The organism is Corynebacterium gallinarum (assembly GCF_014837045.1).
Taxonomy (GTDB): domain Bacteria; phylum Actinomycetota; class Actinomycetes; order Mycobacteriales; family Mycobacteriaceae; genus Corynebacterium; species Corynebacterium gallinarum.
This window is the reverse complement of the sequence record NZ_JACSPR010000010.1, coordinates 1-57,671: the sequence shown is the minus strand read 5'-3', so window position 1 is coordinate 57,671 and position 57,671 is coordinate 1. Positions and strand designations below refer to the sequence as shown.

Sequence of the window (57,671 nt, the reverse complement as noted above, 5' to 3'; positions counted from 1 at the left end):
TGAGCCTGGAAGCGACGCTCGGACTCGGCGTAACGAGCCTCCCAAGCCTGACGCTGCTCGTCGAACTCGGGCAGCCACTCGTTGGTCTCGGCGTCGAAGCCCTCAGGGAAGATGTAGTTACCCTGCTCGTCGTAGGAATCGGCCATACCGTACTTGGATGGGTCGAACTCCTCGGTGTAGTCCTCGTCAGCCTGCTTGAGGGACAGGGAGATACGACGACGCTCGAGATCGATGTCGATGACCTTGACCATGACCTCTTCGCCAACGGTGACAACCTGGTCCGGAACCTCGACGTGGCGCTGAGCCAGCTCGGAGATGTGGACGAGGCCCTCGATGCCCTCTTCGACGCGAACGAACGCACCGAATGGGACCAGCTTGGTGACCTTGCCCGGAACGATCTGGCCCACAGCGTGGGTGCGGGCGAAGACGCGCCATGGGTCTTCCTGGGTTGCCTTCAGGGACAGGGAGACGCGCTCGCGATCGAGATCGACGTCGAGAACCTCAACGGTGACCTCGTCGCCAACGGTGACAACCTCAGATGGGTGGTCGATGTGCTTCCAGGACAGCTCGGAAACGTGAACCAGTCCGTCGACACCGCCGAGATCGACGAATGCGCCGAAGTTGACGATGGAGGAGACAACGCCCTTGCGGACCTGGCCCTTCTGGAGCTGGTGCAGGAACTCGGAGCGGACCTCGGACTGGGTCTGCTCGAGGAATGCACGGCGGGACAGAACGACATTGTTGCGGTTCTTGTCCAGCTCGATGATCTTGGCTTCGAGCTCCTGGCCGATGTACGGATCCAGGTCGCGGACGCGACGCATCTCAACGAGGGATGCAGGCAGGAAGCCACGCAGGCCGATGTCCAGGATGAGGCCGCCCTTGACGACCTCGATGACGGTACCGGTGACCGGCTCGTCCTTCTCCTTGAGCTCCTCGATGGCGCCCCATGCACGCTCGTACTGAGCACGCTTCTTGGAGAGGATCAGACGACCTTCCTTGTCCTCCTTGGTGAGGACAAGCGCGTCGATCTGGTCGCCGACCTGGACAACCTCGTCAGGATCGACATCGTGCTTGATGGAAAGTTCGCGGGAAGGAATGACACCTTCGGTCTTGTAGCCGATGTCGAGAAGAACCTCGTCGTGATCGACCTTGACCACAGTACCTTCGACAATGTCGCCGTCATTGAAGTACTTGATCGTGGCGTCGATTGCTGCGAGGAAGTCCTCAGCGGAGCCAATGTCGTTGATGGCAACCTGAGGTGCGTTGTTGGTGGGCATATGTAAATTGCTCCGAAATGGATAGGAAATTGAGATTGGACAGGAAGCGATATCTCTCAACGAACACCCATCAGCTGGGGTTTTGATTTCACGAAACAGCTCGGAGTGTTTTCCTATAAGAACACTCCGTCACCGAACGCAGCGATACGCCCTAATAACCTTACTGCGTTCGCGCAGCTGGGGCAAATAGAATTCACGCAAACACACCATCTTAGGCACAAAAGTAAACAATGTGATGGATGGTGTCTCCGGTGGCCACTGAATACCGGTGGAAATGACCCCGGGACTGCTTAGATGTTTAGGAAGGGTTGGAGAAACCGCACCCCGGTGTCCCAGACTCCACCCATCGCCGTGGCGATGGCTAGGATGGCGGCCAGCCAGGTGGTGATCTGGGTGGGGGTGATCTCCGAGGACCCGGAACTGGAATCGGATGAGATCCCGGGGGCGGAAAGGACATCGACATTGATGTCGGAGACCACCTCATCAAGCCCGGCTGTCAGATCATCGCCATATCCGTAGTTCTTTCCTCCGGTGGATCGGACGATGGCGTTGAGTCCGTCGCCTAGGTCTCCCTCCGGCGAGAGGACATCAACCCGGGGTCGTGAGAATTCCTCCCTGCCCTGGTTCAGTGGCACCGCCGGGCCAGCGGGAACGGACCGCGTGCAACTGGCGACATTGCGGTGTGGATTGTACCCGAAACCATGGTCCCGAACGATCCTCACATCAAGGTCCCCGGGATCGAGAGCTGCCGCAATATCGTCTTTTGTCAGGCAGGTCCTGTATTCGGGATCATCAGCAGGAGCATCTCCGATGATGATGAGCTGCCTTTTGGCACCCACACGCCAGGGCTGGTCATGGAGTGCCACCATGATTCCGGTATAGACCGATTCAGGGATGGTGGTGTTTCCGGGATCGTGGATGCTCAGAGAATTGAGCGCGGCACTCAGGGCATCCATGTCCCGACCAAGCGGCACCTCAGACACGGCAGCAGACAACTGTCCCGATCGATTTCTCATGGGACTTTGCCAATCCTTGTACTGGACGAATCCCACGCGGGCATCGGGATTCCTCGAGATGATCTGTTGCGCCGTGGCGCGCGCATCTGTCTTCGCCTGGTTGATTTCATTGGCCATGGATGATGTTGTATCCATGATGATGACCACATCGTGTGCTGAACCGGCGGCCTGGGCGTGGGGTGACACCCCCAGGGACAGGGCGGTGAGCAGGAGAACAGTTATGGTGGAATGGACTAATCGGAGCATATTTTTCCTCATGTCAGATGGCAATTACCCCAGCTGACAGTAGATCTGCGGACATTTCACCGACAGACCCCAAAAACCGGGGCATCTTTTCCCGCCCCGAACATCATTCCAGTTTCAGGACCTCAGCCCATGAACCATATTTCCCCGGATTCCATCTCAATTTTCTCCGCCGCCAACCGACACTGGTGGGATCTGGACGCCGATGACTACCACTCCCGTCATCCCGACTATCTGGGTGCCCACTCCCCCTTCGGCGAGTTCTACTGGTGTCCAGAGATGCTGCACGAGAACAATGAGCGCCTACTCGGCAGGCCAGCTGAGCTCGAGGGGAAGTACATTCTGGAGATCGGCTGCGGTTCTGCCCCGTGCGCCCGGTGGCTCGCCCACGAAGTCCCAGGGGCCTTTGTCACCGGTTTCGATATCTCCATGGGCATGCTCCGCCACGCTGGTACCGACCACGATGCCCACCTGGTCCAGGCCGATGCCACCGCACTGCCCTATGCCGATGACTCCTTCGACGTGGTCTTCTCTGTTTTCGGTGCCATCCCGTTCGTGGAGGATTCCGCGCACCTGATGCGGGAGATCGCCCGCGTGACCCGCCCCGGCGGCCGGTTCGTCTTCTCCATCACGCACCCCATGCGGTGGATCTTCCTCGACGATCCCGGCCCCGCCGGACTGACCGCGATCACCAGTTACTTCGACCGGGACGGCTACGTCGAAGAAGACGAGGAGACCGGGCAGGTCACCTACGCCGAGCAGCACCGCACGATGGGCGCGCGTATCGGTGAGCTTGTCGACGCCGGATTCACCTTCACCCGACTCATCGAACCGGAGTGGCCGGAGGACCTGACCCAGACCTGGGGTCAGTGGTCCCCCCTGCGGGGCAGATTGTTCCCGGGCACTGCTCTTTTCGTCGCAACGCGCTAGTGCGCGGCGGTGTCCCAGTCACGCCCACTGCCGGCTGAGACCTCGAGCGGCACGCGCAGTGTGATCGCGTTGTCCATCTCGCGTTCCAGGATCTCCTGGACCTGCTCGAGTTCACCGGGGGCGATCTCGACGACGAGTTCGTCATGGACCTGCAACAGGACGCGGGATTTAACCCCGGCGGTGCGCAGTTCGCGGTCAACCCGGATCATCGCCACCTTGATGATGTCGGCGGCCGTGCCCTGGATCGGGGCGTTGAGCGCGGCGCGTTCGGCGTTTTCACGGGCCACCCGGTTGTCAGAGTTGAGTTCCGGCAGGTAGCGGCGACGTCCGAACAGGGTCTCGGTGTACCCGGATTTGCGCGCCTGGTCCACCACCTCCGCAAGATAGCGCTGCACCCCGCCGAAGCGCTCGAAGTAGCTTTCCATGATGGTTTTCGCCTCACCGGCCGGGATACCCAGCTGCTGGGACAGGCCGAACGCGGAGAGCCCGTAAACCAGGCCGTAGGACATGGCCTTGACCCGGCGGCGCAGCTCAGGGGTGACACCGTCGATCGGCACGTCGAACACCTTCGAACCCACGTAGTTGTGGAGGTCCTCACCCGCCTGGTACGCCTCGATCAGGCCCGGATCCTGGGAGAGGTGGGCCATAACGCGCATCTCGATCTGGGAATAGTCGGCTGTGAGCAGGGTGTCATAGCCCTCACCCACCACGAAGCCCGAACGGATCTTGCGTCCCGCCTCGGTGCGCACCGGGATGTTCTGCAGGTTCGGATCGGTAGAAGACAAACGCCCCGTGGAGGCCACGGTCTGGTTGAAGGTGGTGTGGATACGACCATCCGAGCCCACCGAGCGGATGAGTCCCTCCAGGGTGGTCTTCATCTTCTGGTATTGGCGGTGGGCCAGCAGGTGGTCCAGGAATGGGTGTGGATTCTTCACTGCCAGCGCCTCGATCTCGGCGGCGGCGGTGGAGTAACCGGTCTTGGTCTTCTTGGTCTTGGGCATACCGAAGGTCTCAAACAGCACGGTCTGCAGCTGCTTGGGGCTGGACAGGTTGAGGGTGGGATCGTCGGCAAGCTCACGGGCGGCCTCCTCCTCGCGGGTGACCTGGTCGATGAAGGTCTCCAGCTGCTCCTCGAGGGTGGCCACGTCCACGGCGATGCCGGTGGCCTCCATGCGGGCGAGAATGCTGAGCAGCGGGATCTCCAGGTCACGGTACAGCTCGAAACCGTTGATCTCCTGGAGCTGGGTGGTCAGTTCCTCCGCCAACTCGAGGATGGCGACGGCCTCATCCACCAGCGCCTGGGAATCACCGGCGTCAAGGAGGGTGAGTTGATTACTGCCGTTGTTGCTGGGGTTGAGCTGACGCTGCAGGTGGCGCTGGTAGACGTCGGCAAGCTCATAGGTGCGCTGGCCTGGGCGCAGCAGGTAGGCCGCGATCGCGGTGTCGTGCTCGATGCCGCGCAGCTCGAAACCACGACCGGCGAGCATGTGGAAGACCGCCTTCGCACCGTGGAGCAGCTTCGGGGAAGCCTCATCGGAGAGCCAGTCGGCCAGGGCATTCTCAGCCTCCGGGGTGACATCCGCCAGGTCAGCGACCACGGCGCGACGGTCGGTGTCCACGATCGCGATGGAGTGCGCGTCCCCGGTCGCCGGGGTGCCCACGCCGGTCACGGCCACCGCCAGGGGACGTCCCCCGCGGGTGCTCAGCCACTCGTCCAGCGGGAGCGTATCGACGCCCACCTCATCCCGATCCTGTACCTCCCCGACCGGGATCTCACCGTCGGTCTTCACCGCAGCCAGGACCCGCTCACGCAGGTTGGTCCCGAACTCCAGCGCATCGAATTCAGTGGCCACCTCGGCGACATCCGCGGTGCGCATCTCCAGATCATCCGGACTGACGGGCAGTTCCATGTCCTTGATCATCTCGGTGAGCTGGCGGTTCATACGGACCTGATCCAGGCGCTCGCGGAAGCTGTTGCCGACCTTGCCCTTGATCTCATCGGCGTGCTCCAGCAGATTGTCCAGGGAGCCGTATTCCACGATCCACCTGGTGGCGGTCTTCTCCCCCACGCCCGGGATGTTGGGCAGGTTGTCCGAGGGGTCACCACGCAGCGCCGCGAAATCCGGGTACTGCTGTGGCGTGAGCCCGTATTTCTCCTCCACGGCTTCCGGGGTGAAACGGTGCAGGACGGAGACACCGCGCATCGGATAGAGCACCGTGGTGGTGTCATTGACCAGCTGGAAGGAGTCACGGTCGCCGGTGACGATCAGGGTGTCATAGCCCAGGGGCTTCGCCGCCACCGCCAGCGTGGCGATGACATCATCAGCCTCGTAGTCCTCCTTCTCGATGGTGGTGATCCCCAGCGTCTTGAGCACGTCCTTGAGAATCTCCACCTGCCCCTTGAACTCCGGCGGGGTGGCCTCACGCTGGGCCTTGTAGGCCGGGAAGAGGTCGGTGCGGAAGGTCTTGCGCCCCACATCGAACGCCACCGCAATATGTGAGGGCTGTTCCTCCTTGAGCAGGGTGGCCAGCATGGAGAGAAAGCCGTATACCGCGTTGGTGTTCTGGCCCCCTGTGGTGGAGAAATTCTCCGCAGGCAGGGCGAAGAACGCACGGAAGGCCATGGAGTGGCCGTCGATGAGCATCAGGGTCTGGTCAGTCTTCTCAGTCACCTCCCCGAGTCTAGGCCAGAGCAAAACCAGGTGTCCCAAGGGGGCATGCCCGGTTAACCGGGGGGCGGTTTTCCATGTTTTTCCACGGTGGTCTAATATTGCTTTAGCACTGCACGCCATATGCATCAGCCCTAGTAGCCCAATTGGCAGAGGCAACGGATTCAAAACCCGTCCAGTGTGGGTTCGAGTCCCACCTGGGGCACCATATCCGCAAGATAATCTGCCGCCCTTCATCCCTATCCGGATGGAGGGCGGCGGATTTTTCATACCCTCACCCCATTGCGATACTTCTAGAATTCTGGAACTATAGAATTATGGAATCACAGACTGGCAGGATGACTGAGCTCCTCGATCGCGTGCGGGCGCTGGAGGAACGTGTCGATGCCCTGGAGGGCGCCACCTCCTCCCCTGACGGCTCAGAAGCCGCGGGCTCCGTGTGCTACCGAGGTGAGATCAACATCGGGGATGCCACCTACGCCTATGAATGGGAGCGACCCACCGCGCATCTCACCGAGGCGTCCTGGGATGAGACGATGACCAACCTGGCTGCCACCGCCCATCCGGTGCGGGGCCGGATCCTGCAGCATCTGCTCCATCACCCCGCCTCCGTGGCTGAGCTCGTGGAGGCAGGCATCGTCACCTCCACCGGAACCGGATACCACCATCTGTCCGCACTCCAGTCTGCAGGCTGGATTCAGAAGGATTCGCGCGGACATCATTCAATCAGGCCGAAGCGGGTGGTGGCCCTGCTGGCGATCATCCTGGCCATGGAGGAGGCATAACCCACCATGCGCAGAACCACCACCATTCTCACCATCGTCGCAGCCCTGACAGCCACCATCGCCACCGCAGCGCTCGCCCTGGCCATCGGCCCCAGGCCCATCACCACCGCCACCCGGCACACCGGTGATCCCACCCTGGCGGCCATCCTCGCGGAGCACGCACCACCGGGCAGCCGGAACATCTCGGCATTCATCCTCCGGGACGGACAGGCCACGTTTGCCGGCCTGGGATCAGATGAACACACCGAGTTCGAGATCGGGTCCATCACCAAGACCTTCACCGCGGACCTGCTCGCCCAAGCCATCGACCTCGGGGAACTGACTCTGGACACCACGGTCGGCGAGATCATCGAGGCCACCGGTTCAGAGATCAATGATGCCACCCTGAAGGAGCTGGCCACGCACACCTCCGGTCTGCCACGTCTGGCGAAGATGGGACTGCCGCAGTTCATCGCCTCGGTCACCGGCGGCAATCCCTATGCCGACCACACGCGAGAGGAACTCTTCGACACCGCCCGGGCCACCTCCCTGACTGACCGCGGACAGGTCGCCTACTCCAACTTCGGGTTCGCCCTGCTGGGGCAACTGCTGGCCGAAGCCGCCGGCACTTCCTACCCCACCCTGATCCAGGATGAGATCCTGACCCCACTGGGAATGGAGGACACCTACCTCATGACCCCCGGATCTGTACCCGGGGACGCCCCACGGGGCCTGACCACCCGCGGGCGGGAATCCATCCCGTGGGAGATGGAAGCCGACGCACCGGCCGGTGCCCTGCGATCCTCCGCCCGGGACATGGCGATCTGGGCTGATCATGTGCTGAGCACACCCCTGCCGGATTACACCTGGGCCCACGACACCGGTGACACCGTCTTCCACAACGGTGGGACCGGGGGTTTCATGTCCATGCTGCTGATTGATCCCTCCACCAACACAGCGGCGTTTGCCATCACCGACACCAACGCTGGCATGGAGGATCTGGGGCGGGTCCTGTTGAACCACGCCCGGACAAAGGAGTGATCTGATGTGGGATTTCAACCTCATCATCGGCTGGGTGCTGATCCTCGCCGCAGCCCTCTCCCTCCTCCTGGCTTTCCGACGCCTGCACCGACGCTCCCACCCACCGGTGCGCACGGGCGTGGAGGCGATCCTCACCACTATGTTCTTCGGAGTTGTCATCACCATCTGGAACACGGTGATCCCGGTGTGGGTGTGGTGGATCCTGGTGGCAGCGACCAGCCTGCTGGCCGGCATGACTGTACTCACAGTGGCCCGTCGATAAGCATTTACCGCCCCGATCCCCGTATAGTTCTAATCGTTTAACCCCCGTTAGCGACGAAAGACCGTATAATCCTATGAGCGCCACCAACCCCGACGCCACGCAGACAGAGCTCCGGGACTCCCCGGGCACCACAACCCCCCACCACGTCTACCCCGCCAAGACGAAGAAGACGCCACTGGCGGTGCTGTGGAACATCATCCGCGGCGGACTGATCGGCATGGCTGAGCTGGTGCCGGGCATCTCCGGTGGCACAGTCGCCCTGGTCATCGGCATGTATGAGCGTGCCCTGCACAATGGCGAGAAGCTCATCGACCTGATCAAGGTGGCCATCAAGGACCGCTCCCGGTTGAAGTCGGCTGTGGCCGGTATCGACTGGTGGTTCCTCGGTGCCGTGGGCGTCGGCATGGTTACCGCGGTGTTCACCCTGTCCACGGTGCTCTCCAACTTCGTGGAGAACCACCCCGAGATCTCCCGCGGACTGTTCCTCGGCATGGTGGCGGTGTCCATCCTCGTGCCGATCGGCATGATGGACGGCCGTGATACCAAGAAGCGTCTACCGCTGCTCATCCCACTGTTCCTGGTATGCGCGGTGATCTCCTTCTTCGGCACAAGTGTCACCTCCGCGCCGCAGGAGAACCCGTCGCTGATCATCATCTTCATCGCCGCGGCCATCGCGGTGTGCGCCCTGGTCCTCCCGGGTGTTTCCGGTTCCTTCCTCCTGCTGGCCGTGGGCCTCTACGCCCCGATCATGTCGTCGCTGTCCAACCGCGAATGGGACGTCATCGGTGTGTTCATCCTCGGTGCGATCACCGGTATCGCGCTGTTCATCAAGATCCTCTCCTACATTCTGGAGCACCACCGCACCATCACCCTCGCTGTGATGGCCGGCCTCATGCTCGGTTCCCTGCGTGCCCTGTGGCCGTGGCAGGACTCCGATGCCAACCTGCTCAGCCCCTCCGGTGAGACCTGGCCCGTGATCACCGCGATCATCATCGGTGCGGTCGTGGTGGCCCTGGTGATGTTCATCGAGCGGGTCACCTCCACCCGCACGCTCGACTCCGCGGTCATGGTCGAGACCAAACCGGTCTAGCCCCGCACACAACGAAAGCGCCTCCCCCGGGAGGCGCTTTATGCTTGTCGACGTCCAACCCCCGCCCCCCATTCGCCCTACCGGGGTGTTTTCACCGCCGTGATCCACGGCTGGCGGAACCAGGGGCTGTCCGTATCGGTGCGCAGCCACTCCACGGCCTGGGTGTAGTGCTTGGCCCCGCCCTTGAACCGGGTGGCCTGTCCTGCCAGGAAGGCGTCGGCGAAATCGTCCCAGCTGCGGAACACCGCCACCGCAGCGATCCCCAGGGCGTCCAGATGCTCCGTGCACTGATCGGGCTCAACATAGCGGACATACCCCGACCAGCGGGCGAGGTTGGCCACCCGGGCGATGTCGAAGGCAAGACCGTCGGTGTCGATGATGACCTGTGTATCGGGGGCAACATCGGTGCGGGTGAGGAAGTCGTCGACAAGCTCCCCGGGCGCCCCGGCGCGCACCAGCTTCGCGCGGAGCTCCCCCGTCCCCTCCGGCAGGCCCCGCTGCGCGAGCACCGCAGCGGCATGCTCGGTGATGACCTGCTGCGCCTGGCTGAGGCGTTTGCGGGCCTGATCGGCGTTCCGGACACCCCAGTCCGCGCGCAGGGCATTGATCACGGTGAAGGGTGACAGCACCGAGGCGAACCCGAAATACACCTGATCAGCGGAATGCAGACGTCTGTTCTCACGCACCCGCACCCACTCCGGGCGGGCATGGGGAGCCGCCAGCGCACCGGTGAACCTGCGCCACGGCTGGGTGGGTGCCGGCTCCTCCGGGTTGCCCGGTCCCCTGTTGATCTCCTCCATGCGGCGTCGGCGCAGCACGGTGGAAATCGCCCAGATCACCAGTCCGAACAGCAGCACCAGGCCGAGCAGAATGAGGACGACTCTGATTTCCACACTGGTCATAGCTCCACGCTACCTGTGCCATAGGTACCCGGCTATCCATCCCAAGGTGGGGGTTCCCCCACCATAAAGGCGGATCGCCCCGCGCAGAGCCGCTCCTCCCACCGGCGCTTCGGGCAATGGGCACACCTACCTGTAATATCTGCCCTTATGATTGAGAGTTTGACCCGATTGCGCGGCAGCCACCGTATGCTGCGTGGCGTCACGGCCGTGGTCGGTGCCGTGGCAGCCTCACTGGCCCTGACATCCTGTGTGACCAACGAGGAACAGGGCACCCCGGAGGGCTGGGAGCAGATCGTCCCCGAACCTGTCCCGGAGCTCGAGGCGATGGTGCCTGCAGCCCTGGCCGAGCGTGGTGTGCTCACCGCGGGTGCCAATCCCCCGTTCCCACCGTTTGAGTTCAAGGACTCCGACGGTGAGATCATCGGCGTGGAGATGGATCTGGCGCGCGCCATGGCCGGTGTGATGGGCCTGGACTACCAGCCCCAGGAACAGGATTTCTCCCTGATCCTGCCGTCGGTCCAGGCGGGCACCGTGGACCTGGGGGCCTCCGGGTTCACCGACAATGAGGAACGCCGGGAGAACTTCGACTTCATCGACTTCCTCTACGCCGGTGTCCAGTGGGCCCAGAGCAGTGACCGCGCGGAGGACATCGACCCGGACAATGCCTGCGGCTTGACTATCGCGGTGCAGCGCACCACGGTCGCGGAAACCGATGATGTGCGCCCCAAGTCCGAGCAGTGCGTGGCGGAAGGCAAGGAACCCATCACGGTGCTGGCCTATGACACCGCCGACACCGCCGCCACCGCCCTGATCCTGGGCCGCGCGGACGCCCTGGCTGCGGACTCCCCCATCACTGCCTGGGCTGTGGCCCGCTCCGATGACCACATCGAACTGGTCGGTGATATCTTCATGGCCGCACCCTTTGGTTTCGCCCTGCCCAAGGAGTCCGAACTGACCCCCGTGGCGACACGCGCCTTCCAGCACCTCATCGACTCCGGCGACTACGAACGCATCCTCGCCCAGTGGGGCATCGAGGAGGGCCTGCTGGAGGAGGCACTGATCAATGAGGTGCCCCTCGACGAGCTCGCCGGTTAACACCGTCTATCCCTGATTTTCTTCTTCACAACACTTTCATCAAAAGGACACGTGACATGTCACAACCTGTTTCCCCCGGTGGGTCCACCACCCGGGCCACACCGAAGCCCATCGAGGCCAGACCACTGCGCCACCCCGGCAGGTGGGTCGCCGCCGCGATCATCCTGGCCCTGCTGGCCTGGTTCATCATCGGCGCGCTCAACAATGAGGCCTACGGCTGGGACACCTACCTGACCTACCTCTTTGACACCCGCATCGCCACCGCCGCGCTGCACACCATCGCCCTGACGGTGTTGTCCATGATCATCGGTGTGGTGCTCGGCGCCACCCTCGCGGTGATGCGCATGTCCGGCAACCCGGTGCTGCAGGGTGTGGCCTGGCTGTACCTGTGGATCTTCCGTGGCACCCCGATCTACGTCCAGCTGGTGTTCTGGGGTCTGCTGGGTTCGCTCTACCAGACCGTCAACCTCGGTTTCGCGGAGCTTGATCTGCAGAACTTCCTGTCCAACATGTTCATCCTCGCGGTGCTGGGTCTGGGCCTGAACGAGGCCGCCTACATGGCGGAGATCGTCCGTTCCGGCATCCAGGCCGTACCGGAGGGCCAGATGGAGGCCTCCAAGGCACTGGGCATGGGCTGGTCGCTGACCATGCGCCGCACGGTGCTGCCCCAGGCGATGCGCATCATCATCCCCCCGACCGGCAATGAGCTGATCTCCATGCTGAAGACCACCTCGCTGGTGGTGGCGGTGCCGTATTCCCTGGAGCTCTACGGCCGCAGCATGGACATCGCTTACTCCCTGTTCGAGCCGGTCCCGATGCTGCTGGTGGCCGCCACGTGGTACCTGGTGATCACCTCGGTGCTCATGGTGGGTCAGTACTACCTGGAGAAGCACTTTGAAAAGGGCAGCACCCGCAACCTCACCGCCCGCCAGCTCGCCGCGCTGGCCGATGCCGAAGGTGCAATCCCCGGCAACGTCAATGTCGTGCCTGATACTCCGAAGGAGAACAGATAGATGACCACCCTCATGATCGATGCCCAGCAGGTGTGCAAGAACTTCGGCCGCCTCGAGGTGCTCAAGGGCATTGACCTGCAGGTGCCCAAGGGATCCGTCACCTGCCTGATCGGCCCCTCCGGTTCCGGTAAATCCACCATGCTGCGCTGCGTGAACCACCTGGAGAAGGTCAACGCCGGTCGCCTCTATGTCGATGGGGATCTCATCGGTTACCGTGAGCGCGACGGGGTGCTCTACGAGATCTCCGAGAAGGACGCCTCCCGCCAGCGTGCCGATATCGGCATGGTGTTCCAGCAGTTCAACCTGTTCCCCCACCGCACCGTCATCGACAACATCATCGAGGCCCCCATCCACGTCAAGCGCCAGCCGGAGAAGGCCGCCCGCGCACGCGCGATGGAACTCCTCGAGCAGGTCGGGCTCGCCCACAAGGCCGACGCCTACCCCGTGCAGCTCTCCGGTGGGCAGCAGCAGCGCGTGGCCATCGCGCGTGCCGTCGCGATGGACCCCAAGCTGATGCTTTTCGACGAACCGACCTCTGCCCTCGATCCCGAACTCGTCGGCGAGGTGCTGCGCGTGATGCGTCAGCTTGCCGACGACGGCATGACCATGCTGGTGGTCACCCACGAGATGGGTTTTGCCCGTGAGGTCGCCGACCAGGTCGTGTTCATGGCCGACGGTGTCGTCGTGGAGGCCGGCACCGCGGCGCAGGTCCTGGACAACCCCCAGCAGACACGCACGCAGGAATTCCTGTCCTCACTGTTATAAGAGGTGAGTCGGGAAAGCGGGAGGGCCCGCCGGGAGAAATCCCGGCAGGCCCTTTTATTGTCTTGTTTCTTCTTATCCGTGAACTGTCGTGCACGGTTTTTCAATATCAGATGTTCCTGGAGTTGTTCCGGGGTCATCTTCCACATCCGTCTGTCTCTGGCCACGCCCTCACCTCCTTCGCTCAAGATCACCCCACAACCTACCCGATCAATCCGCTGATTCCGCGAACGAGCACCACCACCGCACCCGCGGTGGCAATCGTCAGGGCGACTCTGCGCGCGGTGCTGGTCGGGATCCGGGTGCTCAGCAGGGAGCCGAGGATGATGCCGCAGATCATCCCGCCGATACCGGCGGGCCACACCCAGACATCCGTGTTGTTCAGATCCGCCGCCCCACCGAGGACCTTCACCGCCACGGAAACGATCCCCGCCACGAGGAAGATCGGCTGCAGGGTGGCGGAGAAACTGCGCTGTTCCCAGCGGGTGGCCTGCGCGTAGACGGTCAGGGCGGGGGCGGCGATGGCGGCCAGGGTGTTCATGAAACCGGCGGCCACACCGGCAATCAGTGGCGCTGCCTTGGTTCTCACGGGTGGGATGTGGGACTGTCCGAACGTCGATAAGCCCAGGGCGCACAGCATGAGGACGCCGACGCTGGCGAGCAGCACCGGGGTGTCGGCGACGGTGAGCAGCCAGGCGGCCGGCACGGCGCCGACCACCAGGACCGGGGAGATCAGGGCGAACTGGCGCCAGTCCACATCGCGGCGGCGCACCACCGTGGTCATGGAGGCGTTGATCACGGCCAGGACATTGCTGACCAGGATGCCCTCCACCGGGCCGAGGAGCACCGCGAGGATCGGGGCTGCGACCAGGCCGAGGCCCATGCCGGAGACACGCTGGATGCAGGCACCGAGCAGGACGATGCCGAAGATCGCCGCCGCGCCCACCGCTACTGCTGGGCGTACTTCTGGGTCACGGCGTCGACGACCACCTCGGGCAGCAGACCGGAGACATCCCCGCCGTAGCGGGCGACCTCCTTGCACAGGGTGGAGGAGACATACCCGTACTTCTCGTTGGTGAGCAGGAAGAAGGTGTCCACGCCCGACAGGCGCCTGTTCATCTGCGCCATGGGCAGCTCATACTCATAGTCCAGGGAGCTGCGCAGGCCCTTGACCAGCGCACCGATGCCGTGGGCGGTGGTGTAGTCCACCAGCAGGGTCGCCCAGGTGTCCACCTTGACGTTGCTCAGGTGCGCGGTGGACTGACGGATGAGCTCCATGCGCTCGTCCACGGTGAACAGGCCGGTGTTCTTGTTCGGGTTGGCGGTGACCAGGACGGTGACCTCCTCGAACTGGGCGGCGGCCCGGGTGATGATATCCAGGTGGCCGAGCGTGATGGGGTCGAAGGATCCGGGGCAGACGGCTTTCATCAGTTCTCCTGTTCGGTGTTGTCGCTGTTGAGCAGCTCCGCGTCGAACACAGCCATGTCCATCCGGGCGGTGCCGTAGGTACGCTTCTTGAGTTTCTGGGTGGTGGGCACAAGCCACGCCGGCCAGGCGGTCTCCGGGGAACCGACGTGGCGCTCGACGACGACGACCGCGCCGTCGAGAAGCTTCGGGGTCAGCGCATGGAGCATCTCGACGACCGATTCATCGGCCAGCTCATACGGCGGATCGGCCAACACCATGGTGAAGTGCGCATCCGGTGCGGTGGCGAGATAGGTTGAGGCCTTCATCTCCACGACGTGGACGTTGGGGTGTTTGACCACGCCGGCATTGGCGCGGATGATCTGCGCGGCCTTGGAGTGGCTTTCCACCAGCACGACCTCATCGGCGCCACGGGAGGCGGCCTCCAGGCCGAGCGCGCCGGAACCGGCGAAGAGATCGAGGACCACCTGGCCCTCGAAACCGAAACGGACCTGCAGGGAGGAGAACAGGCCCTCGCGTGCACGGTCGGAGGTGGGGCGGGTGCCGGACGGTGGGATCTGGATCTTGCGGCCCCGGGCCTCACCGGAGATGATGCGGGTCTGTCCCATGATTATTTGGCCTCCAGGGTGAGTAGTTCATCGCCACCGGTGACATCGGAGAAGTCATCGAATGCCACGGAGGCGACCACGCCGGGGCCGGGTGCCAGGATGGGTGCCTCGAGTTTGACCGCCTCCACCGTGCCGAGTTGTTCACCGGTGGTGACGGCATCGCCTTCAGCGACGAAATAGTGGACGATTCCGGCAAAGGGTGCGCAGATCTTCATGTGTTACAGACTAACGCAGAGTGACCTGGACCCGGTGCAGGGGTGAATAGTTTAGGTCTTCTCCAGATAATCCTGGTTGTCGCGGGCGATGTCACTGACCAGCGCCATGGCCATCTCCGGGTCGCGGGCGACCAGCTCGGCGGCGTCCGCGATGGCGCGTTCGATGATCTGCTGGTCGGTGAGCAGGGACAGGTACTGCAGTTTGGTGTCACTGCCGGACTGCGAGGTGCCCAGGATGTCGCCCTCCTGCCGGACCTTCAGGTCCAGTTCAGACAGGGCGAACCCATCGGAGGTGGCGGCGATAGCCTGCAGGCGCCCCATCTGCGGGGAGTCGAGGGCGAAACTGGTGTGAAGCAGACACAGGGAGGCGAACCCACCTCGGCCGACGCGACCGCGCAGCTGGTGGATCTGGGAGACACCGAAACGGTCGGCCTCCAGGATGAGCATGACGGTGGCGTTGGCGACGTCGATGCCGACCTCGATGACCGTGGTGGACACCAACACATCGATGCCCCCGGCAGCGAAGTCCCGCATGACCTGGTCCTTGGTCTCCGGGTCCATGCGTCCGTGCAGCATGCCGACGGTGAGATCACGGAAGGTCCGGTGCTGCAGGGTGTCGTGGATCTTGACCACACCGCCGTCACCCTCGATGCGGGGGCAGACCACATAGGCCTGGTGGCCCGCGCTGACCTCCTCCCCGATGCGTTCCCACGCCCGTGTCATCCACGCCGGTTTCTCCGCCGGGACCACCGACGTCTGGATTGGTCGCCTACCGCCGGGCAGCTCCCGCAGGGTGGACACCGCCAGATCACCGAAGACGGTCATGGCGATGGTGCGCGGGATCGGGGTGGCGGTCATGACCAGCAGATGCGGGGTGAGACCCTCCCGGCCCTTGGTGCGCAGGCGGTCACGCTGTTCCACACCGAAGCGGTGCTGCTCATCGACCACCACCAGGCCGAGATCGAAGAACTCGACGGTGTCCTGGATGATGGCGTGGGTGCCCACCACGATGTCCGCCTGCCCGGAGATCACATTGAGCAGCGCCTCCCGGCGCACCTTGGTGCTCATCGACCCGGTGAGCAGGACGACGCTTGCCTGGATGCCCGCTGCGCCCAGGATGGTGGTGAGGCTGCGGGCATGCTGGGTGGCCAGCACCTCGGTCGGGGCGAGCATCGCGCACTGGCGACCCGAATCAATGGCCTGGAGCATGGCCAGCAGGGACACAATGGTCTTGCCCGAACCGACCTCACCCTGGAGTAGACGCGACATGGGTGCGCGTTGTTCCATGTCGGCGCTGATCTCACGGGTGACGGTCTTCTGCCCCTCGGTCAGGGGGAACGGCAGCGACTCGATGAGGGAACGCTGCTGCCCGCCGAGTGCCCGGGGGCACGGTGGGGCCTTGCGGGAGGCGGTGTCGGCGCGTCGCAACGCCATCACGGTGGCCAGGGAGAGGGCCTCGTTGTACTTGAGCCGGTCCACATACGCACCGGGCCCCTCCGCCCCGGGATCATGGATGCCGCGCAGGGCCTGCTCGAAGCTCGGCATGCCGGGCGGGGTGTCACCCAGTGGTTCCGGCACGGGTGGCATGGTCTCCAGGACACGCTGGATGGCGGCCATGATCCGCCAGGTGGTCATCGACGCGGTGCCGGAGTAGATGGGCAGGTACTCGCGCTCGACCAGGCTGCGGGCGACCTGTTCCACATCACCGTAGGCGGCCAGCGCCTTCATGCCGCCGGTGCCGGTCACCTTGCCACCGGAACCGGCCTCCGGGATGACGATGAACTCCGGGTGGGTCAGCTGCGGCTGTCGACGGAAGAACTTCACCTTGCCCGTGAACATCGCCCGCACACCCTGGGGCAGCAGCTTCGGGACATAGGGCGCACCGAAGAACGAGATGGTCACCTGCTCCGATTCACCGGCGACGATGATCTTGTAGAGCATCTTGCCCGTGCGGGTATAGGACTTGGTGGCCTGGACCACCTCACCGACGACGGTGACCAGGTCCCCCTCCTCCGCCGCACCCAGATCAACGCCGGAACCGTGATGGGAGTATTTGCGCACATTGTGGCGCAGCAGTTCCCCGGCGGTGGTGTAACCGAGTGCCTTCTCAATGGCGCGGGCCTCCTTAGCGGGGAGGACGTCCTTGAGCAGGCGGGTGTCATGCCAGCCGAGCATCTGCCTATTCCACCCCGATCTCCACGAGATTCTTCATTCCGGATGCCGGGTAGACGGTCAGATCCACGCGAGAATGGGTGCCCAGGCCACGGCGGAAGGTGTCCTCGTCGAAGTCCTTCTCGCGGTCGCGGGCGATGAGCAGGGTCACCTGTTCCCCACCGCCGTCCAGCAGCCGCAGGCAGGTGCGGGACAGCGCGTCATTGAGGTCCTCCGCGATGAGCAGGATCTCCTGGCCGGAGAACGCCAATAGGTCCCCCTTGGAGCAGGCACCCGCCTGGGTGAGGGCGGCGCTGCCGGCGACACGCAGCTCGGCGGTGCGCATGGCACTGGCCGCCTCCGCCATGGCGTAGGAATCAACGCCCAAGGGTTGACTGGGGTCGTGGAGGGACAGCGCGGCAATGCCGGCGACCAGGGTGGAGGTGGGCAGGATGATCACGGCCTGTTCGAAGGCGTGGCTGGAGCGCTCAATGGAGACCAGCTCCCGTTTGGTCAGCAGACCGTTGGGCAGCAGGATCACCTCATCGGCCCGGGTGGCCCGGGCCGCGGCGACGATCTCCGAGACGATCTCATTGGATGGTTCCGCCTCTGCCAGTTCTGCCGTATCGCGGGCGACCACGGTGGCCCCGGCGCTCTGGTAGAGATCCGCGAGCGAACCGTGCGGGGTGACCGCGATGAGCACACGGCGCGGTACCTCGGTGGAACGTGCCTCCGGGAGGATCTCCAGGCGCAGGTGGGTGACCTCCCCGGCCCGGAAGGCGGCCTCGATGACCTCCCCGGCCCGGCGCGAATGGATGTGCACGGTGCCGCGGGTGTCGGATTCGCGGGCGATGAGCAGGCTGTCGCCGAGCCCGGCGATCTCCTGCTGGAGGGCATCGAAGTCCTCGGCCTGCGCGCAGGTGAGGTAGAACATGACCTCGAGGTCGCCGACCCTGCCATGGGAATCATGGTCGATGGTAATGGGCCTGGATTCACCCTCCGGTGCGCGGGTGCCGGTCTGGGTGCCGGCGTCCAGGCCACCGGCGGGACCGGGGGCGCCGGTGATCTGCTGCTGGAGGCTCTCCAGGAGGATGACCAGTCCCTGTCCCCCGGCATCGACCACCCCGGCCTCGCGCAGGACCTCGAGTTGGGAGGGGGTGCGTGCCAGGGCGGTGCGGGCGGCCCAAACGGCGTGGTTGACCACATCGGTCAGCGATGCGTATCCCTCCTCCACGGCCTGTTCCGCGGCGATGGCGGAGGCCCGCAGGACGGTGACCACGGTGCCCTCGACGGGATCGGTGATGGCGCGGTCCACCAGGGACCGGGCGATGGACAGGGATTTCTGGATGGTGTGGCCGTCGATCACCCCGTCGGCGGCGGCCTGGGCGATGGCGCGCAGCACCTGGCTGAGCACCACCCCGGAGTTGCCGCGGGCGCCGCGGACCGAACCGACGGCCAGGGCCTCGGTAATGCGGGCGACGGTGGCATCGGAGTCGAGTTTGCGGGCCTCGTTGAGGGCGGCTTCCATGGTGTGGGTCATGTTGGAGCCGGTGTCGGCGTCCGGGACCGGGAAGACGTTGAGGGCGTTGATCTCCGCGCGACGGGCGGAGAGTTCCGCCACGGCCCTGCTCGCCCACCCGAGCACGCCGGCGGCGGAGAGGGTTTCAGCGGGCACCTGTACCGGTGCGGGGGTGTTCGCCGGTACCGGGGTTGTGCTGCTGAGGTCTGACATAGTGACTTACTTTACAGTCGCCAGTCGACGGGGGTGGCACCCAGGTCATCCAACATCCGGTTGGTGGTGCTGAAGGGGCGGGAACCGAAGAAACCCCGCGATGCCGATAATGGTGAGGGATGCGCCGAGGTGATGCACGGGGTGTCACCGAGGAATTTCTGCACCGCCTGAGCCTGCCTTCCCCAAAGGATGGCCACCAGGGGCTGGTTACGCTGCCCCAGGGCCGTGATGGCCGTCTCGGTCACCGCCTCCCAACCCCGGCCCTTGTGGCTGTTGGAGTTACCGGGTTGCACGGTGAGCACCCGGTTGAGCAGCATGACGCCCTGGCGTGACCAGTGGCGGAGATCCCCGTCGGTGGCGTTGATGCTCACCCCCAGGTCGGTGGCCATCTCCTTGAAGATATTGACCAGGCTGCGTGGCAGGGGCCGCACCCCGGGTTGGGTGGAAAAACACAAGCCCATGGAATGCCCCGGGGTGGGATAGGGATCCTGGCCGAGGATGAGCACCTTCACCTCGTCGAAGGGATAACTGAAGGCCCGGAAGATGTCCGGTTCGGGTGGCAGGAATCCACGCCCGGCGTCAGTTTCGGAGGTGAGGAACTGTCCCAGGTCGCGGATCTGGTCCATGACTGGCTCTAGTACTCCCCGCCAGGAGGGGTGGACGGGCAGATCATCGATGGTCTGCCACTGGGGGGTGGTGGGTTGTTCGTCGACAAGCATGGCGCCAGCCTAGAAGCTTTGCCAGCCCGATGCGTACGCCGGGGTTTTCTTGTCCACGGTGACCGGGTCATCGAGACGGGGCTTGGTGACATGGCCGATGGCGCGGAAACCGCTGGGGGGCTCGCCGAAGGTGGTGGACAGCAGGGTGTGGTCCTCCCCGCCCGACAGGATCCACTCCCAGGGATCACGACCGAGGGTCTCACCGGCGGCGCTGAGCAGATCATCCGGGGCGATGGTGTCGGAGTCGATGTCGATGCGCACACCGGATTTCCGGGCCAGCTGGGACAGGTCCACGATGAGGCCGTCGGAGTTGTCGGTCATGGCGGTGGCCCCGGCGGCACGCGCGATCATGCCGCGACCCGGGTTGAGCCTCGGTGCGCAGTGGGCTTCCACCAGCGGGGTCAGTTCAGCCGGCACCCCGGCGCGACCGAAACGCTGCAGCAGGGCCAGGCCGGCCGCGGAGTAACCGATGCGTCCGTGCGCGACCACCACCTGGCCGGGCCGCGCGCGGTTGAGGGTGAGTTCCGGCAGGGAACCCCCCAGCGACCCCAGGGCCGTCACCGACAACACCAGGGAGGTCCCGGAGGTGATGTCACCGCCGACGAGTTCCGCGGAGTACTCCTCCACCCGCTGACCGATGCCGCGTGCCAGGCCACGGACGAACTCCACCGGGGTATGGGTGGGGGCGGATAATGCCAGCAGAGCAGCGATGGGGCGGGCACCCATGGCCTCGATGTCGGCGAAGTTCTGCACGATCGCCTTCTGCCCGATCTCCTCCGGGGTGGACCAGTCCAGTTGGAAATGCCTGCCCTCAACCAGCATGTCGGTGGTGGCCACCGCGCGGGAATTGGGGGATGCGTGGCGCAGCACGGCGGCATCATCACCGTTGAGGGCGGAACTGGCCTGCTCCGTGATGACCCGGATCACCTCGAATTCTCCGATCTCACCGACGGTGGGCCCGCCCTGCAGGTGTTCCGGGAATGTCACATTCGGCACGTCGGGGTCAGCTCCTCAGGCTTTTGGGGGAAATATCTACTGGTGATCAGTGTTTTCCAGTCTAACCACCCACGGGTAGGCTGATGGATCATGAGTGCCGAAAACAATAACGGGTCTGTACCCTCCCGTCCTGCTGGAACCACCGCCGCGGGTGTGGCCGCCCGGGGGATGAACAAGACCCCCATCGTCATCGCCCTGGTCCTCTCCCTGCTGCTCACCGCCGGCGTACTGGTGGGTGCGCGTGTGCTGTTGGGCCCGGCGGGTCAGCAGCAGGTGGCGATGAGTACCCTGCCCGCCCCGGAGGCGGAGTCCGAGGAATGCGCCGCGCTCATCCAATCCCTGCCGGGTTCCGCCTTCGGGCACACCCGCGCGCAGATCATCGAACCGGTGCCCGCCGGTGTGGCCGCGTGGTCCAGTTCCGAGCTGGAACGGGTGACCCTGCGCTGTGGTGTGGACATGCCGTTCCAGTACACCGAACTCGCCGAGACCGTCGAGGTGGATGGGGTGACCTGGCTGCCGGTCGCGGATGTCACCGCGGGGTCCTCCCTGCAGACGTGGTACTCCGTCGACCGCTTCCCCGTGGTCGCCATCACCGCCGATAATATGAGCACCGACAACGCCGATACCCCGGTGGCACCCTTCACCGATGCGGTGGGTGCGCTGGAACAGCGCGACGGTGAGCCCTTCCCGGCGCCGCTGTCCCAGCTCGCCGCTGGTTCCGGGAACTGCAGTGCGCTTATCGACGCCCTGCCTCCCACACTCGAGGTGGGTTCCGGGGAGGACGCGATCACCTATGAACTCATCGATGATCCCGCGATGGCCGCCGCCGGTTACGGCGATGACGCCGTGGCCTGGAAATCCGCCGGTCTGGAACCGATCGTGGTGCGTTGTGGTGTTGAGCCCTCGGAGAACTACGAGGCCGGTGCCGTCCTCCAGCAGATCAATGACATCCCGTGGTTCGAGGACACCATCCTGGCCACCGGCACCACCTCGGCCACCTGGTACGCCCTGGGCCGCGAGACGGATATCGCGGTGTCCCTGCCGCAGTACGCCGGTGGCGCGCTGGTGCAGATCAGCGAGGCGATCGAGGAGCACGTCCCGGCGGTCTAGCTGGTCGTTTCGGTGAACGCAGGTAGGCTCCGGTTACAGCCCACCCCTTCCCCGTTCACACAAGGAAAGAACCAATGTCAGTACCGTTGAACATCCTCGACCTCGTGTCCATCTCCGAGGGGTCCACCGCCCGCGATGCCATCGCAGCCTCCATGGACGCCGCCCGGCTCGCCGATGAACTGGGGTATCACCGGCTGTGGTTCGCCGAACACCACAACACCGTGAACCTGGCTTCCAGTGCCACCGCACTGCTGGTCGGGCAGGCAGCCTCCGTCACCGACCGGATCCGCGTGGGTTCCGGCGGGGTCATGCTCCCCAACCACGCCCCGCTGATGGTGGCAGAACAATACGGCACCCTGGCCAACATGTACGGGGACCGGATTGATCTGGGTCTGGGACGCGCACCCGGTACCGATGGGATGACCGCCCAGGCCCTGAGCCGTTCCTCAGCCGAACCGCAGGCCTTCGCCGAGAGCATCTATGACCTGCAGGGATGGTTCAGCGACGCCGGATCCTCCCACAGCATGCCGATTGTCTCCGCCGCCTCCGCTGGGACCAACGTGCCGATCTGGGTGTTGGGATCCACCATCAACGGTGCCGCCATCGCCGGGCAGCTGGGTCTGCCGTTCTCCCTGGCCTCCCACTTCGCGCCCGACCAGATCGATCAGGCCATCCGGGTCTACCGGGACACCTTCTCCACCGAGATGCCCACCGCCCAGATAGACAAGCCCTACATCATGGCCGGCATCAATGTCCTGGTCGCCGACACCGACGCCGAGGCCAAGCGCGAATTCACCGTGATCCAGCAGATGTTCGCCGACATCCAGACCGGACAGCGCCGGAAGATCCAGCCCCCGGTGGACCCGGCGACCCTCCCCGGCAGCGGCGGGGCCCAGTCCATGCTGCGGATCCAGGCGGTGGGTTCGCCGAAGACGGCCACCACCCAGCTGGAGGAGTTCGTGGAGCGCACCGGTGCCGATGAGCTGATCACCGTCACCTACGCCTTCGACCCGAAGGTGCGGGAGCGTTCCCTGCAGCTGCTGGCCGAGGCGTGGTTCTGATCATGGTTCTGACCATGGAGATCGGAGCCTACAGTTTCGGCGACACCCCACTCAACCCGGATGGCACCCACCGCCCCACCTCGGAGGCGATCCGCAACCTGCTGGAGGCAATCGTCCTCGCGGACCGGGAGGGACTGGATTATTTCGGTATCGGTGAACACCACACCACCACCATGCCCGTGTCCTCCCCCGGTGCGCTGATCGCAGCGGCGGCCGCCACCACCTCCCGGATCACCCTCGGCAGCGCCGCCAGCATCATCGGCACCGACGATCCCGTGCGGGTTTTCCAGCAGTTCGCCATCGCCGATGCGGTCTCCGGTGGGGGTCGCGTGGAGATCACCGCGGGTCGCGGTTCCTCCGTGGAGACCTTTCCCCTGTTCGGTTATGACCTCACCGATTATGACGAGCTCTACGCGGAGAAACTCGATCTGCTCCTGACCATCACCAACAGCGATGATGAGCAGGTGACCTGGTCAGGTACGCGCCGTCCATCCCTGGAGAACCTCGCGGTGGTGCCACGTCCGGTCCGCGGTAGGTTGCCGATCTGGCTGGCCACCGGTGGTAACGCCGGGTCCTCGGTGCGGGCCGGGCAACTCGGACTGCCGATCTCCTACGGCATCATCGGCGGGGCCCCACACCGGTTTGCTCCCCTGGCGCAGCTCTACCGGGAGACAGCCGCCCGGGCCGGACACAGCGGCGACAACATCAAGGTCTCCGTCGCAGCGTTGGGCCTGGTGGCGCCGACCAAACAGGAGGCCCTCGACCGGTTCTATCCCGGCTGGCACAACCTCAATGTGGAGATGGGCCGGCTGCGTGGATGGCCCGCCCCTGATAAAAATGCCTATCTGGCGCAGGCCTCGGCGCCGGGTGCCTACTATGTGGGTGACCCCGACGAGGTGGCACGGCGGATCGTTGATCTGCACGGCCACCTGGGGCACATGCGGCATTTCCTGCAGATGGATATCGGGGGTCTGCCGCATGAGCATGTCCTGGAATCCATCACCCTGTTGGCCACCGAGGTCAAACCCCGGGTGGAGCGCCTGCTGGGTCGCTAGGTGGTGGAGCGGTGCAGTGCCTGCTGGACGAGGACGTCGAGAAGCTCCTCGTAGTCCACCCCGGACGCGGCGAACATCTGCGGGTACATGGAGATCGGGGTGAAGCCCGGCATGGTGTTGATCTCGTTGAGGACCGGGCCATTGGAGGTGACGAAGAAATCCACGCGCGCCAGGCCCTCACAGGCCAGGGCCTGGAAGGTCTCCACGGCCAGGGACTGCACCAGTTCAATGGTCGCGTCATCCAGTGGCGCCGGGATCTCCGCGGTAACCACATTGTCGAGGTACTTGGTGTCGAAGTCGTAGAAACCACCCTCGCCGTCCTCGGTGCCACGCAGCATGGCCGGGAGGGAGGCCACGATGCGGCCATCCGGATACTGCAGCACACCGCACTCCACCTCGGCGCCGACGATCTCGGATTCCACGATGACCTTCTCATCATTCAGGCGGGCCAGCTCAACGGCGGCGGGGAGATCATCCCAGCTGCTGACCTTGGAGATACCGATGGAAGAGCCACCGCGGGCGGGTTTGACGAAGACGGGAAGACCCAGCAGCTTCTTCTCCGCGTCGGTCAGCTCGGCGCGATCACGCAGGATGACCTCACGACCGATCGGCAGGCCCTCCGCGGCCATGAGCTTCTTGGTGAACTCCTTATCCATACCCGCAGCCGAGGACAGCACGCCCGGCCCCACCACGGGGATGTCCGACAGGGCGAACATGCCCTGGATGGTGCCGTCCTCACCGAAACGACCATGCAGCACCGGGAAGATGACATCCGCGGTGGCGTAGAGGGACCCATCGGCGAAGTGGAACTCACCGCGGTGGGCGGGATCCAGGCTGGGGCGGATCTCCTCCCGGCGCTGCACCTCGGGCATGGTGCGGTCGATCAGGCGCAGACGCTCCGGATCGGACTCACCGACCACCCAGGCACCGTCCACGGTGATACCGACGGGGATGACCTCATACTTCTCGGGATCAAGGTGCGCGATGATGGCACCGGCGGACACACACGACACCGAGTGCTCGGCGCTGCGGCCACCATAGAGGACGGCGACGCGGACTTTGGCGGAATTTGAGTTACTCACACCGGCAAAGCTTACAACGTTCCCTCACTCCGCCTTCTTCGACCTGCCCATCAGCGCGTCGACCATCTCCCGCACCGCCATCCCCTGATGGCACACCGCGTAGACCGCCTGGGTGATGGGCATCTCGACGCCCAACCCGACCGCCAGATCATGGATGGACTGGGAGGAGATCACACCCTCAGCCACCTGACCGTGCGTGGCCTCACGGGCCTGCTCGAGTGATTCACCCCGGCCAAGGCGGTCACCGAAGGTGCGGTTACGGGACAGTGGTGAAGAGCAGGTGGCCACCAGGTCACCCATGCCGGCGAGCCCGGCGAAGGTGCGGGGATCCGCCCCCATGGCCTTGCCCAGACGCGCGATCTCCGCAAGACCGCGGGTGATCAGGGAGGCATTGGAGTTCTCCCCCAGTCCGAACCCGTGGGCGATACCGCAGGCCAGGGCGATGACGTTCTTACATGCACCACCCAGCTCCGTGCCGATGACATCGGTATTGGTGTAGGGCCGGAAATACGGTGCGGCGACCGCAGCCTGCACCAGCTTGGCCCGGTTCTCATCCTCACAGGCGATCACCGTGGCCGCCGGTTGTCCCTCCGCGATCTCACGGGCCAGGTTCGGGCCGGACAACACCGCGATGCGTGAGGGATCAGCACCGGTGACCTCCGCGATCACCTGGCTCATCCGCAGGTGGGTGTCCTTCTCGATGCCCTTGGCCAGCGAGACGAGGGTGGCATCGGAGGGAATGAGATCCCTCCACTCCACCAGGGTGGTGCGCAGCGCCTGCGACGGGATACCGAGCACCACGATGGAACACCCGTCGAGTGCGGCCTGCGCATCGGAGGTGACGATGACCGAATCCGGCAGGGTGATCCCCGGCAGGTAATCGGGATTCTCCCTGGTCGTGCGGATCGTCTCAGCGAGGCTCTCGCGCCGGGCCCACAGTTGGACGGTGTTACCGGCATCGGCAAAGACCTTGGCCAGGGTGGTTCCCCAGGAACCCGCACCCATCACCGCTACGGAAACCAACTGCCACACCCTTTCGATCACTACGCATTGACCGTCTCAGGGTATCCCATCGCCTCTGATCGGCGCAGGTCACCCTCCGGTGGATTATCGGTGGATTATCCCACCCAGGATGCGCAGCAGGGAGCAGATGTGAGCAAACACGCCGCGGCACAACATGCGATGGCCACGGTTGTGGTGAACAATGGATAAAATACCAGCAGGAGATGCACGTGATTGCCCCGCAGGCCGTGGAAACCAGCCGCCGGGAGGTTCTCACAACTACCCCGCACACAGTCGCGAAAGGTGAACCGAGAATGTCCAAGAAAACCCAGATGCTCCACGAGACGGACAAAGACCAGGACTCAGCGATGCTGATCAACGGTCGCCTGCAGAAGATCGGTTCCAAACCCACCCGGGAGTTCACCCGTCCGACCCTGGCCGCCGGTGCCGTCCTGTGGCGTGGCGACATGTTCAACCCGGACTCCATCGAGGTCGCCGTCATCCACCGTCCGCATTACGACGACTGGTCGCTGGCCAAGGGCAAGGTCGATCCGGGTGAGTCCATCCCCACCACCTGCGCCCGCGAGATCGCCGAGGAAACAGGATATGACATCCGCCTGGGCAAGCTCATCGGCAAGGTGACCTACCCGGTACTCGACCGCACCAAGGTGGTCTACTACTGGACCGCCAAGGTCCTCGGCGGGCAGTTCGTGCCCAACGACGAGGTGGACGAGATCCGCTGGCTGCCCATCGAGGAGGCCTGCGACCTGCTGAGCTACCAGGTGGACACCAAGGTGCTGGCCAAGGCGAGGAAGCGTTTCCAGAACCCCACCACCACCCGGGTGCTCTACATCCGTCACGCCCGCGCCCATGCCCGTCGCACCTGGGCCGGCGATGACAACAAACGCCCCCTGGATAAGAAGGGCCGCCGGCAGGCCGAGATGCTCGTGCCCATGCTGCTGCCCTTCAAACCAACCGCGATCTACTCCGCGGTGCCGGACCGCTGCCAGACCACTGCCCTGCCCCTGGCCGATGAGCTCGGTCTGGACATCGGGGTGAACAGGCTCTTCGGCGATGAGGCGTGGAATGAGAACCCCGAGGCCGCGAAGAAGCGTTTCATGGAGGTCGTCGGTGAGGGCGGCGTCCCGGTCATCATCAGCCAGGGTGACGCAATTCCGGGGATGCTGTCCTGGCTCACCGAGAACGGCACCCTCCCCATCCCCGAGGAGGAGCTGAAAACCCGGAAGGGTTCCGTGTGGGTCCTGAGCTTCCACAACGAGGTACTCACCGGGGCTGACTACCTCGCCAGCGCGCTACCGGTGAAATAGCTCGCCGGAGCAGACGCCAAGGGCCCCGGGGTGGTTTCCACCCCGGGGCCATCTTCCTATTGACTGCGAATCTACAGCGCGCTCGGCTTGAAGGCCGGACGCTTAGCCTCGTAGGCCTTAATCTCGTCGACCTTGCGCAGGGTGAGGCCGACATCGTCAAGCCCCTCCATGAGACGCCAGCGGATGTAGGGATCCACCTCGAAGCTGATCACGGCATCGCCGGCGACGACGGTCTGATTCTCCAGATCGACGGTCATCTCCAGGCCGGGGGTCTGCTCCATGAGCTTCCACAGCAGCTCGATGTCGGACTGCTCCATGATGCCGGTGAGCAGACCCGCCTTGCCCGAGTTGCCGCGGAAGATATCGGCGAAACGGGAGGAGAACACGGCACGGAAACCGTAGTCCATCAGGGCCCAGACGGCGTGCTCGCGGGAGGACCCGGTACCGAAGTCCGGTCCGGCGATGAGCACGGAACCGTTCTTGTAGGTCTCCTGGTTGAGCACGAAGTCAGGGTCGTTCTGGCGCCAGTTGGAAAACAGGCCGTCCTCGAAACCGGTGCGGGTGACGCGCTTGAGGTAGACGGCGGGGATGATCTGGTCGGTATCCACGTTGGAACGCTGCAGTGGAACGCCGACGCCGGTGTGCTTGGTGAACTTCTCCACGGGAAAAACTCCTAAAAGGTCCGTTTGAATGGGGTCGGGGTCTGGTTACAGGTCCGCCGGGGAGGACAGCTTGCCGCGGATGGCGGTGGCGGCGGCCACGGCCGGGGACACCAGGTGGGTGCGTCCACCCGGGCCCTGGCGGCCCTCGAAGTTGCGGTTGGAGGTGGAGGCGGAACGCTCACCGGGCTTGAGCTGGTCGGGGTTCATGCCCAGGCACATGGAACAGCCTGCGGTGCGCCACTCGGCGCCGGCCTCGATGAAGATCTTGTCCAGTCCGAGTTTCTCCGCCTCCTGCTTGACCCAGGTGGAGGAGGGAACCACCATCATGCGGATGTCATCGGCGATCTTGCGGCCCTTGAGGATCTCCGCGGCGATCTCCAGGTCCTCGATGCGTGCGTTGGTGCAGGAACCCAGGAACACGGTGTCGATCTTGATCTCGCGCAGCGGGGTGCCCGGGGTCAGGTCCATGTACTGCAGGGCCTTCTCGGCGGAGGCCTTGTCATTGTCGTTGGTGAAGTCCTCGGGATCCGGGACGGTCTCGGACAGGGGCAGGCCCTGGCCGGGGTTGGTGCCCCAGGTGACGAACGGGGTCAGGGCGGAACCGTCGATCTCCACGACCTTGTCGAACTCCGCACCCTCATCGGTGGGCAGGGTCTTCCAGTAGGCCACGGCCTCATCCCAGTCCGCACCCGTCGGGGCCATCTCGCGGCCCTTGACGTAGTCGAAGGTGGTCTCATCCGGGGCGATCATGCCAGCGCGGGCACCAGCCTCGATGGACATGTTGCAGATGGTCATGCGGGCATCCATGGACAGCTTGCGAATGGCCTCGCCGCGGTACTCCAGGACGTATCCCTGGCCGCCGCCGGTGCCGATCTTCGCGATGATCGCCAGGATCAGGTCCTTGGAGGACACACCCGGCTGCAGTTCACCGGTGACCTCGATGGCCATGGTCTTGAACGGCTTGAGTGGCAGGGTCTGGGTGGCCATGACGTGCTCGACCTCGGAGGTGCCGATGCCGAAGGCCATGGCGCCGAAGGCACCGTGGGTGGAGGTGTGGGAGTCACCGCACACGATGGTCATGCCCGGCTGGGTGGCACCCAACTGCGGGCCGACGGTGTGGACGATGCCCTGACGCACGTCACCCATGGGGTGCAGGCGGACACCGAACTCCTTGCAGTTGTCACGCAGTGTGGACACCTGGAGGCGGGAGATCTGGTCGTTGATCTCCAGCAGGGACCCGGTCTTGATGCCCTCGGTGGGCACGTTGTGGTCCTCGGTGGCCAGGTGCAGGTCGGGACGGCGCAGCTTGCGGCCGGCCATGCGGAGACCGTCGAAGGCCTGCGGGGAGGTGACCTCATGCAGCAGCTGCAGGTCGATGTAGAGGAGATCGGGTTCGCCGTTTTCTCCCTTGGACACGACATGGTCGCGCCACACCTTCTCTGCCAGGGTCAGCTTCTCCTTCGAGGTGCTGGTATCCACGGGGCTGGTCATGGAAATTCACCGTCCTTAAACTGTGTGAAGTGGTTGAATCCGCGTGATTGGCCTATCCGTCAGGGGTGGGATCGTCAGGGGTTTCAGGTGGCTAATTCCGCGCCGTGGAACCATGCCCGCCCAACCAACCAGAATCCCACCCTTTGGGACAGTCGTTTCGCTTCATGGGATAGTATAGCGCATTCCCACCTCTATTTGTCACACTGCGCGCGTGATCACCGTTACTCCCGCGATTCGGGGGCCTCTATATACGGCGCCGACAAGCCCAGACAGGCCCACCGCTGACGGTGTCCCACCCAGTGGACTGATAGATTCGAGGCATGGGACAGCAAGAAGAACATGAGATCACCACGGAAAGTGGCATCAAGGTACTAGACCGGGCGGTGACCATCCTCAACGTCATCGCTGAGCAGCCACGCTCACTCGCCGAGCTCGCGGCGGCCACCTCCCTTCCGCGCGCGACGGCTCACCGCCTGGCCTCCGCACTAGAGGTCCACGGCATGCTGGCCCGCTCCCGGGACAGTCGCTGGACCATCGGGGCGCGTCTGGCCTCCCTCGGGGCCCGCGGTACCGACACCCTCATCGACATCGCCGTGCCCATCATGACCGACCTGATGGAACGCACCGGTGAATCCGTCCAGCTCTACCGGCTCACCGGGAATTCCCGCACCTGTGTGGCCAGCCAGGAACCCTCCTCCGGGCTGAAGAACGTGGTTCCGGTGGGCACCCGTATGCCGCTTCACGCCGGGTCGGCGGCCCGGGTGTTCGCCGCCCACAACCCCAACCTCGCCCCCGGCGCCTTCACACCTGCAGATCTGGATCAGGTGCGCGCCACCGGGCTCGCGGAATCCGTCAGCGAACGCGAGGTGGGTCTGGCCAGCCTCTCCTGCCCCGTCTTCGACTCCAACGGTTCCATGATCGCCGTGCTGTCCATCTCGGGCGCGGCCGAGCGCCTGCGCCCCCACCCCGCAGCTCTGTGGGGAAGTGAGCTTATCGACGCCGCCGACCGCCTCGGTGCCCTGCTGTAGATTTTGCGCGTACCGGTCGCATCTCTGATTTATACTGTGACGATGAAACGCACTCTTGCAGCTGTGACTGCCGCCCTGGCGCTCTCCGCCGGCATCATCCAGCCCCTTCCCGCCTCCGCCCAGGCCACAGGCAGCTCTGCAGGCCTCAGCTCCTTCCTGATGCCTCAGCACGGTGACTGTTCCCCGCGCCTGTTCAACGATGCCCTCCCGGAGTGGCGGGGGTCCGACCGCACCTTAGTTGTCTACTGCGACAGCACCTTCGCCTGGGTGGGCCAGTACCAGACCGACTGGGTGGAGGCCTTTGAATTCCGGGATGGCCGGTGGTGGCCCGTGGAACACGCCGGAACCACCCAAACCGGCCTGACGAGGGGCTGTTATAGCGACACCGACCTGCGCAGCAGGGGCGCCTCGGAGCAGTTCATCTCGCTCGTGCCCATCTGCACCCCGGATGAGCTGGGGCGTTAGTCACCATCAAAGTGCGTGCAACCGGCGCACCAGCTCCCCGAGCTGATCGGTGAGCTGGTTGTGGCCCACCCGCGCCACCGCCACGCGGTGGATCTGCGCATACCACCACTGGTTCTCCTCCTTGGTGGAGTTGAACCGGTCCCACAACCGCTCCCCGATGACCTCGTGATCATCAAAGATGGACATGAGGTTGTGGGTCTTGTCCGCAAGGCTGATGAGTACGGCATCACGGTCGGCGTGGTGTTCAAGGTGTGCCAGGTAGGCCTCCGAGCGGTCCCGCCACCGGGGCAGGGAATCGTCCTTGGTCAGATCGCGCACCAGCCGCAGCACCCGGGGCCCGAAGTCCGCCTCCATCTGCTCGGCGGAATAGTGTTCGGGGACATCCTCCAGGGTGTCATGCAGCAGGCCCGCAATCAGCACATCCTCATCATCGGTCACCGCCCCCAGCAGATACATCACGGAGAACAGATGCGTGATGTAGGGGATCCCACTGCCCTTGCGGACATGATCACGGTGGGCGACGGACGCAACGGTGATCGCCCGGCGCAGCCTGGGGGTGAGTGTGTTCATGTGGGCCAGACTAATGGAGGGGTCTAACCCCGGGAACGCAGCCACCGGGACCACCCCAGGGTGGCCACACCAATGAGCATCGCCACCGCACCCATGAAGAGGAGGTAACGGGCTTCCGCGGTCGCGGAGGTGGGGTCATAGAGGGTCGACAGGGACCCTGCGGCCGAGGTACCGATCGCGATGGTGAGGAAATACAGGGCGGAGAATCGGGTTGCGAATGCCCGTGGTGCGTGGGTGGAGGTCGAGGCCATGCCCACCGGTCCGATGAACAACTCCCCCAGGGTCATCACGGCGATGGTGAGGGCCAGCGCCATGAACGGGGTGGAGCCGGGCCCGCCGCCCACAAACGGTAACAGGATGAGCATGGCCGAACCAGCCAGTATCACGCCACCACCCATCTTGGTCGACGCCTGGGGATCACGGTCTCCCCGGCGGGAGAGGAGGTAGGCCAGGGGGAAGGTGAAGAGCAGGATGAACAGGGGGTTCAGTGACTGTGTCCAGGCAGCGGGGATCTCCCAGCCGAGGACCTCGCGGTTGAGGCGGAGGTCGGAATACACAGCGAGCACACCATAGATCTGGGCCTGGAGTGCCCAGAAGGCCACGGAGGCCAGTGCGAGCGGGAGAAAAGCCACGACCCGGTGTCGCTCAGCTGCGGTGACCTGCGGGGACCGGAGGATCTGCAGGATGAGCACCAGCGCAACGGTCACCGTGCCCGCAAGCAGGACATGGGACAGCAGGCCCGGTGGCAGGATTCCGGTACCCAGGACCCAGGCCACCAGGGCGGTGACGATCACAGTGACCGTCAGGGTGGTCATCCTCCCCGCAGGACTGAGGGGCTGGGCGGGGGCGCGCATGGAGTTCCGGACCTCCTCCGGTAGGGATTCCAGCATGCCCGGACGCATCCGCAGATAGGACAGCACACCGATGAGCATGAGGACCGCCGCGGCACCGAAACCCATATGGTAGCCATGGTGGACCGCCAACCATCCGGTGAGGAGGGGCCCCAGGAAGGCACCGATGTTGATGCCGAGGTAGAAGTACTGGAAGCCCACACTCCGCTTCCCCGAGGTGGCCGGGTAGGAACCTCCGAGGATGGTGATCGCGGCGGTCTTGAGAAATCCGGACCCCAGGGCGATGAGGATCAGTCCCACCGCGAGGCCGGGATACCCCGGGATGACAGACAGCCCGAGGTGTCCGATGACCAGCGCGACCGCCCCACCCAGGAGGGTTTTCTCCGCACCGAGCAGGCGGTCACTGATCCAGCCCCCGGCGAAGGTACACAGGTAGAGGAAGGCCCCGTAGGCACCCACCACTGCGGTGGCGTGGTGGGTTTCCATCCCCAGCCCACCGGCCCCCACCTGGGCGTAGAGGTAGTACGCGAGGATGGCCTGCATGCCGTAGAAGCTGAAACGCTCCCACATCTCGATGGTGACCATTGCGGGCATTGAGCGGGGATGCCTCACCAGCACAACCCGTGTTGAACGGTGTTCAATTATGTTCATGGTGAGACATTATGCACCCTCACGCCCCGGCCCTCCCATTTCCACCCCCGTTGATTGAACACCGTTCAATACAGGGGTTATAGTGCACAAACATCCCCACCACAGCGCACGCAGGAGAAAGATGCACACAGACACACTGACCCCTGAGGACATCCTCGAGCTGGATAAAAACCACATCTGGCACCCCTATTCCGCCCCCGGGGCACCGGTGCTCCCGGTCTCGGCCACCGAGGGAATCCACCTCCACCTCAGCGATGGCACCCAACTGATCGACGGCATGAGCTCATGGTGGTCCGCGGTGCACGGACACGGGCACCCGCGCCTGGTGGCCGCCGCCACCGCCCAGGCCCACCGCATGAGCCACGTGATGTTCGGTGGTCTGACGCACGAGCCCGCAGCCCGGCTGACCCGGGCGCTGCTGGAGCTTGTCGACGCTCCCCTGGACACCGTCTTCTACTCCGATTCCGGCTCCGTCGCCGTGGAGGTCGCCGTGAAGATGGCCCTCCAGTACTCCCGCGGCATCGGGCATCCGGAGCGCACCCGCCTGCTGACCTGGCGCTCCGGATACCACGGGGACACCTTCGCCGCGATGAGTGTCTGCGATCCCGACGGTGGCATGCATTCCCTGTGGGGCGGTGTCCTGGCGCAGCAGCTCTTCGCGCCCGCCCCACCCGTTCGGGGTTCTGACCCGCAGGATCTGGAACGCTATCTGGACGAGCTTGAGGCCCTGGTGGATGACACCGTGGCCGCGATCATCATCGAACCGGTGGTCCAGGGTGCCGGCGGTATGCGTTTTCATGATCACTGTCTGGTGGCCGGTGTCCGGGAAATCTGCGATCGCCGGGACATCCTCATGATCGCCGATGAGATAGCCACCGGATTCGGCCGTACCGGCAGCCTGTTCGCCACCTCGGCCGCCGGGGTGACCCCCGACATCCTGTGCGTGGGTAAAGCACTCACCGGTGGGTTCATGACACTGGCCGCCACCCTGTGCACCACCGCGGTCGCCGACGCGATCACCTCACCCCGTGGCGGAGGCGCGCTGATGCACGGCCCCACCTTCATGGCCAATCCCCTGGCCTGCGCGGTGGCTGCGGAATCCCTGGCGATCATCGCCGAGGGTGGGTGGCGGTCCGCGGTGCTCGGGATTGAAACGGAACTCAGGGCGGGACTGGACCCACTGCGCCGGGAACCCGGGGTGGCCGATGTCCGCGTCCTCGGCGCCATCGGCGTGGTGGAGATGACCACCCCGGTGGATATCATCCCCACCACCCGGGCAGCCATCGCGGAGGGAGTATGGTTACGTCCCTTCGGACGTCTCATCTACGTCATGCCTCCCTATATCTGCACCACGGAGGACATCGCCACGATCTGCCGCGGTGTGGCCGCTGCCGTCCGGGCTGCGGGGAGCAGGCCATGAGCATCCTCTTCATCAGTGGCACCGGCACGGATGTGGGCAAGACCATCGCCACCGCGGCGCTCGCATCGGCCTTCCACCACCGGGGTGACCGGGTGATCCCCGTCAAGCCGGTCCAGACCGGCGAGCCGGACGGCAGGGGTGATATCCACACCGTCGAAAGGCTCAGCGGTATCAGGGGGGTGGAGTTCACCCGCTACCCGGACCCGCTGGCACCCAACCTCGCAGCACGGCACGCGGGTCTGCCCCAGGTCACCCTGCCCGACCTCGCCAGGGAGATCCGCAACATCGATGCACCCGACCGGATTGTTCTGGTGGAGGGTGCCGGTGGTGTGCTGGTCCGCCTGGCGGATGATGTGACCCTGCTGGATGTGGCCGCCGAGCTCGACGCGCCGTTGGTGCTGGTGACCTCCCTGGGGCTGGGCAGCCTGAACGCCGCGGAACTCAGCGTGCAGGCAGCCCGCGCCGCCGGTGTTGAGGTGCTGGGGTTGATCGGCGGTTCCGCCTCCCCCGAACCCAGTCTGGCGGAACAGCTCAACCATGGGGAACTCACCCGGATCTGTCAGCTTCCCCTGCTCGGGGTGCTGCCGGCCGGTGCCGGGGACCTGCTACCGGACCGCTTCCAGACGATGGCGAAGAGCTGCCTCACCCTCCCCCTCTGACCCGTTCAGGCGGTCGATGTCATCGAGTTCCCCTGCCGGCCACACCACGTTCTTCGCCAGGGGGATCTGGTGGGATGCGCTTTCCAGGATGTGCATGAAATAACCGGCGGTGTTGGGGATGCCGATGATATCGCCGGCCTTCACCCCGCGGGGGAAGCGGATGCGTCGGCGCAGGATGAGTTCATCCTCGATGCAGTAGGCACCGACCAGGAAGGCCTCCAGCTCCTCACCGTTCGCCTCGTCGGTGATGTGCAGCGGGTCGATGAGGTAGTCATCGGAGGTGGTACGGCACTGGGTGCGGTTCATGGCCAGGCCCACCAGTGGGACACCGTCGCTGCGGGTTTTGACGAACGCCACCTCCGCGAGGATGAGCCCGCAGCCGTCCAACAGGCTTCTGCCCGGCTCCAGGTGCAGGCGCAGGCCACGCTCGATGAGCATCTCCGCAACACCCTCGCCGAGGACCTGCTTCAACCAGGGCCCACGCACCGGGGTCTGGTGGTAGGGGTAGGTGTTGTTGAGCGGGTCGGATTTCCAGATGAACGGGTCAGCGTAGCCACCCAGGGCGGCGCTGCGCGCGGACTGGTACTTCAGCCACTGTTCGGTGGAGTCGAGGTAACTCATGGGTACCCCGCCACCGAGATCGATGAAGCGGGGGGTGTGGCCGGCGGCGGTGAGGGCGTCGACAAGCTCACAGCACTCGCGCAGCGCGGCCGCGCGGTCGACGGCGGAGTACCCGTGGAGGTGGACGTGCAGGCCGACGATGTCCACGCCCGGCACCGGCGCCGTCAGGTGGCGGGCCCAGTCACCGACGCGCTCACCGAAACGGGTCGGCGGCATGGTGGCGGGATCCGGTGCCACGCGGGGTGCCACCCGTGCGAGGCTGTCACCGGCCAGGGCTGCGATGCGGTCGAGCTCATCGCGGGAATCCGCGGAAATGACCACGCCGTTGGCGATCGCGAGCTCCAGCAGGCTATCCGGTTTGATGGCGGCGGAGAGGATGATCCGCTCCCCCGGCACACCACGTCCGAGCACCTGGGACAGCTCGCGCTCACTGGCGACATCCACACCATGACCGGCATCGCGCACCGCATCAACGAAGGTCAGGCCCTTGTTGGCCTTGCGGGCGAAGAAGATGCGAGTGTCCACGCCCATCTGTGCACCGGCCTCAACCAGCTCGTTGATGTTGCGGGGCATGGATCCGGAGTGCAGGACATTGACGGGGCTGCCGAACTCACTGATCAGCCCGCGACAGGCCGCCGGATCACTGGCCAGGTCAGCTGCCCACGGCTCCAGGCGTGCGGTCAGCGGTGGGATGCCGTGGACCTGCTCGGGGCCGGACACCACCCGGCGCGCCCAGCGTGGGATCACATCGTGCAGGGTGCGCGACAGGGTGTCATTGCCCAGGACCACGTCCTCGGTCATGCGGCCGACAGCAGACAGGTGGGACTGCCCCACCACGGTGCCATCCGGGTTCACATCCAGGCCGCGGGTGCCGGGGCGGATGCGGGCGTGACCGGCATCGACGAGGTCGGCGACCAGGGTTCCGGGCACCACCCCGGGTGGCGGGATGATGGCATCGATGACCACGGTGACGCCCAGCTCCTCGGCCAGCTCGCGCAGGGGTTCGCGGCCCCGACCCAGGTGGGTGATGTCGATCTTGCCGGTGTCGATGAGGTGGTGGAGATGCTCGGCGCTTTCCGGTGGTGGGCCGAAAGCCACGCGTTCCATCTCCCGGGCGAGTTCCCCGAAGCCCTCGAGGCTGTCGCGTCCCTCAAAGGAGGCGCGTTCCACGATGGCGGTGTACATATCGCGCCAGGCGATCCCCCTGCCCCAGGCATCGTCGTCGCGGCCGGCCAGATCCTGTAGGCGGGTGGAGACATCCTCCAGCACCGCAACCAGTTCGGGGAGATCGGCAACCTCCAGGATGCGACGCTTGCCCTCCTCCAGTATTTCCGTAGCATCCAGGTCGCCGAGATCCGGTTTCACCGTCATCAGCTGTCCGGTGCGGGTGACCGGGATGAACACAGCCGGATCGCAGGCACGGATGATATCGATGAAGGTCAGGGCGGCCCCGCGCACCAGCACGCGGTCCTCGGGACCAATGTCCTCCAGGTTGTGCGGTGGGTATGGAGAGCTGATCAGGCGGACACCCCCGGGAAGATCCTCGGCGCTTAAGGCTCCGGGCCAGTCATGGGCATGGCCGGTGGCCAGCAGGACCTCATCGAAGGCGGTGCCGTTGACCAGCCACTGCGCTCCTTCCGGTGCGAGCGAATCCACATGCATCTCATGCCGGGTCAGGGTGCAACCCATCGGCACATGCTCCCCCAGCGCGGTCCAGGAGGCGACGAGGAAATGGCCGACCTGGCGACGCGACGGGAAGGGATCATCATGCACCCCGCGCCAGTCATCGAAGCTGCCCAGCTGGGTGCGGATGAGCGAGGAACGCACATTGACCAGCCACTCGTCGGGCAGGTCATCGGTATAGGCCACGCCGGCACCGTCGTCGAACACGTGCAGATCCACATCCACCCCGCGTTCCCGTGCCAGTCCGAGTAATTCCTCGGAAGCCCACAGTCCGCGGGGTCCGCCCCCGATGATCGCTACCTTGATCACAGATTCTCCTCCACCCAATCATCGTTGTAAATCGTGTCCATATATCTGGTTCCACTGTCGTGCAGGACCACCACGACATCACTGCCGGGTTCGAACACGTCCTTGAGCTTTTCGACGGCCGCGATCACCGCCCCGCCCGAGGCGCCCGGCAGGATGGTCTCCTTCCGGACCAGGGTGCGGGCGCCCTCCACTGATTCACGGTCAGCCACCCGCAGCACCCGGTGTGGGGTGATCTGCCGGGACAGTTCGGGAACCATGCCGGCACCGAAGCCCGGGAGGTGACGGGGGCCGGGGTTGCCGTCGAAAAGCACCGACCCCATCGCGTCGACCGCGGTGACCTGCGTGGGCAGGTGGTGGGCCTCGATGTGGCGCAGGCATCCGCCGATGGTGCCGGTGGTGCTCACCGCGACCAACAGGTGGTCGGGTGCGCGGCCCAACTGCTGGACGATCTCGGTCATCGTGCCCTCCTGGTGCGCGCGGAAGGCCTCGGTGTTGGAGTACTGATCCAGACAGATCGCCTCCGGGATCTCCTCCAGCAGCTGAGCAACCCGCTTGCGGCGGGCCACCAGCCAGTCCCCTGTCTCCTCATCCGGCTCGGTGATCTGGTGGACCACCGCACCCAGGGCCTGCATGTGTTTGACGGTGCTGCGGTTGGCGCGGGGATCCACCACACAGTGGAACGTCCAGTCACCGAGCACCGCCTCACGGGCCAGCGCGATGCCGAGGTTGCCGGAGCTGGATTCCACCACCACATCCCCGGGTTTGAGGTTGCCTGCGGTGACCATGGCATGGGCGGTACGGTCCTTGGCGCTACCACCCGGGTTGAAGTATTCGAGCTTCGCCCACAGTGTGAAATCCCGGTCCGTGATGAGCCGGTCCAGCCGCACGAGAGGGGTGTTGCCGATGGTGTCGGCGATCGTGAGACCCGGTAGTTTTAGACCAGTTGTGCCATTCATGCACGCGAGCATACGCATGATCGAGGTCACATGCGGGGGTACCGGGTGTACTACCGTGGGTGTTTCCACCGGTGCCCTGCGCAACCGCGCTTTACGACGCTCCCCTGTCAGCCCGGATGCGCATTTAATACTTGACCCGTCCCTCCATGCACAGCCAGTCGTCGAACACCTCCCGGGCGCGCCGGTCCGGGACATGCTCGAAGGGGATACTGCGGTCGTGCGGGCTCCTGCCCAACTCGGTATCGATCCTCACATCATCAAACCCGATCCGTGCGGACTCCGCTGCGGTATTGGCGAAATACACCTTCCCGAGGCGCGCCCAGTACACGGCCCCGGCGCACATCGGACACGGTTGGGCATTGACGTAGAGCTCGCACCCGGTGAGATCCGGGGTGTTGAGCTGACGGCTCGCGGACCGGATGGCGACCATCTCCGCATGGTTGGTGGGATCCTTCGTGGTGAGCACAGTGTTGTAGGCCTCCGCGATGATGCGGTCACCACGGACAATGACCGCCCCGAAGGGACCGCCCTGACCGGCCTCCATTCCCCTGCGGGACAGCTCGACGGCGCGTTGGAGAAAGTTCGGGTTCATGGTCCCCGATTATGCCCGCGTCGGCGGGATGGGCGTGCGCACGGGGTGATCCTCGATTACCGTTTCCAACAGGACGAAGAGCTGCTACTTTCCGATACTTTCCAGAACAACATTTAAAAGTTTATGTTTAAACTGATTTAGGTCAGACCTATTTAAATGGGTTAAGATAAATGAAAAATAACACCATCGCCTGAGGAGTGTCATGACCAACGCCCGCGATCACCACACCCCCCTGACAACTGATCCACCGGCCCCCAGCCCGACCCGTGAGACACCCGGTGCCTACCGGGTGCTGACCATGGCCACCCTGGGCTTCACGCTGATGTTCGCCGCCTGGATGATGTTCGGAGTTCTCGGCATCCCCATCCAGGAAGAATTCGGACTGACGGATGTCCAGTTGTCCCTCATCAGCTCCGTGGCCATCCTCAATGGTTCCCTGTGGCGCCTGCCAGCCGGAATCATCGCCGACCGTCTCGGTGGTCGCATCGTGATGACGGTGCTGCTGGTGGCCTCCGCCGTTTTCAGCTACATGGTCTCCCTGGCTGATTCCTACTCCATGCTCCTGGGTCTTGCCTTCGCCGTGGGCCTTGCCGGTAACTCCTTCTCCGTCGGCAACACCTGGGTGGCGGCCTGGTTCAGCCAGCGTCGAAACGGTTTGGCGATGGGCGTGTTCGGTGCCGGCAACGTCGGCGCCTCGGTCACCAAATTCATCGGCCCGGTCATCATCGCGGCCACGACAGGCTCCCTGTACTTCGGCGGATTGGTGGAGGGTGGCTGGCGGCTGGTACCCGTGATCTACGCCGTGGCCCTCCTGGTCACCGCGGTGCTGTTGTGGTTCATCACGCCGGCGCAGGACAAGAAGCCGGGGCAGGGCCGGAAACTCTCCGAGATGCTCGCCCCTCTGAAGCAGGGCCGCGTCTGGCGTTTCAGCCTCTACTATGTGGCGGTCTTCGGTGCCTATGTGGCCCTGTCCTCCTGGATGCCCAAGTACTACATCGACATGTATGGTGTCTCCACCTCCACTGCCGCCCTGTTGACGGCCCTGTTCATCTTCCCGGCCTCCCTGATGCGTCCTGTGGGAGGAACCCTGTCCGACCGCTTCGGGGCCCGGCGGGCGACCATCTTCGCCCTGCTGATCATGCTCACCGCCAGTGGCATCCTCGCGCTGCCCCTCACCATCAACATCGTGCTGTTCACGATCCTCCTGTTCACGCTGGGTGTGGGCATGGGTATCGGCAAGGCCTCGGTGTTCAAGTACATCCCGGATTACTTCCCGGGCAATGTGGGATCCGTCGGCGGCCTGGTGGGTATGTTCGGCGGCCTGGGCGGCGCCTTCCTGCCCCCGCTCTTCGCCGGTGTGAAAACCGCGACGGGACTGGACCAGGCCACCTTCCTGGTGATCTTCGTTCTCGTGGCCTTCTGCCTGGCCTGGTTGCTCCGCGCCATCTCCCTGATGAAGCGCACCTCCGCCGACCCACTGTGGCGACGCTTCGGCATCTAGAACTGGGCTGGCCCCGGTGGGCCCTGGATCTTCGCCCAACTGTTCGGGCTTATCGACGGGGACGTGTCCCGCCCCTGTGGCACACTGATTTTTATGAGCTCAATCGCCCAGGTGTTGTCTTTTCAACGGATTTTGACGGACTCCCCCGCAGTCCGTCTGCTGGCAGCCAAGAATGCCCCCTTCGTCATGGCCACTGTGGCTGTTCATTTCGGGGGCGCTCCGGCTCCCCGTCCGGCGTCCGAGGTGTATGAGTTGATGGCGGCGGATCTGGCGGTACTGCGCCAGCGCGGGATGGATCTGCCGAAGACCCCGGCGGAGTACTGCACTGCCTGGGTTCGGAGTGGGTGGCTGGTACGCAGGGCGGGAAGCCAGCGGACCGGCGAATTGCTGGAGCCCGCCGAGGATGCCTTGAGCGCACTCCAGGCGGTACAACGCTGGGAGAAACCACGGTCGGCGGTGACGGCATCCCGGTTGGAGTCAATCTCGGAGGCGTTGCGGGGTCTGGCACGCGACACCGACCCGGATATCTCCTCGCGCCTGGAACGTCTCCAGATTGAACGTGACCGTCTGGATCGCGAGATCGAACGGGTCTCACAGGGCGATTTCGAACTGCCGTCCGTGGAGCGGGTGTCCGAACGACTGGAGGATATCCTGACCTCCGCGTCATCAGTGCCCGCGGACTTCGCCCGTGTCCGGCAGGAATTCGAGGTACTCAACCGCACTCTGCGCCGGCAGTTACTGGATCCCGATGCCACGCGCGGGGACGTGCTGGATGATATTTTCACGGGCGTGGATCTCATCAGCGACTCCGAAGCCGGTCGCAGTTTCAATGGTTTCTATTCCATCATCACCGACCCCGAGCGCAGCGCCTACATCGACGCCTGGATCGACCAGATTCTCGCCAGCGAACCTGCCCGTCACCTTGACCAGGACAGCCGGATGTCTCTGCGCAGTCTCATCCGGGATATGGAGGACGCCGGGGCTGAGGTGAACTCGGTGATGACAGGTCTGGCCCGCTCACTGCGCCACTATGTGGCCAGTGAGCAGTTCGCGGAGGATCGGAAGATGATCGAGTTGATCCGTGAGACCCGTGCCCTGGCCGCGGATGCCGTCGAGGAGTCGGAACTGAATGCCATCCACGCGATGGACACCCCACTTCAGCGCATCGGCATGAGCATTCAGTCCGTCAGTTCCATCGAACTGGCCAATCCGGGTGAGGAAGTGGTGGAGGGCGAAACGACGGTGAATGCGCCGCAATCGATCAACGTAGAAGAGCTGATGGCCACGGTTCGTCAGTCGGAGATTGACCTCGAGGAGCTGATCAACTCGGTTCGGGACACCGTGACGGCGGAAGCCGGACAGGCGACGATCAGCCAGGTGCTGGCCAGGCACCCGGCCACGCAGGGACTGGGCAGCATCGTCGGGTTACTCCACCTGGGGCTCAGACACGGCGTGCCCGGCGTGCCCGGCAGCCACCCCGGGCACGTCACCTGGGAAGAGGGCGGAACCACCCGCCACGCCACCATCGACCAGTATTCTTTTGACGCCACCAGCCTGGAGGAAATGTAGATGTCCACCATTGATCCCCTCTGGACCGGGGATACCGGCACCTTAAGTCTCGACTCGCGTCGCGCCCTGGTTCAGCTCCTCAAGGGCCCGTTGATGCGCAAGACCAGGCATCCGGAACTGTGGTCAGCCGTGATCACGGACACCCAGGCCCTGCGCAGTCGCCTCGCCGATGTATTCCTCGACCTCATCGTCGATGAAGACGCCGGCATCGCCTTCACCCGGATGGCCTCCCCGGACAACGACCTGAAGATCCCCGCGGTGCTGCGCGTCGACCGGCTGAAGCACGTCGATACGCTGATTCTCCTGCACCTGCGCAATGAACTGGGCCTGAGCGCCCCGGGTGAGCGGGTGATCGTGGATGTCGAGGAGCTGCGCGACCAGGTTCGTTCCTACCAGCGTGCGGATGACCTGGATGATGCCGCCTATGCCAAGCGTTTCAACGCCGCGATCACCCGGATCCGCAACACCTACAACCTGCTCGACGACACGGAAACCACCGGCCGGTATGAGGTCTCCCCCGTGCTGCGTCACATCTTCGACGTGGACACCGTGACCGCTCTGCGGGATGAGTACGCGCGCTACGCCACCGGTGCGAAGGAGCAGAAATGAGTCCCATCTATCCAGGCCAGTTCCGGCTCTCGCGCATCCAGCTGATCAACTGGGGCACCTTCTCCGGTTACGTCGACATGCCCATTGCCAGACGGGGCCACCTCATCACCGGCGGGTCGGGATCGGGTAAATCCACGCTTCTCGACGCCATGGCCGCCATCCTCGTCCCGCCCGTCAAAGTGCGCTTCAATGAAGCCGCACAACAGGGGCTCAGTCGCGAGCAGGGACGCACTCTCGCGTCCTACATCCGGGGTGCGTGGCGACGCCGTGAAGACGCCGAGACCGGTGGCATCGCGTCCACTTTCCTGCGGGGCAAAGCCACCTACACCGTCGTCGGGCTCACCTACGACGATGCCGCCGGCACGACCTACACGCTGGTTGGCCTGTTCTATCTCCGCGCAGGGGACACCGCCAACGCCCAGGTGCAGAAGTTCTACGGCACCGTGCCCACCGATATTGACGTGCGGGACTTCGAGCAGTACCTGAAAGTGGGCGTCGACAAGCGGAAGATCAAGAGCGCCTTCCCCGGGGCCCGTTTCAGCGACCAGTACCGCGTTTTCGCTGATTATTTCCGGCCACGCCTGGGCATGCACACCGAGGAGGCCCAGCTGCTGCTGCACCGCACGCAGTCGGCGAAGTCACTGTCCAGCCTCGATCAACTCTTCCGTGACTACATGCTCGAACCACCGGCAACCTTCGACATGGCTGACGAGGCCGTCCAACAGTTCGACGACCTGCGTCAGGCCTATCGACGCGTCATCGACGTCCGCGCCCAGATCACCGTCCTGGAACCACTGGTGGGTCTGCGTGATCACCGCGATGCTGACCAGGCCCGCAGGGAACACGCGGCACAGATGAAGCGGGCCTTCCCCACCGTGCGCGACACCCTGCACCTGGAGAACAACCGTGACCGTCTGGCGGAACTGGCCACCAGGCGCACCGCTGCTGACGCCCGCGTGGCGCAGCTGCGGGAGACCCTCGACCAGGCACAGCAGAGAGTGACATCGGACACCGCAGCACTTCAGTCGCAGGGTGATGGACGCCTGAACGTCATTGAGGAACAGGAGGCGCGGATAGGTGAGCGGCGGGAGCGTCGATTAGCGGATCGGGAACGGGTGCACAACGCCGTGCACGCTGTCGGTGGCACCATGCCCACCGACGCGGAGAAATACGCCCAGCTGCTCGTCCACGCCCAGGAGATCGAGTCGAACTCCCCTGACCGTATCAGCCGTTGGGAAGCCGAGAAACTCAGCGATGAGGTGGACCGCCGCGACCTGAAGAGCCAGCGCGATGAGCTCACCGCGGAGCTGAGTTCCCTGGGTCAACGCAGCAGCAACATCGACCGTCGCTACATCCTCGTGCGGGAGGTCCTCGCCGAGGCACTGCAGGTGACCGAACAGGAACTGCCCTTCGCCGGTGAGCTCATCGATGTCCACCCGGATCACCTCCGTTGGGAACCCGTCATCCAGCAGCTCCTGGGATCCTTCGCCACCACCTTGCTGGTCCCGGAACGACTCGCCCAGGCCATCAATTCCTATGTCAACCAGACCAGTCTCGGCATCCGACTGATCTACCGCGTCATCCCAACCAATGTTGTGGTCTCCCGGGGTTCGTCGAGCCCGAGGGCCCTGAGCAACAAGCTCCAGTTCACCGAGGCGCCGATGTCGACCTGGGTGCGCAATGAAGTACTGCGCGACCATGACTACGAGTGCGTGGACAATGAACGTGAATTGGACGCACTCGCCGCCCATCAGCAGGGCGTTACCCTCAACGGCCTGGTGCGCCAGCGCACCTACAGGGACGGTTCGATCGGCTACATCAAGGACGACCGCCGCAGGCTGGACGATCGTTCCTCCTACCGCCTCGGCTCCTCCAACGACGACAAGATCGAACTGCTACGCGACGCGATTGCCACACTGGACACACAGATCACCGCCGCCGGGAACCGGATCACCGAGAAGCGGCGTCAGATCACCCGCGAACGGACGCTGATCGAACGCGCCAGGGACATCGCCCAGTTCACCTTTGACCAGATCGATGTCAGCGTGGACGATGCCAGTCTCACTGCACTGGCCCAGCAGCGCGCCGAGATCCTGTCCTCACCGGAGCTCGCTCAACTCCAGCAGCGTGTCGATGAATCCCGGCAGCGTTACGCCGAGGTGGATTCCGCCTTCCGGGCCGTTGACCGGGAGGCCGGGCAGCTTGCCACAGAGATCGACACCATCACCCGGGACATCGCGCGTCTGGAATCTGAGCTGGCCGGCCGCGCGCACGTCGATGAGGACATCTCCCGGGAGCTGAGCGCGCGCATCGACGTGGAGACACGTCGCGTCACCCAGGGCAACATCGACAGGATCACCGACATCATCATCGGTGAACTCGATGCCACCATTGCTGCCTGCGAAACAGCCATCACGCAGGCAAATTCAGGAATCACCCGTATCCTGGCGCGGTATATTGCCGAGTGGCCCGCCGAGAAGGCCGAGCTCCAGGCCGATCCGAGTTTCGCGGGTGAGGCCATCAACCGCCTGATGTTCCTGCGTCGCGATCGACTGGGGGATTTCGAGGGCCGCTTCCTCGACCTCATGAACGAGAGCTCGGTGAAAAACCTCGGCGCATTGTCGACCTCTCTTCGTCGCGCCCGCGGGGACATTGAGACCCGCCTGCACCCGGTCAACGAGTCGCTGGGGCGTTCCGAGTTCAACCCCGGTCGGTGGTTGCGTGTCGAGGTCAGGGACAACCGCAATACCGATGCCCAGCAGTTCGTGGATGATCTCACGACGGCGACCAGTGGTGCGATGGCCGCCACCCGCGACCGGGATATCGCCGAGGCAGAGAAGCGCTATCAGGTGTTGTCGGTTATCCTCGACCGCCTCGGCAGCGAGAATGCGGATGATCAGCGTTGGCGTCGATTGGTTCTGGACACCCGGTTGCATGTCCGTTTCATCGCCTCCGAGGTCGACGCTGACGGTGCCGTGGTCAACACCTACGTGGATTCGGCATCACTGTCCGGTGGACAGGCCCAGAAACTGGTGTTCTTCTGCCTGGCGGCTGCGCTGCGCTTCCGTCTGGCCGAGGCCGATGAGGACCACCCGCGCTACGCCACCGTGGTGCTGGACGAGGCCTTCGACCGGGCGGACCCAGCCTTCACCCGCACCGCGATGGACATCTTCACCGAGTTCGGTTTCCACATGGTGCTGGCCACACCGTTGAAACTCATCCAGACGCTCTCCCCCTATGTCGACGGCACCGTCGTCATCAACTACTCCGAGGGCGTCGATGACAACGGCAACGACGTGGCCAGGTCCGGGTGGGCACACATCGACTCCCCCACGGAGGTGACAGATGCGGTTTCCTGATGACGTCTCGCAGCGCGCCGGGGTCCACTTCCGTTCCCATCTTCCCGAATTGCTCACCGATGACGCCTACGCCTGGTCTCTGCCCCTGCAGCCGCCCACCACCGCCACCGCCTCCCGCGACTTCGATACCGTTCAGGACTTCATCCGTACCTGGCAGGCCTGGCCCGGCCCGGGCAGCATCACCGTCGAGGAGAAGCACTGGCACCGTATTGGACTGGGTATCCAGCCCGTGCCGACGCGCATCAGCACCTCAACATCTGCTGAGCTTGCCGAGCTCGCAGGAGCAACCGAAATATTCTCGGAATTGCAGCACAAGCTCGCACTGCTCGGTGCTCAACACACCGAGCGCGCCGTGGAGGTGGTGCCTTTGTGGAGGGACCTTCCGACGGAGGAATGCGCTTGGGTACCCAGGGTCGTGGACTGGTTCCGGCAACACCCCGAGTCCGGGCTCCGACCGCGTGCCGTGGCCGTCGCCGGGGTGCACGGCAAATGGTTGGAACGCCATGCGCGTCTGGTGCGTCACCTGCTCGGTGTGGAGGACCTGGGGCTGGTCACCGGTGATCATCTCATCCGCCTGAGGATCCTCGACCAGTCACTGGGGACCGGGTTGACCGATATCAGCACCCCGGTCGCCGAGGCCGCCACGATGTGGCCTGGGAGCGGACCACGGATCGCGCTGATCGTGGAGAATAAGGAGACCTTCCTGAGCCTGACCGCCGCCTGGCCCGGGGCCGTGGCCGTGTGGGGTGCCGGCTACGCGGTGGGTTCCCTGGACCGACTCCCCTGGCTGCACCGCTGCGACAGACTCGTCTACTGGGGTGACCTCGACGCCGAGGGATTCGCCATCCTCCACCGGCTGCGCAGCAGCTTCGCGATGGTGGAATCGGTGATGATGTCACCGTCTGACGTCAACCGCTGGGCCCACCTGGGTGTCCCCGACCCGGGTGATGCCACCACCGTTCTGCCCCTGCTCACCCCATCGGAATCCGATGCCCGGAGAGCCCTGCTGACAAGGGGAAAGATCCGGATCGAACAGGAACGCATCCCCTGGGATACCGCGCACAAGACGCTCGACGAGGTGCTCGGCCTGACCGACTGAATAGAAAAAAGAGGCGGCCCGCATGATGCGGACCGCCTCGATTTGTTGTACCCCGTACGGGATTCGAACCCGTGTTACCGGCGTGAGAGGCCGGCGTCCTAGGCCTCTAGACGAACGGGGCATAAAGGACACGATCACTATGAAAATCCAGCTGATCGCAGCTGGCCTACCAGGACTCGAACCTAGAATGAGGGTACCAGAAACCCTTGTGTTGCCAATTACACCATAGGCCAATGTCATCCAGCGGTTAAGCTCTGCGAGCTGCGCTGTTAACGGCTTTTACTATAACCACAACGGTGTCACTCGACCAAATCCGACTCCCCGCCGCACCCACACAACCGGCTGGATCTGGCCGCTCACTTCCTCACCACGCCATAAATCCCGTACACCTGATCGTCGGGCAGCATGATGGTGATCTCCTCCGGCCTGATGCCGGAGGCGAGCATCAGGCGTTCAACGTCCTGCTCGGATCGTTCCCGGACTCCCGGCCAGCACACCGCTCGTTTATGGATATCCAGATTGGGGTGGGTGGGACGCATATTGGTGAAGACAAGCACTCCGCCCGTTTCAAGCATCCGGTGGAGACGACCCATCAGGGTGATGACCTCATTCTCATCGAGATACTCCACCAGTCCCATTGCATCGATGCACTGGGGTGCGAAATCCAGCGCATCCCGGCCGCTCAGGTAACCCCCCATGAACCAGGCCATTGCCTGGGCTCTGGATCTGATCCCCCGGGCATGAGCCGTGACCGCATCCTCAAGGAAGGGGTCAGCCGCAACAGGTATCGCGCAGGATTGAGACGGGATTCAGCAGGCATCCGGGGACACTCGCAGATGAAGGCCCAACCCCGTGGAGAAGAGCGTGACCTGTCCCTGTTCTGCCCGGTAACGGCGGTTGGAGAATCTGCCCGTCATCGTCATCTCGACAATCCGGGATCCTGCTCTTCTTCCGCTGCTTCCCCACCGGGCCGGCACCGCGGGAGGGTGTGGGAAAATTTTACGGACACCAACCGAAACCCCACCAGACCTCAAAACCAGGGGCACCGGACACAGAGAGATGACCCGGGAGGAAGAAGACCCTGGACAACAGAAAAAGCCAGATCCGAAGATCTGGCTTTCATCATTGGTACGCCAGTCATCACGCAACATATACGAGGTGTTGTCAAGCGCCGCCGAGTCCTTAAAAACGGCCAATCTACCAGGGCTAATGAGATAAATATCTCATCCTAAACTCAGACAGTCTCCGATGCTAAATTAGCTCACTTTGGTGGCATCTCCGTCACGAAACGAGCATAGCGGACGAAACTTATACGACCAAGAGGGTCAAGCGCAACCCTCTCTATCTCCCAGGTAATAGACCTGGGGGGTCGACAGTGCACTGGGTGGCGTGAGGCTTAGTACTGTCTAGTATCTCTCGATAGTGGAGCAGTTAATATTGGGGCTATGCGGATTATATGGGGCAGAGTTGGGGACTCTACAATTGATTCCGGTGTTGCCCCTGAACGCACCACTCCCAATACTCGTCACCGAACTAGGTATAGTGACACTGGTGAGTTGGTTGTACATAAACGCATAACGCCCAATACTCGTCACAGAATTAGGGGACCTGACCCCCGTTTGGTGGACACCTTGAAACCAGCATGATGCTGGGAAAGGTAATCTGCCACCATGCCAAGCAAGACCTACACCGAGGAGTTCAAGCGCGACGCTGTCGCGCTCTACGAGAACTCCCCAGGGGCTTCGATTCAGACCATTGCCACTGGTCTCGGGATCAACCGCGCCACCCTGCATAACTGGTTGAAGAAGTACGGGACAGGCGTCCGGGCCAAGGCCACCGCGGTGTCATCCTCACCTGCCTCAATAACAGAAGCCGAGCGGATCAGACAACTGGAACGCGAGGTCAGCCGCTTGAGAGAAGAGCGCGATATCCTGCGGAAGGCCGCTAAATATTTCGCGGAAGAGACGAACTGGTGATCCGCTTCCGTTTCGTTGATGACACCTCCACGACCTATTCGGTTAAGCGGTTATGTGAAGTCCTAGGGCTTAATAGGTCCTCCTATTACAAATGGAAAAACAGCAGCCCAGCCCGCAGAAAACGACTTATATCCGACGCTCTCCTCGGGGCTCGGGTCAAGACGGCATTCACCGCCGAACGCGGTTGTTACGGTGCCAAACGGATCACTGCTTCAACTCAAAGACCAGGATGATCAGGCCCCTGTGAATCACAAGCGGGTCGCACGGATCATGAAGTCCTTGAAACTCTTTGGATACATGAAAAAACGCAAGGTCACCACCACCGTGTCGGATCAAAAGTTGCCGGTGTTTCCTGACCTGGTGGGCCGGAAATTTACTGCCGACAAGCCTAACCAGCTCTATGTCGGGGACATCACGTACCTGCCGATTCAGGATGGGTCAAATATGTACCTGGCCACTGTCATTGACTGCTATTCCCGCAGGTTGGTGGGCTTTTCCATCGCCGATCACATGCGCACCAGCCTGGTCCAGGATGCACTGACCATGGCTAAGGGCCAGCGCGGAGACTTGAAGGGTACGATTTTTCATTCGGATCACGGCAGTGTTTATACCTCGAACGCGTTCCAGGACACCTGCAAAAAGTTGGGGATCAGGCAGTCGATGGGAGCGATTGGCACCAGTGCGGATAACGCCCTGGCAGAGTCCTTCAACGCCACGGTGAAACGGGAAGTCCTGAAGGATTCCAAGACATTTGCGAACCAGTTGATCTGTCGCCGGGATGTTTTCCGCTGGTGTACCCGTTACAACACGGTGCGCCGGCATTCCTGGTGTAGATATCTTGCGCCTGTGGTGTTTGAGGAGCGCGGTTCTGTTATCCTGAGATCTGCTTCCTGATTAAATCCTCCGTGTCCACTATCCGGGGGTCGGGCCCCTTGGTTCTGAAGCAGTATTTGTGGACACCCGCGAGCAAAACCAAGTCCATCTCGGAACCGTTGTTGGGGCATTGAATATTCCGCGCGGCGCCAAGGCGTCCAATTTTGCGGCGTGGGTTATTGATCCTCAAAAGGATGCTCAGGACCTTATTGTTTTGGCTCCGGACGCCAATACCGCTGCGGATTTCCGCGACGCTTTGCTGCGGGTTGGCATCGACACTGTGCGTTATTTCACCAACAGTATCGATGGATTGCCTACCTTTGTGCCAGAACTCATCTCCCCCGCTGAGCTAGCTGAGACCAACTATGACGCACTGATTGATATCCGTGCAAAGTCCGAATTTGCCGCTGGCAGCATTCCCGGCGCGCAGCAGCTTTCTGGAGGTTCGGCCATGTGGCGCCTCAATGAGCTGCCTGCGGGTGGCACTTTGGTAACCTTCTGCCAATCAGGAGCGCGAAATACCGTGGTAGCCAATGCTTTGCGACGCGCCGGATTCACCGTTATCGAGCTCGAGGGCAGCTACGCCGCGTGGGAAAAATCAGCTGCCAATCCTAAAAACTTGCAGACTACCGTCTAGTTTTAGATCCGGCGCTGTATCAACTAAGCAATCACCCCTTTTAAGAGAGGCCACATTATGTGTCGCGCAGTTACTTGTAAGAAGTGCGGAAAGACCACCTGGGCAGGCTGCGGCCAGCACGTTGATCAGGTTATGAAAAATGTTCCGAGCTCCCAGCGTTGCCAGGGCCACGAGGCAGAGCCTTCCCAGGGCTTCCTTTCCAAGCTTTTCGGCTAAGCATGCCAGATATGGCCAATCCTTCCGGGGGTTGGCCGTTTTTTGCTTTTCGACGCAAACCCACCGCCGCAGGCAAGAGTTTTTCGTCGAAAAGCGCAGTGTTTTTAGCAATCGGAAGCAATTATCGAATCTAATAGTCCCAGTTATGCCCGATCGGGCTACATTTTCCGGCATTTTCCTTTAGACTCATCTGCTATGACTGAAAAACAGCCACTCCCCGCCGACCTCGTCGGCAGCCATGTTCGTGCCGCTGCTGGCACCCCCGCCGACCTCGCTACTGATCGCAAGTTCTGGACTGGTCTTTCCCGTGCAGTCCAGGAGCGCATTGCCGACGATTGGGAGCGCACCCGCGAAGCTTATGGTGCTGCTCGCCAGCAACATTATTTCTCCGCTGAATTCCTCATGGGCCGTGCACTGCTGAACAACCTGACCAACTTAGGTCTGGTTGATGAGGCTGCAGCTGCTACCCGTGAGCTGGGCCATGAGCTCACCGACATCCTGGAAATCGAAAATGACGCAGCACTGGGCAATGGTGGCTTGGGCCGCCTCGCCGCTTGCTTCCTGGATTCTGCTGTTACCCAGGACTACCCCGTTACTGGTTATGGTCTGCTCTACCGCTTCGGTCTTTTCCGTCAGTCCTTTAACGAGGGCTTCCAGGTAGAAAAGCCAGACCCATGGCGCGAAGAGGAATATCCTTTTACCATTCGTCGTGCATCCGACCAGTTGGTTGTGTGCTTTGACGATATGAAAACCCGCGCTATTCCTTATGACATGCCGATCACCGGCTATGGCACTCACAACGTGGGAACTCTACGCCTGTGGAAGGCGGAGCCGTGGGAAGAATTCGATTACGATGCCTTCAACTCACAGCGCTTTACCGACGCCATCATCGAGCGCGAGCGCGTTTCCGATATCTGCCGTGTGCTCTACCCTAATGACACCACCTACGAGGGCAAGAAGCTGCGCGTTCGCCAGCAGTACTTCTTCACCTCTGCTTCCCTGCAGGCCATGATTCAGGGCCACCTGGCGCACCACAAGGACCTCAGCAACTTTGCCGAATTCCACTCCGTGCAGCTCAATGACACTCACCCAGTGTTGGCTATCCCTGAGCTTATGCGTCTGCTCATGGACGAGCATGACATGAGCTGGGAAGAATCCTGGGCAATCGTATCCAAGACCTTCGCATACACTAACCACACCGTGCTCACCGAAGCTCTTGAGCAGTGGGATCAGCAGATCTTCCAGCAGCTGTTCTGGCGTGTGTGGGAAATCATCGCAGAGATCGATCGTCGCTTCCGTTTGGAGCGCGCGGCCGATGGACTGGATGAAGAGACCATCAACCGCATGGCTCCAATCCAGCACGGCACTGTTCATATGGCATGGATTGCCTGTTACGCGGCATATTCCATCAATGGCGTGGCAGCGCTGCACACCGAGATCATCAAGGCTGAAACCTTGGCTGATTGGTATGCCCTGTGGCCAGAGAAGTTCAACAACAAGACCAACGGTGTTACCCCACGCCGTTGGCTGCGCATGATCAACCCAGGTCTGTCTGACCTGCTCACTCGGCTTTCCGGTTCCGACGATTGGGTAACCGATCTGGATGAGCTGAAGAAGCTGCGCTCCTATGCCGACGATAAGTCCGTGCTTGAAGAACTCCGCGCTATCAAGGCTGCTAATAAGCAAGACTTCGCCGAGTGGATCCTCGAGCGCCAGGGCATTGAGATTGATCCAGAATCCATCTTTGACGTGCAGATTAAGCGCCTCCACGAGTACAAGCGCCAGCTCATGAACGCGCTTTACGTACTAGACCTTTACTTCCGCATTAAGGAAGATGGCCTTACTGATATCCCGGCACGCACTGTCATCTTTGGCGCCAAGGCCGCGCCGGGTTATGTCCGCGCCAAGGCGATTATCAAGCTCATCAACTCTATTGCTGACTTGGTAAACAACGATCCTGAGGTTTCCCCGCTGCTCAAGGTGGTTTTTGTAGAGAACTACAATGTCTCCCCTGCTGAGCACATCTTACCTGCGTCTGATGTCTCCGAGCAGATTTCCACCGCCGGCAAGGAAGCCAGCGGTACCTCCAACATGAAGTTCATGATGAACGGCGCCCTCACCCTGGGCACCATGGACGGCGCCAACGTAGAGATCGTGGATTCTGTGGGCGAAGAAAACGCCTATATCTTCGGTGCTCGCGTGGAAGAATTGCCAGCCCTGCGCGAAAGCTACGAGCCATATGAGCTCTATGAGACCGTCCCTGGCCTCAAGCGCGCATTGGACGCCCTGGATAACGGCACCCTCAACGATAACAACAGTGGTTTGTTCTATGACCTCAAGCATTCCTTGATCCACGGTTATGGAAAAGACGCCAGCGACACCTACTACGTGCTTGGCGATTTCGCAGACTACCGCGAAACCCGCGACCGTATGGCCGCCGACTACGCCTCCGATCCCCTGGGTTGGGCACGCATGGCCTGGATCAACATTTGCGAGTCCGGCCGTTTCTCCTCCGACCGCACCATCCGCGATTATGCCACCGAGATCTGGAAGCTCAAGCCAACTCCTGCTGTTAAGAAGTAGGTTTTAACCTCCGCTTCTAACAAACGGCTAACCCTTTTGGGTTAGCCGTTTTTGGGGTTAAGGGGTTTAAAAGAGGGCTTTTCGACGAGTGTTGGTGGGCATTCTTATTTCCCACAATGGCAAGGGGCTTCGTCGAAAAGCGCGCTTCGTGCCCCTGAAAAATAGTTTTCCCGCGCGGGAGGCGCCTGATCAAACCGCGCGGTTATTTCTACCTAATCCTGTTCAGTGCCATATTCCCGCTCAACATACTTGAAAGCCTCTAAAGCCTGTTTAAATCCTTCGTGAAAATCCAGGCCCGGGCTTGTTGGCACTATCCCCAGGGAAATATTGCCATAACAACCATTGCGGTCGTACTTCGGACCAATACTGACCATGTAATGCCCATTTTTGGACTCAAAACGCATGAGACGACTGGTTGGACTAGATCCACTCCATTCAGCCGGACCACCATTTTTTACAAACCATTCCATCCGAGCCGGATCATGATTCCAACCGCGAATATGTTCCCCACCAGCATCAAACTCGACGAACTGGCCATCCATATGCAGGTTAGTAACTGGCTCCCATGTCGCCCTTTCGCGCAAAACCTTTACTTGTAGGTAGAAGGGTTCGTGTCCTGGTAAATGATGTCCGCAGCTATTGGGCAATGGAGGCTCAGCAGAAATATTCCCCATGGGAATCTCCTTCAAAAAATCGCTCTTCTCTGCATTCTTTTGAGTACAGAGCCGATCTTCCTTCGGGGGCACCGTGCGCGATGCGCGGTTGCCAGTCAGCCTGCCGAAGGGCTTGCGGCTGATCTTCTTGATCGTAAAATCGACATTAGCAGACAGCTTGGTCTAGATGCAAGCCGAATTTATAATGTCCCAATCCTTTTGTGTCGATGGATTCACCGATACCCTAGCCACTCTATTCAGGGCATCAGAGACGAGCGCTTGAAGAAAAAACAAGAGCCCCGGTGATGTACCAAAATGGTAGGGATCACTCCGGGGCTTAGGAATCCTAAGTGTAAGACCTTGGCGACGTGACTGGCAACTCCCCTACATCTATCGCAGAGCTCGAACAGTGGTTCTCCATCCCTAGAATGAATACATACCGAAATTCTGAAAATCCCGAAGGTTTTTACATCTGGAATACCCAGTTATCTAAAGCATATTTAGAAGATATACAACATGTAGAAGTGCTTTTAAGAAACAGGGTTGACGCCCAATTACGATCTGCTCGTGGCCCCTTCTGGTTTGAAGATGATAGCTATTTTAGATTTGCTCAACAGTTCAAAAAAGCTCTAACAACCGCCAAAAGAAGAACTAAAACAAACGATTCTCCTGGGAAAATTATCACCGCTCAGCAAGTCACATTTAAACGTCGAAAATAGGAACCTCAATATGTTTGATTCAGCAGTTTTTAATGTCGCCTCTTGGATTGAGAAAGGATTCAAGACCACTCACGGGTGTCTGAGATTCGCAAGCAACGGCCGAGTTAGAACCACTACGTAGGCGTGTCCCACCATCACCCCGTCGAAAAGCGCCCTCTCTTAACCCCCGCAAGGGGGTAACTTTTACGCGCACGCGTGCAACGCGCTAGTTTTGATGGCAGTCCCCACGGGCGCCCGAGCACGGGCTGAGATCGCGCTGATTGCTGCGCGAGCACCGTCTGAACCTGTCCGGTTAGCACCGGCGAAGGAAGAGAGGAATGGTGCAATGACGCCTACCCAAAATGAGATCCACCCGAAACACAGCTACTCCCCCATCCGCAAGGACGGTCTCGAGGTCCCGGAGACCGAAATCCGCCTCGATGACTCGCCAAGCGGCCCCAACGAACCCTTCCGCATCTACCGCACCCGTGGCCCAGAAACCGACCCCAAGCAGGGACTTCCGCGCCTGCGCGAGTCATGGATCACCGACCGCGGCGACGTTGCCACCTATCAGGGGCGCGAGCGTTTGCTTATCGACGACGGCCGCTCGGCAATGCGTCGAGGTCAAGCTTCGGCTGAGTGGAAAGGCCAAAAACCAGCTCCTTTGAAGGCGCTACCTGGCAAAAGAGTCACCCAAATGGCCTATGCGCGTGCTGGCGTGATTACTCGTGAAATGGAGTTTGTGGCGCTGCGCGAACACGTTGATGTGGAGTTTGTGCGCTCGGAGGTGGCACGCGGTCGGGCAATTATTCCCAACAACGTCAACCATCCGGAATCTGAACCGATGATTATTGGTCGCAAATTTTTGACCAAAATCAACGCCAATATTGGCAATTCTGCGGTCACTTCTTCAATCGAGGAAGAGGTGTCCAAGCTGCAGTGGGCCACGCGCTGGGGTGCCGATACCGTGATGGATCTATCCACCGGCGATGATATTCACACCACGCGCGAATGGATTATCCGCAACTCCCCCGTTCCTATCGGCACCGTCCCGATCTACCAAGCGCTGGAAAAAGTAAATGGCGTGGCCGCAGACCTTAACTGGGAAGTATTCCGCGATACCGTCATTGAGCAGTGTGAACAAGGCGTGGACTATATGACCATCCACGCCGGCGTACTACTGGCCTACATCCCACTGACCACCCGTCGCGTCACCGGCATTGTCTCCCGTGGCGGTTCTATCATGGCCGGTTGGTGTCTGGCGCACCACCGCGAATCATTTCTCTACGAGCATTTTGACGAGCTGTGCGAAATTTTTGCACAATATGACGTCGCCTTCTCCCTCGGTGATGGCCTACGCCCCGGATCGCTTGCCGATGCCAACGACGCCGCGCAATTCGCCGAGCTGAAGACCATTGGTGAGCTCACCCAACGCGCCTGGGAATACGATGTACAGGTAATGGTCGAAGGACCTGGACACGTGCCACTAAACATGATCCAGGAAAACAACGAGCTGGAACAAAAATGGGCAGCGGACGCACCTTTTTACACTCTTGGACCACTAGTTACCGACATCGCTCCAGGTTATGACCACATCACTTCTGCCATTGGTGCAGCTCACATCGCCATGGGTGGCACCGCCATGCTGTGTTATGTCACCCCGAAAGAACACCTTGGCCTGCCCAACCGTGACGACGTCAAAACCGGCGTAATCACCTACAAGCTCGCTGCCCACGCAGCAGATGTGGCCAAGGGTCATCCCGGCGCGCGTGCCTGGGACGACGCCATGAGCAAAGCGCGATTTGAATTCCGTTGGAATGATCAATTTGCACTCTCCCTCGACCCCGACACTGCAATCGCCTACCACGACGAAACCCTGCCGGCGGAGCCTGCCAAGACCGCACACTTCTGTTCAATGTGTGGACCGAAGTTCTGCTCCATGCGCATTAGCCAGGACATTCGCGATATGTTTGGTGATCAAATAGCAGAGTTGGGTATGCCTGGGATTGGTGCTTCTGGTGGTTCTGGTGGTTCTTTGAAGGGCGCCTCTGGTGGGGTGCAGGAAGATGCCTCTGTTGGGGCCTGGGAGGGGATGGCTGAGAAATCCCGGGAGTTTATTGCTGGTGGTGCGGAGGTCTATCGGGAGTAGGTTAGGAACTGGCCTGGTTCAACTAGGCCAGTCCTACAATTCTTTGCATTAATCTGAAGCTACTCGCCAGTTCTCGGTTTTCAAAGGCCCTTTATTGGTAGGGAGCGGATACGGTTCCCTACCGTCATTTACAAATCGAAAACCCCGGCTCGAGCGTGTCAAGTTGTTTGTGTGTGGGGCTCCCGGATTTAAAAGTTAAAGGTAAGCCTCAAAGCGGTCTGGGAACGCCACAGACATCTGATT

General features: G+C 62.8%; 49 protein-coding genes, 3 tRNA genes, 1 pseudogene and 2 riboswitches (1 of these 55 running past the window's edge). Of the genes and pseudogenes, 27 read left to right on the top strand and 26 right to left on the bottom strand.

Features of this window, described 5'->3' with window-relative positions:
• Window positions 1-1,277 carry the 5' portion of a 30S ribosomal protein S1 gene (gene rpsA, locus H9627_RS12240; RefSeq protein WP_191734311.1) on the bottom strand. Its footprint begins 181 nt before the window's first position, so 1,277 of the gene's 1,458 nt are visible here — the first part of the coding sequence; its start codon is at window positions 1,275-1,277; the stop codon falls past the left edge of the window.
• Window positions 1,278-1,567: 290 nt separating this feature from the next.
• On the bottom strand, window positions 1,568-2,539 hold the full coding sequence (locus tag H9627_RS12235; RefSeq protein WP_191734310.1) for a vWA domain-containing protein: 972 nt from the start codon (window positions 2,537-2,539) through the stop codon (window positions 1,568-1,570).
• A gap of 129 nt (window positions 2,540-2,668) precedes the next feature.
• Here H9627_RS12235 and H9627_RS12230 point away from each other — a divergent pair, with 129 nt between their 5' ends.
• Entirely contained in the window at window positions 2,669-3,466 is a 798-nt protein-coding gene (locus H9627_RS12230) for a class I SAM-dependent methyltransferase (protein WP_225213831.1), read from the top strand.
• Here H9627_RS12230 and polA read toward each other — a convergent pair.
• Complete coding sequence (polA, locus tag H9627_RS12225) at window positions 3,463-6,111, bottom strand: DNA polymerase I (RefSeq protein WP_191734339.1); 2,649 nt, start codon at window positions 6,109-6,111, stop codon at window positions 3,463-3,465. The two genes, H9627_RS12230 and polA, sit on opposite strands and share 4 nt — an antisense overlap.
• A gap of 155 nt (window positions 6,112-6,266) precedes the next feature.
• On the opposite strand from polA, the gene H9627_RS12220 reads away from it, so the two are divergent.
• The 5 genes from H9627_RS12220 to H9627_RS12200 all read left to right on the top strand — a co-directional run bounded on the left by H9627_RS12220 (window position 6,267) and on the right by H9627_RS12200 (window position 9,292).
• Window positions 6,267-6,343: transfer RNA gene (locus H9627_RS12220), tRNA-Leu, on the top strand.
• A gap of 130 nt (window positions 6,344-6,473) precedes the next feature.
• Entirely contained in the window at window positions 6,474-6,920 is a 447-nt protein-coding gene (locus H9627_RS12215) for an ArsR/SmtB family transcription factor (RefSeq protein WP_404826212.1), read from the top strand.
• Between the two features lie 6 nt (window positions 6,921-6,926).
• Window positions 6,927-7,940: a serine hydrolase domain-containing protein gene (locus tag H9627_RS12210; protein ID WP_191734309.1), complete on the top strand. Its 1,014-nt coding sequence runs from the start codon at window positions 6,927-6,929 to the stop codon at window positions 7,938-7,940.
• A 4-nt stretch (window positions 7,941-7,944) separates the two neighbouring features.
• Entirely contained in the window at window positions 7,945-8,202 is a 258-nt protein-coding gene (locus H9627_RS12205) for a hypothetical protein (protein ID WP_191734308.1), read from the top strand.
• A gap of 73 nt (window positions 8,203-8,275) precedes the next feature.
• Window positions 8,276-9,292 carry a DUF368 domain-containing protein gene (locus tag H9627_RS12200; RefSeq protein ID WP_225213830.1) on the top strand — a complete coding sequence of 339 codons (1,017 nt, stop codon included), beginning with the start codon at window positions 8,276-8,278 and terminating at the stop codon, window positions 9,290-9,292.
• 77 nt (window positions 9,293-9,369) lie between these two features.
• Here the strand turns inward: H9627_RS12200 and H9627_RS12195 are convergent, their stop codons facing one another.
• A complete protein-coding gene (locus tag H9627_RS12195; RefSeq protein ID WP_191734307.1) occupies window positions 9,370-10,194 on the bottom strand; it encodes a DUF1266 domain-containing protein in 825 nt (274 codons plus the stop codon).
• A gap of 186 nt (window positions 10,195-10,380) precedes the next feature.
• Between H9627_RS12195 and H9627_RS12190 the strand changes: the two genes are divergently transcribed.
• From H9627_RS12190 to H9627_RS12180, 3 genes are read left to right on the top strand one after another with little or no spacing between them, the layout of a single operon-like run.
• Complete coding sequence (locus tag H9627_RS12190) at window positions 10,381-11,289, top strand: ABC transporter substrate-binding protein (protein WP_191734336.1); 909 nt, start codon at window positions 10,381-10,383, stop codon at window positions 11,287-11,289.
• A 56-nt stretch (window positions 11,290-11,345) separates the two neighbouring features.
• Window positions 11,346-12,302: an amino acid ABC transporter permease gene (locus H9627_RS12185; RefSeq protein ID WP_191734306.1), complete on the top strand. Its 957-nt coding sequence runs from the start codon at window positions 11,346-11,348 to the stop codon at window positions 12,300-12,302.
• On the top strand, window positions 12,303-13,067 hold the full coding sequence (locus H9627_RS12180) for an amino acid ABC transporter ATP-binding protein (protein ID WP_318247792.1): 765 nt from the start codon (window positions 12,303-12,305) through the stop codon (window positions 13,065-13,067).
• 199 nt (window positions 13,068-13,266) lie between these two features.
• On the opposite strand, the gene H9627_RS12175 is transcribed toward H9627_RS12180, so the two are convergent.
• Genes H9627_RS12175 through H9627_RS12140 form a run of 8 tightly spaced genes read right to left on the bottom strand, consistent with a single transcriptional unit; the run spans window position 13,267 to window position 20,910 of the window.
• Window positions 13,267-14,010, bottom strand: coding sequence for a TSUP family transporter (locus tag H9627_RS12175; RefSeq protein WP_191734305.1), 744 nt, complete (start codon window positions 14,008-14,010; stop codon window positions 13,267-13,269).
• Window positions 14,011-14,012: 2 nt separating this feature from the next.
• Window positions 14,013-14,492: a pantetheine-phosphate adenylyltransferase gene (gene coaD / locus H9627_RS12170; protein WP_191734304.1), complete on the bottom strand. Its 480-nt coding sequence runs from the start codon at window positions 14,490-14,492 to the stop codon at window positions 14,013-14,015.
• Window positions 14,492-15,097 carry an RsmD family RNA methyltransferase gene (locus H9627_RS12165; protein ID WP_191734303.1) on the bottom strand — a complete coding sequence of 202 codons (606 nt, stop codon included), beginning with the start codon at window positions 15,095-15,097 and terminating at the stop codon, window positions 14,492-14,494. The genes coaD and H9627_RS12165 overlap by 1 nt, the downstream gene beginning before the upstream one ends.
• A 2-nt stretch (window positions 15,098-15,099) precedes the next feature.
• Window positions 15,100-15,312, bottom strand: coding sequence for an acetyl-CoA carboxylase biotin carboxyl carrier protein subunit (locus H9627_RS12160; RefSeq protein WP_191734302.1), 213 nt, complete (start codon window positions 15,310-15,312; stop codon window positions 15,100-15,102).
• A 51-nt stretch (window positions 15,313-15,363) separates the two neighbouring features.
• Window positions 15,364-17,487 (bottom strand): ATP-dependent DNA helicase RecG, encoded by a 2,124-nt coding sequence (locus H9627_RS12155; protein ID WP_191734301.1) that lies wholly within the window; start codon window positions 17,485-17,487, stop codon window positions 15,364-15,366.
• A 4-nt stretch (window positions 17,488-17,491) separates the two neighbouring features.
• A complete protein-coding gene (locus tag H9627_RS12150; RefSeq protein ID WP_191734300.1) occupies window positions 17,492-19,195 on the bottom strand; it encodes a DAK2 domain-containing protein in 1,704 nt (567 codons plus the stop codon).
• An 11-nt stretch (window positions 19,196-19,206) separates the two neighbouring features.
• Window positions 19,207-19,914: a uracil-DNA glycosylase gene (locus H9627_RS12145; protein WP_191734299.1), complete on the bottom strand. Its 708-nt coding sequence runs from the start codon at window positions 19,912-19,914 to the stop codon at window positions 19,207-19,209.
• Between the two features lie 9 nt (window positions 19,915-19,923).
• Entirely contained in the window at window positions 19,924-20,910 is a 987-nt protein-coding gene (locus H9627_RS12140; RefSeq protein ID WP_191734298.1) for a thiamine-phosphate kinase, read from the bottom strand.
• A 168-nt stretch (window positions 20,911-21,078) separates the two neighbouring features.
• Between H9627_RS12140 and H9627_RS12135 the strand changes: the two genes are divergently transcribed.
• The 3 genes from H9627_RS12135 (at window position 21,079) to H9627_RS12125 (ending at window position 24,136) form a co-directional block, all read left to right on the top strand.
• Entirely contained in the window at window positions 21,079-22,020 is a 942-nt protein-coding gene (locus tag H9627_RS12135) for a DUF3515 domain-containing protein (RefSeq protein WP_191734334.1), read from the top strand.
• Between the two features lie 74 nt (window positions 22,021-22,094).
• The gene (locus H9627_RS12130) at window positions 22,095-23,081 is read left to right on the top strand and encodes an LLM class flavin-dependent oxidoreductase (protein WP_191734297.1); all 987 of its coding nucleotides are present in this window, start codon (window positions 22,095-22,097) and stop codon (window positions 23,079-23,081) included.
• 2 nt (window positions 23,082-23,083) lie between these two features.
• Window positions 23,084-24,136 (top strand): LLM class flavin-dependent oxidoreductase, encoded by a 1,053-nt coding sequence (locus tag H9627_RS12125; protein ID WP_191734296.1) that lies wholly within the window; start codon window positions 23,084-23,086, stop codon window positions 24,134-24,136.
• Here the strand turns inward: H9627_RS12125 and H9627_RS12120 are convergent.
• Together H9627_RS12120 and H9627_RS12115 are read right to left on the bottom strand one after the other, a co-directional pair.
• A complete protein-coding gene (locus tag H9627_RS12120; protein ID WP_191734295.1) occupies window positions 24,133-25,218 on the bottom strand; it encodes a D-alanine--D-alanine ligase family protein in 1,086 nt (361 codons plus the stop codon). The two genes, H9627_RS12125 and H9627_RS12120, sit on opposite strands and share 4 nt — an antisense overlap.
• A 24-nt stretch (window positions 25,219-25,242) precedes the next feature.
• Entirely contained in the window at window positions 25,243-26,262 is a 1,020-nt protein-coding gene (locus H9627_RS12115) for an NAD(P)H-dependent glycerol-3-phosphate dehydrogenase (protein ID WP_191734294.1), read from the bottom strand.
• Window positions 26,263-26,534: 272 nt separating this feature from the next.
• Here H9627_RS12115 and H9627_RS12110 point away from each other — a divergent pair, with 272 nt between their 5' ends.
• The gene (locus H9627_RS12110; protein ID WP_318247791.1) at window positions 26,535-27,548 is read left to right on the top strand and encodes an NUDIX hydrolase; all 1,014 of its coding nucleotides are present in this window, start codon (window positions 26,535-26,537) and stop codon (window positions 27,546-27,548) included.
• Between the two features lie 71 nt (window positions 27,549-27,619).
• Here the strand turns inward: H9627_RS12110 and leuD are convergent, their stop codons facing one another.
• Both leuD and leuC read right to left on the bottom strand, forming a co-directional pair.
• Complete coding sequence (gene leuD, locus H9627_RS12105; RefSeq protein WP_191734293.1) at window positions 27,620-28,210, bottom strand: 3-isopropylmalate dehydratase small subunit; 591 nt, start codon at window positions 28,208-28,210, stop codon at window positions 27,620-27,622.
• A 45-nt stretch (window positions 28,211-28,255) separates the two neighbouring features.
• On the bottom strand, window positions 28,256-29,701 hold the full coding sequence (gene leuC, locus H9627_RS12100; RefSeq protein ID WP_191734292.1) for a 3-isopropylmalate dehydratase large subunit: 1,446 nt from the start codon (window positions 29,699-29,701) through the stop codon (window positions 28,256-28,258).
• Window positions 29,702-30,021: 320 nt separating this feature from the next.
• Between leuC and H9627_RS12095 the strand changes: the two genes are divergently transcribed.
• Complete coding sequence (locus H9627_RS12095) at window positions 30,022-30,729, top strand: IclR family transcriptional regulator (RefSeq protein ID WP_191734291.1); 708 nt, start codon at window positions 30,022-30,024, stop codon at window positions 30,727-30,729.
• Between the two features lie 42 nt (window positions 30,730-30,771).
• A complete protein-coding gene (locus H9627_RS12090; protein ID WP_191734290.1) occupies window positions 30,772-31,194 on the top strand; it encodes a hypothetical protein in 423 nt (140 codons plus the stop codon).
• Window positions 31,195-31,200: 6 nt separating this feature from the next.
• On the opposite strand, the gene H9627_RS12085 is transcribed toward H9627_RS12090, so the two are convergent.
• Both H9627_RS12085 and H9627_RS12080 read right to left on the bottom strand, forming a co-directional pair.
• Window positions 31,201-31,764: an HD domain-containing protein gene (locus H9627_RS12085; RefSeq protein WP_191734289.1), complete on the bottom strand. Its 564-nt coding sequence runs from the start codon at window positions 31,762-31,764 to the stop codon at window positions 31,201-31,203.
• Window positions 31,765-31,787: 23 nt separating this feature from the next.
• Window positions 31,788-33,266 carry a peptide MFS transporter gene (locus H9627_RS12080; RefSeq protein WP_191734288.1) on the bottom strand — a complete coding sequence of 493 codons (1,479 nt, stop codon included), beginning with the start codon at window positions 33,264-33,266 and terminating at the stop codon, window positions 31,788-31,790.
• Between the two features lie 121 nt (window positions 33,267-33,387).
• Between H9627_RS12080 and H9627_RS12075 the strand changes: the two genes are divergently transcribed.
• Both H9627_RS12075 and bioD read left to right on the top strand, forming a co-directional pair.
• Window positions 33,388-34,686: an adenosylmethionine--8-amino-7-oxononanoate transaminase gene (locus H9627_RS12075; protein ID WP_191734287.1), complete on the top strand. Its 1,299-nt coding sequence runs from the start codon at window positions 33,388-33,390 to the stop codon at window positions 34,684-34,686.
• Complete coding sequence (bioD, locus tag H9627_RS12070; RefSeq protein ID WP_191734286.1) at window positions 34,683-35,345, top strand: dethiobiotin synthase; 663 nt, start codon at window positions 34,683-34,685, stop codon at window positions 35,343-35,345. Before H9627_RS12075 ends, bioD begins: the two co-directional genes overlap by 4 nt.
• Here the strand turns inward: bioD and H9627_RS12065 are convergent.
• The 3 genes from H9627_RS12065 to H9627_RS12055 all read right to left on the bottom strand — a co-directional run bounded on the left by H9627_RS12065 (window position 35,292) and on the right by H9627_RS12055 (window position 39,506).
• Window positions 35,292-37,958 (bottom strand): FAD/NAD(P)-binding protein, encoded by a 2,667-nt coding sequence (locus tag H9627_RS12065; RefSeq protein ID WP_191734285.1) that lies wholly within the window; start codon window positions 37,956-37,958, stop codon window positions 35,292-35,294. The genes bioD and H9627_RS12065 overlap by 54 nt on opposite strands.
• Window positions 37,955-38,932: a pyridoxal-phosphate dependent enzyme gene (locus H9627_RS12060; RefSeq protein ID WP_191734284.1), complete on the bottom strand. Its 978-nt coding sequence runs from the start codon at window positions 38,930-38,932 to the stop codon at window positions 37,955-37,957. Before H9627_RS12060 ends, H9627_RS12065 begins: the two co-directional genes overlap by 4 nt.
• Before the next feature lie 106 nt (window positions 38,933-39,038).
• Window positions 39,039-39,506: a nucleoside deaminase gene (locus H9627_RS12055; protein ID WP_191734283.1), complete on the bottom strand. Its 468-nt coding sequence runs from the start codon at window positions 39,504-39,506 to the stop codon at window positions 39,039-39,041.
• A gap of 202 nt (window positions 39,507-39,708) precedes the next feature.
• On the opposite strand from H9627_RS12055, the gene H9627_RS12050 reads away from it, so the two are divergent.
• The 5 genes from H9627_RS12050 to H9627_RS12030 all read left to right on the top strand — a co-directional run bounded on the left by H9627_RS12050 (window position 39,709) and on the right by H9627_RS12030 (window position 47,643).
• Window positions 39,709-41,007 (top strand): MFS transporter, encoded by a 1,299-nt coding sequence (locus tag H9627_RS12050; RefSeq protein ID WP_191734282.1) that lies wholly within the window; start codon window positions 39,709-39,711, stop codon window positions 41,005-41,007.
• Window positions 41,008-41,100: 93 nt separating this feature from the next.
• A complete protein-coding gene (locus H9627_RS12045; RefSeq protein WP_191734281.1) occupies window positions 41,101-42,576 on the top strand; it encodes a DUF3375 domain-containing protein in 1,476 nt (491 codons plus the stop codon).
• Complete coding sequence (locus tag H9627_RS12040) at window positions 42,577-43,185, top strand: DUF4194 domain-containing protein (protein WP_191734280.1); 609 nt, start codon at window positions 42,577-42,579, stop codon at window positions 43,183-43,185.
• Window positions 43,182-46,544, top strand: a complete 3,363-nt coding sequence (locus H9627_RS12035; protein ID WP_191734279.1) for an ATP-binding protein — start codon at window positions 43,182-43,184, stop codon at window positions 46,542-46,544. Before H9627_RS12040 ends, H9627_RS12035 begins: the two co-directional genes overlap by 4 nt.
• Complete coding sequence (locus H9627_RS12030) at window positions 46,531-47,643, top strand: Wadjet anti-phage system protein JetD domain-containing protein (RefSeq protein ID WP_191734278.1); 1,113 nt, start codon at window positions 46,531-46,533, stop codon at window positions 47,641-47,643. The genes H9627_RS12035 and H9627_RS12030 overlap by 14 nt, the downstream gene beginning before the upstream one ends.
• A gap of 48 nt (window positions 47,644-47,691) precedes the next feature.
• Here H9627_RS12030 and H9627_RS12025 read toward each other — a convergent pair.
• From H9627_RS12025 to H9627_RS14400, 4 genes are all read right to left on the bottom strand, one after another.
• Window positions 47,692-47,764, bottom strand: a tRNA-Glu gene (locus H9627_RS12025).
• 40 nt (window positions 47,765-47,804) lie between these two features.
• Window positions 47,805-47,876, bottom strand: a tRNA-Gln gene (locus H9627_RS12020).
• A gap of 123 nt (window positions 47,877-47,999) precedes the next feature.
• Window positions 48,000-48,353, bottom strand: coding sequence for a class I SAM-dependent methyltransferase (locus H9627_RS12015; RefSeq protein ID WP_191734277.1), 354 nt, complete (start codon window positions 48,351-48,353; stop codon window positions 48,000-48,002).
• 696 nt (window positions 48,354-49,049) lie between these two features.
• Window positions 49,050-49,394, bottom strand: a complete 345-nt coding sequence (locus H9627_RS14400) for a leucine-rich repeat protein (RefSeq protein ID WP_191734332.1) — start codon at window positions 49,392-49,394, stop codon at window positions 49,050-49,052.
• Between H9627_RS14400 and H9627_RS12005 the strand changes: the two are divergent.
• From H9627_RS12005 to malP, 3 genes and pseudogenes are all read left to right on the top strand, one after another.
• Window positions 49,314-50,513: pseudogene (locus H9627_RS12005) on the top strand (IS3 family transposase). The gene H9627_RS14400 and the pseudogene H9627_RS12005 sit on opposite strands and share 81 nt — an antisense overlap.
• A gap of 58 nt (window positions 50,514-50,571) precedes the next feature.
• A complete protein-coding gene (locus tag H9627_RS14345; RefSeq protein WP_318247790.1) occupies window positions 50,572-51,129 on the top strand; it encodes a rhodanese-like domain-containing protein in 558 nt (185 codons plus the stop codon).
• Between the two features lie 411 nt (window positions 51,130-51,540).
• A complete protein-coding gene (malP, locus tag H9627_RS11995) occupies window positions 51,541-53,928 on the top strand; it encodes a maltodextrin phosphorylase MalP (RefSeq protein WP_191734276.1) in 2,388 nt (795 codons plus the stop codon).
• Between the two features lie 212 nt (window positions 53,929-54,140).
• Here malP and H9627_RS11990 read toward each other — a convergent pair whose 3' ends face one another.
• On the bottom strand, window positions 54,141-54,602 hold the full coding sequence (locus H9627_RS11990; protein ID WP_191734275.1) for a hypothetical protein: 462 nt from the start codon (window positions 54,600-54,602) through the stop codon (window positions 54,141-54,143).
• Window positions 54,603-54,618: 16 nt separating this feature from the next.
• A riboswitch (SAM riboswitch) is annotated at window positions 54,619-54,735 on the bottom strand.
• A gap of 214 nt (window positions 54,736-54,949) precedes the next feature.
• Here H9627_RS11990 and H9627_RS11985 point away from each other — a divergent pair.
• Together H9627_RS11985 and thiC are read left to right on the top strand one after the other, a co-directional pair.
• Window positions 54,950-55,300: an Abi family protein gene (locus H9627_RS11985; RefSeq protein WP_200877134.1), complete on the top strand. Its 351-nt coding sequence runs from the start codon at window positions 54,950-54,952 to the stop codon at window positions 55,298-55,300.
• Between the two features lie 216 nt (window positions 55,301-55,516).
• Window positions 55,517-55,627: riboswitch (TPP riboswitch) on the top strand.
• Window positions 55,626-57,428, top strand: coding sequence for a phosphomethylpyrimidine synthase ThiC (gene thiC, locus H9627_RS11980; protein ID WP_191734274.1), 1,803 nt, complete (start codon window positions 55,626-55,628; stop codon window positions 57,426-57,428). It overlaps the preceding riboswitch by 2 nt.
• Window positions 57,429-57,671 lie beyond the last annotated feature (243 nt).

Excerpts from the sequence above, each read along its gene's own strand:
- H9627_RS12235 (WP_191734310.1), bottom strand. The coding sequence starts at position 2,539 with ATGCTCCGATTAGTCCATTCCACCATAACTGTTCTCCTGCTCACCGCC.
- H9627_RS12230 (WP_225213831.1), top strand. The coding sequence starts at position 2,669 with ATGAACCATATTTCCCCGGATTCCATCTCAATTTTCTCCGCCGCCAAC.
- polA (WP_191734339.1), bottom strand. The coding sequence starts at position 6,111 with ATGCTCATCGACGGCCACTCCATGGCCTTCCGTGCGTTCTTCGCCCTG.
- H9627_RS12215 (WP_404826212.1), top strand. The coding sequence starts at position 6,474 with ATGACTGAGCTCCTCGATCGCGTGCGGGCGCTGGAGGAACGTGTCGAT.
- H9627_RS12210 (WP_191734309.1), top strand. The coding sequence starts at position 6,927 with ATGCGCAGAACCACCACCATTCTCACCATCGTCGCAGCCCTGACAGCC.
- H9627_RS12205 (WP_191734308.1), top strand. The coding sequence starts at position 7,945 with ATGTGGGATTTCAACCTCATCATCGGCTGGGTGCTGATCCTCGCCGCA.
- H9627_RS12200 (WP_225213830.1), top strand. The coding sequence starts at position 8,276 with ATGAGCGCCACCAACCCCGACGCCACGCAGACAGAGCTCCGGGACTCC.
- H9627_RS12195 (WP_191734307.1), bottom strand. The coding sequence starts at position 10,194 with ATGACCAGTGTGGAAATCAGAGTCGTCCTCATTCTGCTCGGCCTGGTG.
- H9627_RS12190 (WP_191734336.1), top strand. The coding sequence starts at position 10,381 with ATGCTGCGTGGCGTCACGGCCGTGGTCGGTGCCGTGGCAGCCTCACTG.
- H9627_RS12185 (WP_191734306.1), top strand. The coding sequence starts at position 11,346 with ATGTCACAACCTGTTTCCCCCGGTGGGTCCACCACCCGGGCCACACCG.
- H9627_RS12180 (WP_318247792.1), top strand. The coding sequence starts at position 12,303 with ATGACCACCCTCATGATCGATGCCCAGCAGGTGTGCAAGAACTTCGGC.
- coaD (WP_191734304.1), bottom strand. The coding sequence starts at position 14,492 with ATGAAAGCCGTCTGCCCCGGATCCTTCGACCCCATCACGCTCGGCCAC.
- H9627_RS12165 (WP_191734303.1), bottom strand. The coding sequence starts at position 15,097 with ATGGGACAGACCCGCATCATCTCCGGTGAGGCCCGGGGCCGCAAGATC.
- H9627_RS12160 (WP_191734302.1), bottom strand. The coding sequence starts at position 15,312 with ATGAAGATCTGCGCACCCTTTGCCGGAATCGTCCACTATTTCGTCGCT.
- H9627_RS12155 (WP_191734301.1), bottom strand. The coding sequence starts at position 17,487 with ATGCTCGGCTGGCATGACACCCGCCTGCTCAAGGACGTCCTCCCCGCT.
- H9627_RS12150 (WP_191734300.1), bottom strand. The coding sequence starts at position 19,195 with ATGTCAGACCTCAGCAGCACAACCCCGGTACCGGCGAACACCCCCGCA.
- H9627_RS12145 (WP_191734299.1), bottom strand. The coding sequence starts at position 19,914 with ATGCTTGTCGACGAACAACCCACCACCCCCCAGTGGCAGACCATCGAT.
- H9627_RS12135 (WP_191734334.1), top strand. The coding sequence starts at position 21,079 with ATGAACAAGACCCCCATCGTCATCGCCCTGGTCCTCTCCCTGCTGCTC.
- H9627_RS12130 (WP_191734297.1), top strand. The coding sequence starts at position 22,095 with ATGTCAGTACCGTTGAACATCCTCGACCTCGTGTCCATCTCCGAGGGG.
- H9627_RS12125 (WP_191734296.1), top strand. The coding sequence starts at position 23,084 with ATGGTTCTGACCATGGAGATCGGAGCCTACAGTTTCGGCGACACCCCA.
- H9627_RS12110 (WP_318247791.1), top strand. The coding sequence starts at position 26,535 with ATGTCCAAGAAAACCCAGATGCTCCACGAGACGGACAAAGACCAGGAC.
- leuC (WP_191734292.1), bottom strand. The coding sequence starts at position 29,701 with ATGACCAGCCCCGTGGATACCAGCACCTCGAAGGAGAAGCTGACCCTG.
- H9627_RS12095 (WP_191734291.1), top strand. The coding sequence starts at position 30,022 with ATGGGACAGCAAGAAGAACATGAGATCACCACGGAAAGTGGCATCAAG.
- H9627_RS12090 (WP_191734290.1), top strand. The coding sequence starts at position 30,772 with ATGAAACGCACTCTTGCAGCTGTGACTGCCGCCCTGGCGCTCTCCGCC.
- H9627_RS12085 (WP_191734289.1), bottom strand. The coding sequence starts at position 31,764 with ATGAACACACTCACCCCCAGGCTGCGCCGGGCGATCACCGTTGCGTCC.
- H9627_RS12080 (WP_191734288.1), bottom strand. The coding sequence starts at position 33,266 with ATGAACATAATTGAACACCGTTCAACACGGGTTGTGCTGGTGAGGCAT.
- H9627_RS12075 (WP_191734287.1), top strand. The coding sequence starts at position 33,388 with ATGCACACAGACACACTGACCCCTGAGGACATCCTCGAGCTGGATAAA.
- bioD (WP_191734286.1), top strand. The coding sequence starts at position 34,683 with ATGAGCATCCTCTTCATCAGTGGCACCGGCACGGATGTGGGCAAGACC.
- H9627_RS12060 (WP_191734284.1), bottom strand. The coding sequence starts at position 38,932 with ATGCGTATGCTCGCGTGCATGAATGGCACAACTGGTCTAAAACTACCG.
- H9627_RS12055 (WP_191734283.1), bottom strand. The coding sequence starts at position 39,506 with ATGAACCCGAACTTTCTCCAACGCGCCGTCGAGCTGTCCCGCAGGGGA.
- H9627_RS12050 (WP_191734282.1), top strand. The coding sequence starts at position 39,709 with ATGACCAACGCCCGCGATCACCACACCCCCCTGACAACTGATCCACCG.
- H9627_RS12045 (WP_191734281.1), top strand. The coding sequence starts at position 41,101 with ATGAGCTCAATCGCCCAGGTGTTGTCTTTTCAACGGATTTTGACGGAC.
- H9627_RS12040 (WP_191734280.1), top strand. The coding sequence starts at position 42,577 with ATGTCCACCATTGATCCCCTCTGGACCGGGGATACCGGCACCTTAAGT.
- H9627_RS12035 (WP_191734279.1), top strand. The coding sequence starts at position 43,182 with ATGAGTCCCATCTATCCAGGCCAGTTCCGGCTCTCGCGCATCCAGCTG.
- H9627_RS12030 (WP_191734278.1), top strand. The coding sequence starts at position 46,531 with ATGCGGTTTCCTGATGACGTCTCGCAGCGCGCCGGGGTCCACTTCCGT.
- H9627_RS12015 (WP_191734277.1), bottom strand. The coding sequence starts at position 48,353 with ATGGCCTGGTTCATGGGGGGTTACCTGAGCGGCCGGGATGCGCTGGAT.
- malP (WP_191734276.1), top strand. The coding sequence starts at position 51,541 with ATGACTGAAAAACAGCCACTCCCCGCCGACCTCGTCGGCAGCCATGTT.
- H9627_RS11990 (WP_191734275.1), bottom strand. The coding sequence starts at position 54,602 with ATGGGGAATATTTCTGCTGAGCCTCCATTGCCCAATAGCTGCGGACAT.
- thiC (WP_191734274.1), top strand. The coding sequence starts at position 55,626 with ATGACGCCTACCCAAAATGAGATCCACCCGAAACACAGCTACTCCCCC.